Origin of the sequence: Paenibacillus woosongensis, from assembly GCF_030122845.1 — a bacterium.
Lineage (GTDB): Bacteria > Bacillota > Bacilli > Paenibacillales > Paenibacillaceae > Fontibacillus > Fontibacillus woosongensis_A.
Genome location: NZ_CP126084.1, coordinates 346028 through 403698, shown reverse-complemented (window position 1 = coordinate 403698; position 57671 = coordinate 346028). Strand labels below are relative to the sequence as shown.

General features: G+C 50.6%; 54 protein-coding genes and 1 pseudogene (2 of these 55 running past the window's edge). 20 read left to right on the top strand and 35 right to left on the bottom strand.

The window, feature by feature from the left end:
* From QNH46_RS01895 to QNH46_RS01810, 18 genes are all read right to left on the bottom strand, one after another.
* Positions 1–409, bottom strand: the start of a protein-coding gene (locus QNH46_RS01895; protein ID WP_283926677.1) for a sulfatase. It extends 1070 nt beyond the left edge of the window; only the first 409 of its 1479 coding nucleotides appear in the window; its start codon is at positions 407–409; its stop codon lies beyond the left edge, outside the window.
* 15 nt (positions 410–424) lie between these two features.
* Positions 425–1300, bottom strand: coding sequence for a carbohydrate ABC transporter permease (locus tag QNH46_RS01890; protein ID WP_283926676.1), 876 nt, complete (start codon positions 1298–1300; stop codon positions 425–427).
* A 9-nt stretch (positions 1301–1309) separates the two neighbouring features.
* Complete coding sequence (locus QNH46_RS01885; protein ID WP_283926675.1) at positions 1310–2239, bottom strand: carbohydrate ABC transporter permease; 930 nt, start codon at positions 2237–2239, stop codon at positions 1310–1312.
* A 96-nt stretch (positions 2240–2335) separates the two neighbouring features.
* Positions 2336–3643, bottom strand: a complete 1308-nt coding sequence (locus QNH46_RS01880) for an ABC transporter substrate-binding protein (protein ID WP_283926674.1) — start codon at positions 3641–3643, stop codon at positions 2336–2338.
* A 224-nt stretch (positions 3644–3867) separates the two neighbouring features.
* Complete coding sequence (locus tag QNH46_RS01875) at positions 3868–5505, bottom strand: response regulator (protein ID WP_283926673.1); 1638 nt, start codon at positions 5503–5505, stop codon at positions 3868–3870.
* Positions 5502–7304, bottom strand: coding sequence for a cache domain-containing sensor histidine kinase (locus QNH46_RS01870; RefSeq protein ID WP_283926672.1), 1803 nt, complete (start codon positions 7302–7304; stop codon positions 5502–5504). The genes QNH46_RS01875 and QNH46_RS01870 overlap by 4 nt, the downstream gene beginning before the upstream one ends.
* Before the next feature lie 131 nt (positions 7305–7435).
* Positions 7436–7747: a hypothetical protein gene (locus tag QNH46_RS01865; protein WP_283926671.1), complete on the bottom strand. Its 312-nt coding sequence runs from the start codon at positions 7745–7747 to the stop codon at positions 7436–7438.
* A gap of 84 nt (positions 7748–7831) precedes the next feature.
* Positions 7832–8296 carry a hypothetical protein gene (locus tag QNH46_RS01860; RefSeq protein ID WP_283926670.1) on the bottom strand — a complete coding sequence of 155 codons (465 nt, stop codon included), beginning with the start codon at positions 8294–8296 and terminating at the stop codon, positions 7832–7834.
* Positions 8297–8310: 14 nt separating this feature from the next.
* Entirely contained in the window at positions 8311–8505 is a 195-nt protein-coding gene (locus QNH46_RS01855) for an EndoU domain-containing protein (RefSeq protein ID WP_347342987.1), read from the bottom strand.
* A complete protein-coding gene (locus QNH46_RS01850; protein WP_283926669.1) occupies positions 8436–9782 on the bottom strand; it encodes a hypothetical protein in 1347 nt (448 codons plus the stop codon). Before QNH46_RS01850 ends, QNH46_RS01855 begins: the two co-directional genes overlap by 70 nt.
* Positions 9783–9970: 188 nt before the next feature.
* Positions 9971–10885 carry a polysaccharide deacetylase family protein gene (locus QNH46_RS01845; protein WP_283926668.1) on the bottom strand — a complete coding sequence of 305 codons (915 nt, stop codon included), beginning with the start codon at positions 10883–10885 and terminating at the stop codon, positions 9971–9973.
* Entirely contained in the window at positions 10878–12191 is a 1314-nt protein-coding gene (locus QNH46_RS01840; RefSeq protein WP_283926667.1) for an MFS transporter, read from the bottom strand. Before QNH46_RS01840 ends, QNH46_RS01845 begins: the two co-directional genes overlap by 8 nt.
* A gap of 157 nt (positions 12192–12348) precedes the next feature.
* The gene (locus QNH46_RS01835; protein WP_283926666.1) at positions 12349–13275 is read right to left on the bottom strand and encodes an ATP-binding cassette domain-containing protein; all 927 of its coding nucleotides are present in this window, start codon (positions 13273–13275) and stop codon (positions 12349–12351) included.
* Positions 13227–14021 carry an aliphatic sulfonate ABC transporter permease SsuC gene (gene ssuC / locus QNH46_RS01830; RefSeq protein WP_283926665.1) on the bottom strand — a complete coding sequence of 265 codons (795 nt, stop codon included), beginning with the start codon at positions 14019–14021 and terminating at the stop codon, positions 13227–13229. The genes QNH46_RS01835 and ssuC overlap by 49 nt, the downstream gene beginning before the upstream one ends.
* Positions 14022–14036: 15 nt before the next feature.
* Positions 14037–15182 (bottom strand): FMNH2-dependent alkanesulfonate monooxygenase, encoded by a 1146-nt coding sequence (gene ssuD, locus QNH46_RS01825; protein ID WP_283926664.1) that lies wholly within the window; start codon positions 15180–15182, stop codon positions 14037–14039.
* Positions 15183–15218: 36 nt separating this feature from the next.
* Positions 15219–16274 (bottom strand): sulfonate ABC transporter substrate-binding protein, encoded by a 1056-nt coding sequence (locus tag QNH46_RS01820; protein ID WP_283926663.1) that lies wholly within the window; start codon positions 16272–16274, stop codon positions 15219–15221.
* A gap of 235 nt (positions 16275–16509) precedes the next feature.
* A complete protein-coding gene (locus tag QNH46_RS01815; RefSeq protein WP_283928318.1) occupies positions 16510–16680 on the bottom strand; it encodes a type II toxin-antitoxin system HicA family toxin in 171 nt (56 codons plus the stop codon).
* A gap of 43 nt (positions 16681–16723) precedes the next feature.
* On the bottom strand, positions 16724–17140 hold the full coding sequence (locus tag QNH46_RS01810) for a hypothetical protein (RefSeq protein WP_283926662.1): 417 nt from the start codon (positions 17138–17140) through the stop codon (positions 16724–16726).
* A gap of 219 nt (positions 17141–17359) precedes the next feature.
* Between QNH46_RS01810 and QNH46_RS01805 the strand changes: the two genes are divergently transcribed.
* Positions 17360–18007, top strand: coding sequence for an SGNH/GDSL hydrolase family protein (locus QNH46_RS01805; protein ID WP_283926661.1), 648 nt, complete (start codon positions 17360–17362; stop codon positions 18005–18007).
* 62 nt (positions 18008–18069) lie between these two features.
* On the opposite strand, the gene QNH46_RS01800 is transcribed toward QNH46_RS01805, so the two are convergent.
* Entirely contained in the window at positions 18070–18537 is a 468-nt protein-coding gene (locus QNH46_RS01800; RefSeq protein ID WP_283926660.1) for a heme-degrading domain-containing protein, read from the bottom strand.
* Between the two features lie 165 nt (positions 18538–18702).
* On the opposite strand from QNH46_RS01800, the gene QNH46_RS01795 reads away from it, so the two are divergent.
* Positions 18703–20307 (top strand): response regulator, encoded by a 1605-nt coding sequence (locus QNH46_RS01795; RefSeq protein ID WP_283926659.1) that lies wholly within the window; start codon positions 18703–18705, stop codon positions 20305–20307.
* Between the two features lie 60 nt (positions 20308–20367).
* On the opposite strand, the gene QNH46_RS01790 is transcribed toward QNH46_RS01795, so the two are convergent.
* The 5 genes from QNH46_RS01790 to QNH46_RS01770 form a co-directional block, all read right to left on the bottom strand.
* Entirely contained in the window at positions 20368–21012 is a 645-nt protein-coding gene (locus QNH46_RS01790) for a ThuA domain-containing protein (protein WP_283926658.1), read from the bottom strand.
* Positions 21013–21045: 33 nt separating this feature from the next.
* Positions 21046–21750: an SDR family NAD(P)-dependent oxidoreductase gene (locus QNH46_RS01785; protein WP_283926657.1), complete on the bottom strand. Its 705-nt coding sequence runs from the start codon at positions 21748–21750 to the stop codon at positions 21046–21048.
* Positions 21751–21777: 27 nt separating this feature from the next.
* Positions 21778–22233, bottom strand: a complete 456-nt coding sequence (locus QNH46_RS01780; protein ID WP_283926656.1) for a VOC family protein — start codon at positions 22231–22233, stop codon at positions 21778–21780.
* Positions 22234–22272: 39 nt separating this feature from the next.
* On the bottom strand, positions 22273–22725 hold the full coding sequence (locus tag QNH46_RS01775; protein WP_283926655.1) for a VOC family protein: 453 nt from the start codon (positions 22723–22725) through the stop codon (positions 22273–22275).
* A 91-nt stretch (positions 22726–22816) separates the two neighbouring features.
* Positions 22817–24589 (bottom strand): cache domain-containing sensor histidine kinase, encoded by a 1773-nt coding sequence (locus tag QNH46_RS01770; RefSeq protein WP_283926654.1) that lies wholly within the window; start codon positions 24587–24589, stop codon positions 22817–22819.
* Between the two features lie 195 nt (positions 24590–24784).
* Here QNH46_RS01770 and QNH46_RS01765 point away from each other — a divergent pair, with 195 nt between their 5' ends.
* The 6 genes from QNH46_RS01765 to QNH46_RS01740 all read left to right on the top strand — a co-directional run bounded on the left by QNH46_RS01765 (position 24785) and on the right by QNH46_RS01740 (position 31073).
* The gene (locus QNH46_RS01765; RefSeq protein WP_283926653.1) at positions 24785–26104 is read left to right on the top strand and encodes an extracellular solute-binding protein; all 1320 of its coding nucleotides are present in this window, start codon (positions 24785–24787) and stop codon (positions 26102–26104) included.
* 111 nt (positions 26105–26215) lie between these two features.
* Positions 26216–27100 (top strand): carbohydrate ABC transporter permease, encoded by an 885-nt coding sequence (locus QNH46_RS01760; RefSeq protein WP_283926652.1) that lies wholly within the window; start codon positions 26216–26218, stop codon positions 27098–27100.
* Positions 27101–27121: 21 nt separating this feature from the next.
* Positions 27122–28000, top strand: coding sequence for a carbohydrate ABC transporter permease (locus tag QNH46_RS01755; RefSeq protein ID WP_283926651.1), 879 nt, complete (start codon positions 27122–27124; stop codon positions 27998–28000).
* A 169-nt stretch (positions 28001–28169) separates the two neighbouring features.
* On the top strand, positions 28170–28784 hold the full coding sequence (locus tag QNH46_RS01750; protein WP_283926650.1) for a TetR/AcrR family transcriptional regulator: 615 nt from the start codon (positions 28170–28172) through the stop codon (positions 28782–28784).
* Between the two features lie 36 nt (positions 28785–28820).
* Positions 28821–29792, top strand: a complete 972-nt coding sequence (locus QNH46_RS01745; RefSeq protein WP_283926649.1) for an MFS transporter — start codon at positions 28821–28823, stop codon at positions 29790–29792.
* Positions 29793–30743: 951 nt separating this feature from the next.
* Entirely contained in the window at positions 30744–31073 is a 330-nt protein-coding gene (locus QNH46_RS01740) for a hypothetical protein (protein ID WP_283926648.1), read from the top strand.
* A gap of 313 nt (positions 31074–31386) precedes the next feature.
* Here QNH46_RS01740 and QNH46_RS01735 read toward each other — a convergent pair whose 3' ends face one another.
* The 5 genes from QNH46_RS01735 to QNH46_RS01715 form a co-directional block, all read right to left on the bottom strand.
* Positions 31387–32400: an SPFH domain-containing protein gene (locus tag QNH46_RS01735; RefSeq protein WP_283926647.1), complete on the bottom strand. Its 1014-nt coding sequence runs from the start codon at positions 32398–32400 to the stop codon at positions 31387–31389.
* 21 nt (positions 32401–32421) lie between these two features.
* Positions 32422–33207, bottom strand: coding sequence for a TPM domain-containing protein (locus QNH46_RS01730; protein WP_283926646.1), 786 nt, complete (start codon positions 33205–33207; stop codon positions 32422–32424).
* Complete coding sequence (locus tag QNH46_RS01725) at positions 33204–34235, bottom strand: TFIIB-type zinc ribbon-containing protein (protein ID WP_283926645.1); 1032 nt, start codon at positions 34233–34235, stop codon at positions 33204–33206. The genes QNH46_RS01730 and QNH46_RS01725 overlap by 4 nt, the downstream gene beginning before the upstream one ends.
* A 34-nt stretch (positions 34236–34269) precedes the next feature.
* Positions 34270–35022 carry a PspA/IM30 family protein gene (locus tag QNH46_RS01720; protein WP_283926644.1) on the bottom strand — a complete coding sequence of 251 codons (753 nt, stop codon included), beginning with the start codon at positions 35020–35022 and terminating at the stop codon, positions 34270–34272.
* A gap of 85 nt (positions 35023–35107) precedes the next feature.
* Complete coding sequence (locus QNH46_RS01715; RefSeq protein ID WP_283926643.1) at positions 35108–35905, bottom strand: prolipoprotein diacylglyceryl transferase; 798 nt, start codon at positions 35903–35905, stop codon at positions 35108–35110.
* A 187-nt stretch (positions 35906–36092) separates the two neighbouring features.
* Here QNH46_RS01715 and QNH46_RS01710 point away from each other — a divergent pair, with 187 nt between their 5' ends.
* The 10 genes from QNH46_RS01710 (at position 36093) to QNH46_RS01665 (ending at position 46635) form a co-directional block, all read left to right on the top strand.
* Complete coding sequence (locus QNH46_RS01710) at positions 36093–36359, top strand: acyl carrier protein (RefSeq protein WP_283926642.1); 267 nt, start codon at positions 36093–36095, stop codon at positions 36357–36359.
* Between the two features lie 101 nt (positions 36360–36460).
* Entirely contained in the window at positions 36461–37552 is a 1092-nt protein-coding gene (locus QNH46_RS01705) for an acyl-CoA dehydrogenase family protein (RefSeq protein WP_283926641.1), read from the top strand.
* Positions 37553–37571: 19 nt separating this feature from the next.
* Complete coding sequence (locus QNH46_RS01700; protein WP_283926640.1) at positions 37572–38717, top strand: acyl-CoA dehydrogenase family protein; 1146 nt, start codon at positions 37572–37574, stop codon at positions 38715–38717.
* 49 nt (positions 38718–38766) lie between these two features.
* Complete coding sequence (locus QNH46_RS01695) at positions 38767–39822, top strand: iron-containing redox enzyme family protein (protein WP_283926639.1); 1056 nt, start codon at positions 38767–38769, stop codon at positions 39820–39822.
* An 82-nt stretch (positions 39823–39904) separates the two neighbouring features.
* Positions 39905–41521 (top strand): amino acid adenylation domain-containing protein, encoded by a 1617-nt coding sequence (locus QNH46_RS01690; RefSeq protein ID WP_283926638.1) that lies wholly within the window; start codon positions 39905–39907, stop codon positions 41519–41521.
* A 15-nt stretch (positions 41522–41536) separates the two neighbouring features.
* A complete protein-coding gene (locus QNH46_RS01685; protein ID WP_283926637.1) occupies positions 41537–42367 on the top strand; it encodes an HAD family hydrolase in 831 nt (276 codons plus the stop codon).
* Positions 42364–43458, top strand: coding sequence for a cysteine peptidase family C39 domain-containing protein (locus QNH46_RS01680; RefSeq protein ID WP_283926636.1), 1095 nt, complete (start codon positions 42364–42366; stop codon positions 43456–43458). The genes QNH46_RS01685 and QNH46_RS01680 overlap by 4 nt, the downstream gene beginning before the upstream one ends.
* Positions 43455–44618 carry a glycosyltransferase family 2 protein gene (locus tag QNH46_RS01675; RefSeq protein WP_283926635.1) on the top strand — a complete coding sequence of 388 codons (1164 nt, stop codon included), beginning with the start codon at positions 43455–43457 and terminating at the stop codon, positions 44616–44618. The genes QNH46_RS01680 and QNH46_RS01675 overlap by 4 nt, the downstream gene beginning before the upstream one ends.
* The gene (locus tag QNH46_RS01670; RefSeq protein WP_283926634.1) at positions 44615–45385 is read left to right on the top strand and encodes a class I SAM-dependent methyltransferase; all 771 of its coding nucleotides are present in this window, start codon (positions 44615–44617) and stop codon (positions 45383–45385) included. Before QNH46_RS01675 ends, QNH46_RS01670 begins: the two co-directional genes overlap by 4 nt.
* 20 nt (positions 45386–45405) lie before the next feature.
* A complete protein-coding gene (locus QNH46_RS01665; RefSeq protein WP_283926633.1) occupies positions 45406–46635 on the top strand; it encodes a sugar efflux transporter in 1230 nt (409 codons plus the stop codon).
* A gap of 113 nt (positions 46636–46748) precedes the next feature.
* Here QNH46_RS01665 and QNH46_RS01660 read toward each other — a convergent pair whose 3' ends face one another.
* The 5 genes and pseudogenes from QNH46_RS01660 to QNH46_RS01640 all read right to left on the bottom strand — a co-directional run.
* On the bottom strand, positions 46749–49547 hold the full coding sequence (locus QNH46_RS01660) for a glycoside hydrolase family 3 C-terminal domain-containing protein (protein WP_283926632.1): 2799 nt from the start codon (positions 49545–49547) through the stop codon (positions 46749–46751).
* An 84-nt stretch (positions 49548–49631) separates the two neighbouring features.
* Positions 49632–50204 (bottom strand): DUF1349 domain-containing protein, encoded by a 573-nt coding sequence (locus QNH46_RS01655; protein ID WP_283926631.1) that lies wholly within the window; start codon positions 50202–50204, stop codon positions 49632–49634.
* A gap of 586 nt (positions 50205–50790) precedes the next feature.
* The gene (locus QNH46_RS01650) at positions 50791–51402 is read right to left on the bottom strand and encodes a hypothetical protein (RefSeq protein WP_283926630.1); all 612 of its coding nucleotides are present in this window, start codon (positions 51400–51402) and stop codon (positions 50791–50793) included.
* Positions 51403–51446: 44 nt separating this feature from the next.
* Positions 51447–53348: a sialate O-acetylesterase gene (locus tag QNH46_RS01645; protein ID WP_283926629.1), complete on the bottom strand. Its 1902-nt coding sequence runs from the start codon at positions 53346–53348 to the stop codon at positions 51447–51449.
* Positions 53349–53795: 447 nt separating this feature from the next.
* Positions 53796–54473: pseudogene (locus QNH46_RS01640) on the bottom strand (ATP-binding cassette domain-containing protein); the annotation flags it as partial.
* Between QNH46_RS01640 and QNH46_RS01635 the strand changes: the two are divergent.
* Positions 54406–55122: a MerR family transcriptional regulator gene (locus tag QNH46_RS01635; RefSeq protein ID WP_283926628.1), complete on the top strand. Its 717-nt coding sequence runs from the start codon at positions 54406–54408 to the stop codon at positions 55120–55122. The pseudogene QNH46_RS01640 and the gene QNH46_RS01635 overlap by 68 nt on opposite strands.
* A 104-nt stretch (positions 55123–55226) precedes the next feature.
* On the opposite strand, the gene QNH46_RS01630 is transcribed toward QNH46_RS01635, so the two are convergent.
* Positions 55227–56726 (bottom strand): DHA2 family efflux MFS transporter permease subunit, encoded by a 1500-nt coding sequence (locus QNH46_RS01630; protein ID WP_283926627.1) that lies wholly within the window; start codon positions 56724–56726, stop codon positions 55227–55229.
* Positions 56727–56885: 159 nt separating this feature from the next.
* Between QNH46_RS01630 and QNH46_RS01625 the strand changes: the two genes are divergently transcribed.
* Positions 56886–57671: the 5' portion of a TetR/AcrR family transcriptional regulator gene (locus tag QNH46_RS01625; RefSeq protein WP_283926626.1), read on the top strand. The gene runs 87 nt beyond the window's last position; the window shows 786 of its 873 coding nt (coding positions 1–786); the start codon lies at positions 56886–56888; its stop codon lies beyond the right edge, outside the window.

Genomic DNA, 57671 nt, shown 5'->3' with positions numbered 1-57671 from the left:
AATACTGCTCTGGCCTAGGCGGCTCGGCAATGACGGAATGCCAAGGATCGCCCTCCTGTCCACGGTGAAAGTCCCAGGTGGTAAACGCCTGACAGTAATTCTCCCCGCCCCGGGAGAAATAATGATAGTGATCGGTGATGATGTGACTGAATATTCCGGCCTCGCGCAGCACCTCCGGCAAAGTCCGGTCAAACGGTTCGATGCCGCCCCAGCCTTTCTCCAGAAACGATGCCCGCCCCGTCAGCAGATCCCTTCTTGCCGGCATGCAAGGCAGCGATCCAGACCAATGCTGTCCGAATACGACGGATTTCTCTGCGGCACGGTCAATATTCGGCGTATTCGCCTCACCGCCATAGGCTGGAAGGCTGCGCCGATTCAGCGTATCCAACAATACCAGAATGGTCTTCATGCCAATACCTCCTACTTAAGCTTTTAACCCTGTCGTCACGATACCCTGTACAAAATATTTCTGCGCCGCCAAAAATAGCACTACAAGCGGCAGGACAACAAGAGTCGTCGCCGCCATCAGCAGGTTCCATTCCACGTTCGTCTCTCCGCGAAAAATCGTCAACCCGAGCTGAACCGTTCTCATTCCTTCGGTATTCGTCATAATCAGAGGCCACATATAATCATTCCAGGCCGAAGTCGTCTTAAAAATAGCCAGCGTCGCCAGAATCGGCTTGCTCAGCGGCAAATAAATTTGATAGAACACCCGGAACTTGGAGGCCCCGTCAATCTGCGAAGCTTCGTCCAAAGCTCTGGGAAAATTGAGGAAAAACTGCCGGCAGAGAAAAATCCCAAATGAGCCCGCGATAAACGGCAGGATCAGTCCTGTATAGCTGTTAATGAATCCGATCCCGTCTTGACCAAACAGATTATTGCCGCCCGCCAGCGGGAACTGCTTCATCATCAGAAAAGTAGGAATCATCGTCGTCTGAGCCGGCACCATGATCCCGATCAGCACCGAGAAGAACAAAATATCTCTCCCCGGGAATCTCAGCCGCGCGAAGGAATATCCCGCCATGGAATTCAGCACCAGACTGATCACGACCGTAATGATCGTGACGACAAAGGAATTATAAAAATACTTCAGCCAATCGCCCCGCGACAGCGCTTCCGCATAATTGTCAAAATGCCATACTTTCGGAAACAAAGAAAAGGTCGGTGACTGGATCTCTCCCATCGTTTTGAACGAGGTCAGCACCATGATCAAGAAAGGCGTCAGCATGACCAGCGATACCGCCAGCAAAACGACCGACATCACGACCAAGCCCATACTTCTGCTTCTCAATTTGCCCACCCCCATCGATTAATCCACATCCAAATCATCCCCCTGATTGCCGTACTTGAAGTTAATCAAGGTAATGACCAGCGTGATGAGAAAGAGGACAATGGCCATTGCCGAAGCATATCCCATTTGGAAATCCTGAAAGCCGCGGAGGTAAATTTGATGCACGACCGTCGTCGTCGAATTTAGCGGTCCCCCGGCCGTCATAATATTGACCTGTTCAAATACCATAAACGAGTTAATGCAGGACATGACCAGAATAAAAAAGGTCGTTGGCTTCAGCATCGGAATCGTAATCGAGAAAAATTGCCGGATCTTCGACGCCCCGTCCATATGCGCCGCCTCGTACAGGCTGGACGGAATCGACTGCAGGCCCGCCAGGTAAACGATCATCGTATAACCCAGCGATTTCCAAATGCTCATAATGACGACGGCCATCATCGCCGTGTTCGGATTGTAGAGCCACTGAATCGGATCAATCCCAAACACCTTGATCATCCGATTCAAAATGCCGAGGGCCGGGTCATAAATCCACAGCCAGATCATCGAAACGGCCACCATTGAAGTCACGTTCGGAATATAAATACTGGCCCGGGAGAATACGCGGCCAAAGAGCTTGCCATTCAACAGAACGGCTAAAATTAAGCCTAAGAACAATTGGGGCACAATCGTAAATAACGCATAGATGAACGTGTTGTACATCGCCTTGCCGAACAGCGCATCCTGCAGGAGCCGGGCATAGTTCTGCAAACCGACAAATTCCGGCGCACTATAGAAGTTATAATTCGTAAAACTGTAATACACGCCGACGACCAAGGGTATGAAAATAAATAGAAAATAAATCAAATAGCCGGGCGCGATCATCGCGTAGCCTACATAGTCGATGCTCAGCCGCTGCTTCGGTCTGATCTTCCCATTCGTCTCCACAGAACGGGATAGCGTTGGTTCCATAGGTTAACCACCTCGCTCAAGTCTGGTTTTCTTCATCCTATACGAAACGCCTGTGCTCATCGAAGCAAGCAGGCGTTTCGTTCCATAAACATCTCTCTATTTTCCAATCAGGTTAGGAAGCTCACGATTCAACTGCTCCACGCCCTGCTTCATCGCTTCCTCAGCTGAAATCTTCCCGTAGAAGGCGCCCTCCAGGTTCTGGCTGATAATCTCGCTCAGCTTCCCGGCATAAGTTACCTTCGCCGCGCCTTTACCGTACGAGACCGCATCAAAAATCGCTTGGTTAACCTCCGGCTTGTCCTGGATATAATCCTGCTCCAGCGATTTCAGGACAACCGGGGTGCCCAGCTCCGTATAACGCTTCCACGTCTCTTCCTTGGACATAATGTGCTGGATAAACTCCGCCGCGAGCTCCTTATTTTTACTCTGCGAGCTCATGAACAGCAAGCGCATGCCCGCGAAGGTCGCCTTTTCCTTCCTGGCGATCGGTCCGGAAACGCCGATTTGTCCAACCAGTTCGGGATTTTCCTTCTGCAGATTCGTGTAAGCAGCCGGACTATCATAAGCAATTGCCGCCTTGCCGTTCGGGAACAGGTTCTCATTCGATTTGTCGGAATTGTTCGGAATGGTGATGCCATCCAAGACAAGCTCCGCCAAAAATTCCGTAGCTTCAATCGCCTCTGGCGAATCGAATAATGGCGTGTTTGTCTGCTCGTCGATGATCTGTCCGCCGTTTTGCAGAACAAAGGATTGCCACAGCGTCCATGCCGATGCCGTCGGAATCGCGAATCCGGCCAGTGTCGTGGTATTGCCGTCCTTCTTCGTCAGCTTGCGGGCATAGTCCGCCAGCTCCTCCCAGCTTCCTGGCGGCTTCTCTGGATCCAGGCCCGCCTCTTTGAACAGGTCCTTCCGCCACAGCAGGACGCGCGGATCGGGGATAAAGCCCACACCGTAAAGACTGCCGTTATACGTTCCGGTATCCAAAATATTCTCCATCATATCGCTTCTGCCATCCCAGTTGGACAGATATCCATCGAGCGGCTCATATTGGCCTAAGCTGGCCCGCTGCGCTACCGAAGCCAGCGTATAGGACAGAACGTCAGGGGACGTGCCGCTAGCATAAGCCGCATTCAGCTTCGTCTCCATGTCATTGCCGAACGGCGCTTCGCTCAGCTCGATTTTGACGCCGGGATGACTGGCTTCAAATTCGCTGATCACTCGTTTCCAATACGCATTCTCCTGCGCATCGGTACCTGCTCTCCAGAAGGTCAGCGTTGTCGTTTCTCCACTGCCGTCCGCTTTCTTCTTGTTCAACTGCTCCGTGCCGCTGCTGCCTCCGCACGCGCTCAGCACGGAAGCGGCCAGAACGGTCACCAGCACGGTGGCTAGCCATTTCTTCTTCATGTTCAGACCTCCCTGTTTCATGTCTTCTTGTTGTTGCTGAATTCATTATAGAAAAGAGGCCCAATGGCCCAGTGATAGAGAATTCCGCTTTTTCTCCACAAAAAACGCCTTCTCTATTAATCTAAATAATCCGCTCCAAAAGAAATAGCAAAATATTTCTGCCGCATAGCAAATTATTCGGATATAAGCAAAAAAAACCCCGCAAAGCGAGGTGTTCGAGACGTTTAGCGAGCCCGGAAGCTGCTATGCGATTCCATGTATTCGTAAGGAGAGACTCCGGCATATTTTTTGAACAACTTGATAAAATAGCTTGGATTGGCGTAGCCCACCTGCTCTGCGACGTCCGAAATCCGCATATGCTCATGCTTGAGGATGTTCTTCGCCTGTTCCATGCGAACCTGCATCACGTACTCATTGAAGTTCAGACCGGTCTCTTTCTTGAATAATTCACTGAAGTAAGTTCGGCTGAGATGGACATGCGTGGAAACTTCCTTGAGCGTGATCTCCCCGGCATAATTCAAACGAATGTACTCGCACGCCCTTTCTACCGGCTCCGCGTACCGCGGGCGAGACGCCTCCAGCCAGTCCATCAGCTCGCGAACCGCTCCGGTTGCCCAGGCGGCAAGCTGATGATAGCTCTCCTGCTGCACGATCTGCCCCGTGACCTCCGCCGATAACGCTTCAAGCCTGTCCCCCGGCAGCTGCAGGCTGCGGGCCCAACTGATGGCCGAGTAGATCAGCTCTAATACAACAGCCTTCATTTGCTTAGGAGATAGCGACTTTTCCTCTCCCGCCTTCGTCAGCACATGGCCGAATTGCTGCAGCGCATCTTGTGGCTTCCCTTCCCCCAATAAGCGGTGAAAGGAATCCATATGCGGCTTAAGCGAGGGAGTCCGCACACCGGAATGCAGGCTCAAGGTGTCCGAGTCCTGAAAGTACGCGACGCTCTTGTCGCCGTAGAATCTTTTTCGATCGAGCGCTTCCAGCGCCTCGCGCGCCTGCTCGGGTAGATAGGAGAGACTGCTGTAGGTCATGCTGATGCCTATCGCCGACTCGACGCCAAGGAATCGCCTGGCATTCTCCGCCACCCGGCTCGCCGTCAGCAGAAGCAGCTCCCGCTGCGATTTCATGCCTGATGCCGAAGCGTTCACAAGCAGCATGTAAACCTCATTCATGTATAAAAAAGAGCAGCCCCCGCCCGTCTCGGTGAACAAGGTTTCGTTGATAATATTAATCATGGCCTGCTGAAGCAGCTCGGGATTGCTGATCCTTTCGTTCTTCACCGATCCGGGAATCATGCCGAAAGCCATTAGCGCGAGATTCTTCTCCTGCAGTGCAATGCCAAAGTAAGACATCTTGGACGCAAATTGCTGAGCGGCTTGTGCGCTGCCCTGGAGCAGCTCCCCAAAATAGGCTGTCCGCAGCACCTGCTCGTTCTGATTCAACACATGGCGCAAGGAATTCAGCTCAAGCTCCTTGCTTCGTTCCATTTCAATATCCCTTTTGATTTTCTGCAAAATGTCCTCAAGTCCAGGCAAGGTGATCTCGGCTTTGAGAATATATTCGTTGGCCCCTAGCTTCAGAGCTTCGGCTGCAAAATGAAATTCGCTATAGGAGCTGAAAATCACCGAACGCACGCCCGGCTGCTCCTCCTTCAGCCGCTTGATCAGCTCCAGCCCGTCCATTCCCGGCATTTTCACATCGGTAACGACGAGATCCACCTGGTGCTGGCGGCAAAATTCCAGCGCATCTTCCCCGCTGGCTGCCTCCCCTATGATCCGGCAGTCCCCGCCAAGCTTGTCCACCGTCATCCGAAACCACTCGCGGATAATCCGTTCGTCATCGACAATCAGAATATTCATAGCTGCTGTATATCCTCCCGTTTGTAAAATGCAGGAATGCGCAGCGTGACCTTCGTCCCGGCATCCACCGCCGATTCCAGGGTCACGCCGTACTGCCGTCCGAAATGGAGCTGAATGCGCTCATGAACGTTCAACAATCCTCCGCCATGCGACAGGGTTGTCTGACCAATGGTCCTCTCCTGTGGAAAAGGCGGTACAGCACTTTGCTCCATTCCTACGCCGTCGTCGATCACTTCAAAGAGGATGTCCCTGTCCTGAAGATACCCTTTGATCACGATTGTCCCTTTGCCTCTTTTCGGCTCAAGGCCATGAAAAATCGCATTTTCCACCAAAGGCTGTAAAATCAATTTAATCGTCCGGTAGGCCAGAATGTCGTCCTCCACCTCGTATCGTACCTCCAGCATATCACCCTGGCGGATTTGCTGAATATAGAGATAGTTCTTCAGTATATCCAGCTCCTCCTCAACAGGAATCCATTCGTCTTCCTTGGAGATGGACTGCTTCAGCAGCCGAACGAGAGCCACGATGACGGAATCCACCGTCTCCTGCTTGTGCTTGTACAGCATGAACCGAATCGAGGCCAGCGTGTTGTACAGGAAATGCGGATTGATCTGGGATTGCAGCGTCTGAATTTCGGCCCGCCGTTTGTTTTGCTGCTCCCGCTTCACATCCTCCATCGAGGCATTCAGCTTCTCTACCATCTGGTTGAACTTCTGCGTCAACAGACCGATTTCATCCTCGCTGTACACGGGCGACCGGACTGTCAGATCCCCCGCCTCGACGCGGCCGAAATCCTTAGACAAGCGCTTGATCGGGATCGCCAGGCGGCGGGCCATGTAATAGGAAGCCGCAAATGAGAGCAGGACAACGATGGCAAAAACGAAGATCACCACCGTCTGAATTTTGTTAATGTTAGCTAGAACCGTCCGGGTCGGCGTATAAGAGACCAGCTTCCAGCCCGTCTTGCCAATGGTCTGGAACGCGATCAGCTGATCTGTCCCCATTTCGTGATCCACAAAAAAACCGGATTCATATTGATCGATTTTCTCGTAATAGGCGCGAGCCTTGAGATCTTCGCTTGCAAGATCCGGGTTATTCGATGAAATGATTTTGCCGTCATTTACGATGATAATCTCCTGATTCTCGTCCAAGGAGCCCGCGTACAAATTTTTCAAGGTGGATTCATCGATACGGATAATGACTAATCCGATCGGTGCCCAGCTCTCGAACCGATTGCTCGACCGCACTGCATAGACCGAACGATCGTCATGTCCCTTTGTCGCCAGACCCGGGATGGGCTCCGTGATCCACAGGATTTGTCCCTTGGCCTCCGTCGCTGCGCGGTACCAATCCTGCTGCTCCATGATTTGGATGCTCGGTTTGGTATCCAGCGGGTTCGTCGATAGCGTAAGGCCATTCAACCCTAGCAGGGTAATGTCGGGTTTCAAATTGGCGAAGGAATAAATGGAGCTCGTCAGCAGCCGGTCAAATTCGGAGCGGATTTGGACCTCTTCATAGCTGTTCGGGGAAATTGGCGCCGTAAAGCCATAATTGACCTCTCTATTTAAATAAAACGTATTGGATAGCGAGATGACGTCGTCCAGCAGCATGTCCGCTTTTTCGGAAATCTGCCCTAATATTCTTAAATTCAATTGGCTGACCTGCGACTCGATCGATTGCTTGGAGACCTGGAACGAGATGATCCCGAATAGCCCCAGCGGAATAATAATCAGACACAGGGTCGAAAGCAGAAACTTATTCTGTATGCTGCTGTTGCGAATAAACCATTTCCGGAACATGCCCGCTCACATCCTCATGCTTAGAAACCTCCCGCTTCGCGGGGGAGATCATCAGGCCAAATTATTTCATCTATTATAGCTAGGATGGAATTCTTCTGTCCATGGTGATTTCGCTTTCATTTGTTGGTTTATTATTCCTGAGCATTATTAAGATAATATTGTAAGGACTGATATGGGGGCATCTTAACAGCGTTTCTTAATAACTGAATTACTCCCCCAACGTTAGCCAGGTACTCACTAGGAGATAAAACCTCAATTAACTCTTTAGAAATATCATCAAAGGAAGGTTTATTAGTATCCTGCTCATGATTAAGGAGCAAGACATACTTCTTCAGGATAGCTTTAATTTCATTAAATTGCTCCCCATTTAAGCCATTTGCAATGATCCAATCCCAAAGACGATATTGTTCCGGTTCAAGTGTAATTTGGCGTAACAAGTTCACATATAATTCCAATCGTTGTACCTTTTCTTCTAGGGATTCAGACAAAATGTTTCACCCACTTATTTTATTGAAATATAGCTGGTTTCATATTGCCCGATGGCTCTCCAATCCGGATATCTCATTGCATTTTTCATTGATCCAGTTGATTGCTATTTCCGCTTCTACTCCTGTTAGAACACCGCACTGACTTTTGTACTGAAAGTTCTCTCTTGCCCAGACTAATATTATCTTTAAAAATTCTACCGTTTCAATTTTGCATATACTGTCCTCCTCATCCTCTTCAGCAAATATATCTTCAATCGTTGTAAAATGCTTGTCAGCGTTTATTAAATTTACATTTCCTCCACCTTCATATGAAGTTACTTTTCCTTTTAGCAGTTCGAGTAGTTTACCCACTTCTTCTTTAATAATAGCAAATTCCCAAAAAATATCCGAACCCAAAGAATTATTGATCAGATAACCATTCTTCAATGACTTGTCTACACCAAAATCCAAAATAGCTTCGTTATATTCCTCACTATATTCAGTTGTATAAATATACTTAATCATGTTATTAACTCTCCTTAGTACAACGGATATGCCGATGTAATTTTTCCATTTTTTATAATAAATTCAATCTTCATTCCTGTACTAGCAGTTCCTCTATATCTATTATTCTTGTGAACAACCTTGTTGTTGAAGGCAATATTTATTTCATCAATAACTTGTTGCGGTGTCCAATCCTTTGGAAAAAAAGTAGACCTTGCATTTTTTGGTATTCGTTCAGGTTCGGATTGTTGCGCATGCCCGAGCTACTTTCCGCCCAAGCTAAGTCCAGCAGCTCCTTCGTGATCTTCCCATCTACCTCGAACAGCTCCCAGCCGAACCACCCGCGCCGAACCGCGGCCATGGTGCTTACCGTGTTCGCGATATGCTGATAGCCCGCTACGGCGATCAGGAATTCCTGATTATATTCCCCCGTAATCTCGCCTTGGTAGATGTTCATGTCCTTCAAATACTGCTGCATGTTGCGGATATCCTCCGCAGGAACCGCCCGGTTGTATTCATCCAGCAGCGCCTGCATTTCCCTGCGCCGCTCTGCCGCTTGACGCACCGCTGCCGCAATGGCGTCGTAGTGGAGTCTTGCCCACTCCCGGTAAATGGGATTGATCATGCCAGCCGCAATCATCAAGCGCAGCTCGCTCTCTTTGGGCATCGCGGACAGATTCTGCTTCAGCGGATTGTAGTCGCAGGCATCCAGCGGAGAGCCTTTATAGAACACGGCCAAGCTGACCCCGGACTTATACCATTCCTCAGCGACGCCTAGCTTCGCCAACTGCTCCCTTTGCTGCTGGGCCGACCGATGCGCATATCCCATGTATAGCTCATTATTGTAAATCGCATATATTTTATAGGCCGCTTGGTTACGGGCAATCTCCTTGAAGCTTGAGGCGATGGCCTCAAGTTCTTCCCGCGCCCACGCCTGCTCCTTCGCCGTCCCGGTGTCCAAAATTTGCAGCAGGGAGGCGATCCGCTCATCTTCCTTTACTGGGTCGAGACGCTGCACCAAAGAGGCGTCCTGAAGCTCCAGCAAGCTTCCCCTGATCCATTGCAGCAGAGAAGGCCGTGATTCAGCGGACGAAGAATCGCCTGGATCAACGACATTCTGTTTCCCCTTCTCCAAGAAGCGCTGAAACCAGCTTTGAACCGTCCCCTTGAGGGTAAATGTCGCCGATTTTTTCACGCCAGTCGCTCTGGCCGAATCCTTCTCTGCCTTTATGTATTCATTCTCCGCATAACGTAACGCCTGAACCTTCTTCCTCATCTGCTCGTCGATCCGCTCGGCCAGCTTTCCGATTTCCCGCAGCAAGCCGCTGGCCTCGCGCGCTGCGGATCGCACATAGTGCTCGGACGGATCGGAATATGCCGCCTCCACATCGCTTATGAGCCGATGTAGTTCTCTGGACATTCCTGTGATTCCATTCTCCATCGTGCGCTCTAAACGCTCCAGGTCGCGTGCCAACCCCCCGACTCGGCCAGGATCCACCTTATTCAAGCTTGTCCAACCTCATTTCAGGAAAATATTAGTGTCTGACATTTTACCAACCCCCCTACTTTTAAGGAATATATCGGTATACCTATAAGCGCCCGATCGACATTTCCAAACTTTAGGCCTTAGGAATTAGGCAATTCTTCCAGCTACAGACATGCCGAAGCCACGCTAAAGCCCCGGCAAAATCAGTATCATTTCCTCACAAACTCCCTCACAAGCCGGAAGCCCGACCTGATCCGGGGACGCCGCAGCTTCTCCTGCACATATCGATAGTCCACCAGTTCCACCCGGGCATCCTGCATTGCATAAGCCAAATCATCGTCAAACAACAAGCGAAACTCCCATACCCGCTTCTCCCAATTGGGAATATGCGCCATCATCCAAGAATCCTCTCTTCCCGGGTGAAAATACGTCTCGCTTACACCGGACGGCAGCCTGTAGAGCTTGCCAATGATCGACCGCTTGAAGCTGTCGTACGTTTCCCCGGCTTGCAAGCCAAAGGGATGCGACAACAGATAATCCAGGATCGGCACTCCCAGCACATCTGCCAGCGCTGCAGCACGTGCCACCGGACGTTCAATACTGGACAGTGAGCTAAGCAGCGGATCTTCACGAAAAATATAGCGAAAGAACCGCGCCGGCACTTTCCACCGCGATGCCTTCCAGAACATGAGCGGCAGCATACTGCGTCCCGTTGCTACACCGTACAGGCTGCCCATGTGATTATCGATATGGCTGATGGTTATTCCGGCTTTCTTGACCCGCTCGTATTGGGCATCCAGTTCTTTGGCTACTGCTCTGGTTCGCGCCTTTTGCTCAAACTCCCTTACGGTCTTATGCATACAGCCACTCTCATCCTGGAGGGAAGCATCGCCGGTTAAGCTTCCCCAGCGCAGCGCCTCGAATTCGCTAGTCAGCGTGAGGTGAAGTCCGATGTTGGGCTGCCTCCGGCGCGCGCTCCACGCTGCGGCTTCTTCAAAGCCGGGAGCCACGGCCATCATCGTCGCCGATGACACCTTGCCTTCCTCCAACAGATGCATGATCGCCTGATTCATAGCTGTGCTTTGACCAAAATCATCGCAGTTGATAATCAGCTTTCTACTCATGGCTGCCACGGCTCCCCTCCGTGCGGTTTTCCCGAAAATCAAATTTCACCGTATAAGATATGATGACGGATATGAGCAGCAGGCATAGCGGTACGACGCTGATTAAGTATTGAAACGCCAGCGCTGGTTCAGGGCCAGGACGCTCTCCGCTCTCATATCCGAATATGAGGCCGACCACGAAAAAAGCCAGCGCCGAGATCAGCCCGCTCGAACGCGTTATGAACCCGCTTACCGCGGTATAGATACCTTCTCTCCTTAAGCCGGTTTTAGCGGCATCCTCATCAATTATTCGGCCTCCCACCAGTGCCGGGGTCACCAGAAAGCCGGCCAGCCCGAAGCCAAACACGATGCCCGCCAGCATGCCGCTAATCAAATTATGGCCGAACCAGAGCGGGATAACGGTTAATCCGTATGCGATCAGCGATAACCGCCAGGCCCTGACGCCGTCCATGCTGCGAATGATCCAGTACCAGACGAACACCATTGGAATGACCGATACGAACACGGAGGCCAGCAGGATCGATACGGAAGCCTCTGGAATCCGCAGGACGTATTTGGCGTAGAAAGGGATGATCGAGCTGACCAGCCCGTTCACGGTTTGGGCAAATGAATTGGCGATGTTGAACACCCAGAACTTCGTATTCCGCAGCGTTGCCCGAAAAGCGGCCATCAGCCGAAGCGGCTCCCCTTCGTCCGTTTCCTCTCTTTCCCGCACACTCAGCATGCAGAGGAACATAAATACAGCGAATACACCGGCATACAGGATAGCCATCTTGGAAAAGCCAACTGCTGTAAAAATAAGAGGCGTTAATGCCGTGCCGACAAGCAGCGCCGCAACCTGGTAACCCTGCTGGATCGCAGAGGCTTTGGCACGAAGGCGGTCTCCGCGAAACAGCTCCGGGAACAGGGCCCCGTAGTTCACCCACAACACCGTAGCCGCGGCCTCGAAGAGAACAAGCATAATAAGAAACCAGCTAAACAGCCCTCGCTCCGTTAGTCCACCTGGAGGGGAGAATATCAGTACAAAGCACAGCATAAACAAAGGCATCGCCCCGAACACCCACGGCCTGCGGCGGCCGTAACGGGTATGTGTCCGGTCCGACCAGTACCCGAATAACGGATTGTTCACGGCATCCCAGATGAGAAAAACCGTTCGCGCCAAAGTAGCCAGCCCAATCCCCAGCCCCAGCTTCTCCACATAGAAATAGCTATAAAACGAGCTGAAGGCCTGACTCGGCACCATCATCGCAAACATCCCCAGCGCATACGTGTACGGCGAGTTGATCCATTTTCCTTTGTCACGCATGTCACCCACACTCCCGCAGAGCGAATCGCCCCGTGATTGCACCTTTAGAAATCAATCAAGCGATCCTGGGCAGGATCGCTTGATTGGTGAATGATTCCGTATGGAGCATGCTTCATATTTATGCGTGCCGTTTTATTTCCAGAACCGGACAATCCCATCAAATATCGTATAAAGGAACATGAGGGCTGTGCAGCTCCCCGTCATCCCGAGCCAATACCCGGTCAAGAATGATCTGTTCAAAATGGGCAAAGCCTGCATCCCGATGGCGCGGCCGGGCCAGCGTAATTTGCAGATCCAGCGCAATCTCCCCCTGCTCGATCAGAATGACCCGGTCCGCCAAAGCCACCGCCTCGCTCACATCATGCGTAACCATAACGGCCGTGAAGCCCCGCCGCTTCCATAAATGCTCGATCAGGCGCTGCATCTCGATACGGGTCAACGCGTCCAGCGCGCCAAGCGGTTCATCGAACAGCAGCAGGCGCGGATTCCCGACCAAGGCCCGGGCCAAAGCGACCCGCTGCCGCTGGCCCCCGGACAGGACGGACGGCCATTCCTCAGCCCGATCTGCAAGCCCGACCAGCTCAAGGGCTTCATAGGCTCGCCGCCGCGGATCGTCGGAACCCGAGCCGGTCAGGCCCAGCTTCACGTTGTCCAGCACAGTATTCCAAGGCAGCAGGCGCGAATCCTGGAACATGAACCTCGTTGCAGGGTGAATGCCCTGAACCTCCTGCCCCTGCAGCCTCAATGACCCGCCGCTCGCCTGATCGAGCCCCGATAGAAGGCGCAGCAGCGTGCTTTTGCCGCAGCCGCTCTGGCCGACGATGGCCACGAAGCTGCCGGGCTGCACCGACAATTGAATGTTCCGCAGCACCTGCTTGCTGCCGAATTGCTTGGACACCGCGTCCAGCTCAATCGATACGCCGTTAGTCGGCGTGTCATCCTGCGCAATTCGCTTCCGGTTGCCGTCCGCTTCGGCCTGCAGGGAGGGTTCCTTCGGCGGCGCATCGAGGTACGGCTCCCGAGGCGTATCCTTTCTTAGACGCTCTTGAATCGCGAGCCTTCTTTGGCGAAGTGCGGATGCCATCTCAGCCACCTCCTTTCAAACCCTTTGGCCATCAGATCTGATAATTTGCCGAGCAGTGCGTACAGTAAAATACTAAGCACCACAACGTCCAGCTGGAAGAACTCCCGCGCATTCATTGCCATATATCCGATGCCGGAATTGGCCGCGATCGTCTCGGCCACGATCAGCGTCAGCCACATGATGCCGAGAGCGAAACGGAAGCCCACCAGAATCGACGGCAGCGCGCCTGGCAGTATAACGCGCCGGTACAGCTCCCAATGGCGCAGCCCGTACACCTGCCCCATTTCAATCAGGCTTGGATCGACCGAGCGGATGCCATGCAGCGTATTAATATAAATCGGAAAAAATACACCCAGCGCGACAAGAAAAATTCTGCCCTCTTCCCCGATGCCAAACCAGGCGATCACGAGCGGAATCATCGCCAGATGCGGCACGTTTCGGATCATCTGGATCGTGGAATCCGTCAGCTTCTCCGAGAGCGGGATCACCCCGTTCAATAACCCTAATATGAAACCCAGCAAACCGCCGATGATAAAGCCGATCAACGCTCTCCATGTGCTGATGCCGATCGCCGCCGCCAATTCACCGTTCGTCGTCAATTTCCAACCTGCCTGGAACACTTCAATCGGCGACGGCAGCGTACGTTCGGGCATAAGACCGGTGCTGCCGAGCATCTGCCAGACGATCAGAATAAGCAGGGGGATATACCAAGGCAAAGCCTGCAAATGCCACTTCTTCTTTCCCATTCCTATCGACTCCTCTTAATGCGCCGATGCCTTCGGCGTTGGCCGCACATTGTTTGCTATAATCTCGCCGAACGGGCTGATGGAGGACGGCCCCGCCGCCTCGCTTCTTTGCTGCAGCGGCAGCAGCGGGAACAGCAGCTCCGCCACGCGATAGGCTTCCTCCAAATGCGGATATCCTGAGAAAATGAATGTCTCGATCCCGAGATCCGCATACTCCTGCATCCGCTCAGCGACGATGTCCGGGCTGCCGACTAGCGCCGTGCCTGCACCACCGCGAACGAGGCCTATCCCTGCCCATAGATTCGGGCTGATCTCCAGCTGCTCCTTGCTGCCGCCATGCAGCGTGGACATCCGCTTCTGCCCGACCGAATCGAAACGGGCAAAAATTTTCTGCGCCGCCGCGATCGTCTCCTCATCCAAATGCTTGATGAGATCATGGGCCGCGGCCCAGGCCTCGTCCTCCGTCTCGCGAACGATAACATGCAGGCGGATGCCAAACCGGATCGCGCGTCCCCGCGCTTCGGCCAGCCTGCGCATCTCAGCGATCTTCTTCGCGACTTCGGCCGGCGGTTCGCCCCAGGTCAAATAGACGTCGACATGGTCCGCGGCCACCTGCTGCGCCGCCTCCGACGAGCCGCCGAACCAGAGCGGCGGATAAGGCTGCTGAATGCCGGGATACAGAATATGTCCGCCCTCGACCCGCAGATGCTTCCCTTCATAATCAACAGTCTCCCCAGAGAGCTCCCGGCGCCAAATATCAAGAAATTCACTCGTCAGCTCATAGCGGGCGGAGTGATCCAGGAACAAGCCGTCTCCAGCCAGCTCCACGGGATCGCCCCCGGCCACGACGTTCAGCAGCAGCCTGCCATCCGAAATGCGATCCAATGTCGCGGCCATTCGCGCCGCAAGCGTCGGCGAGGTCAGCCCCGGGCGGAGCGCGACAAGGAACTTCAGGCGCTGCGTAACAGGCACCAGTGAAGAAGCTACTACCCACGGATCCTCGCAAGAGCTGCCCGTCGGAATCAATACGCCCTCATAGCCGAGCCGGTCGGCTGCGACGGCAATCTGCTGCATATAATGGAGATCCACTGCACGCGCGCCTTGACTGGTACCTAAATAACGCCCATCTCCATGGGTCGGTATGAACCAAAATACTTTCATCACTCTTCTCCTCCTTAATCCGTGTCTTTCCACATGTTATTTTAAAATCGCGTCATGGATATCCAGCTTATCCGGGATAAGTCCCAGCTCATAAAAGATATCAGCAATCGATTGCTGGGCCTGGATCAGTTCCTCGTCGATCTGCTGAATGCCGTAGGCTCTGCGGCCCGCAGCCAGCTCCAGCGATTCGACGTCAATACCAAGCTGGGGCGACAGCTTCTCCGCGAGCTCTCGCGGGTGGTCCTTGGACCAAGCGTCGATTTTATCCGCCTCTTCCAGCAGAATCTCTACGAGATCCGGATACTTCTCGGCAAATTCGCGGGTGGCCAGGTAGAATTCATGATTGGAGACGACGCCCTCCCCATTGGCAATCACCCTGCCCCCCGTGGCGGTCTCCGCAGCGGCGAGGAATGGATCCCAGATCACCCAAGCATCCACGCTCCCCTTCTCGAATGCAGCACGCGCATCGGCGGGCGGCAGGTATTTTACATCGACATCCTTATAATCTACACCGTTCTCCTCCAGCTGCTTCACTAGCAAATAATGAACATTGGAGCCCTTATTGAGCACAACGGTCTTCCCTTTCAGCTCGGCGACGGATTGGAGCGGCGAATCCTTCGGTACGATGATTCCCTCGCTTCGGGGACTAGCCGGCTCATGCGCCAGATAGACCAGTTTGGCACCCGCAGCCTGGGCAAAGATCGGCGGCGCCTCTCCCGTATGCCCGACGTCGACACTCCCCACATTCAAGGCCTCAAGCAATTGCGGTCCACCCGGAAACTCCGTCCATTCGATTTTAATGTTGCGTTCTTCCTCCAGACGGCGATCGAGCGCTCCGTCCGCTTTCAGAATATTGATCGTCCCGTATTTCTGATATCCGATGCGGATCGTAATATCCCTTGTCTCGGACGGCGCCCCCGCCACCGATGCTTCCGTTGATGCCGGAACCGCTGCTGCCCCCGAGGCCGACTGGCCCTCCGCCTGGCCATCGCTGCTGCTTGCGTTGCAAGCGGACAATACCACCGCCAGCAGCAAGGCCGAAGCCGCCGCGATAACCCCCTGTGCTGCCCGTTTAGACTTACTCTTGTTCATATACAGCTCTCCCCCTTCTCTTCCTCTTCCTGATTCTCAAAAAAACCTAAGAAAAACACAAAGGTCCCCCTGATCGAAAGGCATAATACATGCCTCTATTCGATAAGAGAGACCCTCCGGCGGTCCGGTGAAGTCGATTCAATTCTGTTAATTCACATCAGTTAACTTGGATTATTTCGTATAATATCATCAGTGGCAGAATGGTGTCAAGAATTTTTCTTCACTTTATAATTGCTCACTTTCGAGAGTTGAAATATTCTTTATCCACCCTTAACTGCTGCTTTAGTATACGATTAAACAACCCCTTGCCAATTTCGCCTGTACCTTTGGATACGGCAGACCGTAATATCTGGCCGTCCGGCAAAGTTTTCTGATAAATTTTATCACGGCCCGTTTGCCGGATCATCACCCAGCCGTCACGTCTTAAAAAGTTCTCTAAATCACTCCAGCTAGGCATGGAACATTTGTTCAACCGATTCAATATCGTCTTCCAGCAGTACACGCAATACATACGGCGCATGCTTGCGTCGATTCGGTGTGTTGTAATATTGCGAATAATTATTCTCATAGTCCAGAGCATATTCAATTAGCTGTCGCGCTAATTCACTTCTAAGTTCTTCAAGTGTCTCGCCATCGGCGACTATATCCTCAATTTGTTCGATTGAACCAGCATATCTGCCATCTTCATCTTGCTCGTACTCAAAAGTCAATTCATAAATGGACAGCAGTTCCTTCGTTTGTTGTTTGGAGAATGCCATAATCACATCTCTGTTCCGTTTAACCGCCTGAGGCTTCTCACGTACGATAGTATCTATAAATCCGCCAAAATTGGCTCTAACATCGGTTGCATTCAGAACCGTTTGCATATTCATCCCTCCTCGCCTCCATTTTATAAAACTATGTACAGAATGTACACTCTGTAGTTTACTCATGATTAAACTAAATTATTCTCTACAGCCAAAGAAGACACCAATTATGGTGTCTTTACTTCTAACTGCCACCCTCTCGTGCACACACCCCATGTGCAAACGCCATATTATACCTATAAGATACGCAATTATGAATAAAGAAAGGGATATCTTCCTATGATCTATACCGCTCTTGGCGATTCGATTACATTCGGGGAGAATGCCTCCTCTTTCGCAAAAGCCTATCCCCGAGTCGCCGCATCCCTAGTAAATGCTTCAAGCTCCCATAAGGTGATTGGATATGTTCTGGCACGCCCTGGGTGGAACACCTTGGATCTGCTGGATGCCGCGGCATGGCAGGGCTCCTCTGTGATCAGCCGTTCTGCCGTCGTCTCGGTCTGGATCGGAGGCGTGGATTTGGCAAATGCAGCTCTGTCCGCGCTTGCCAGCAAACAAGTCTTAGACGCAAAACGAATCGTAGCGCGCTATAAGCGAAATTTACACGCGATTCTAACCCAGATCCAAAATACCAGCCCTGCTCGAATCCTCTGCTGCACGCAATATAATCCTTTTCCGAACAGCCCTCTGGCCGCCAAAGCGATCAGCGGCTTGAATCAAACGACGAAAGAGGTTGCGCAGAGCTACAATGCGAAAGTCATCCCCACCCATCTTTGGTTCGAAGGCAAGCAAAGCCAGCTGATTTACGGCTATCGCAAAGGGAAGATTGAGGATGCCTTGGGCGGCTTCCTGCCCATCCATCCCAATGACCGGGGCCATCAGGTGATCGCGAAGGGCCTGGCTCCTTATCTCGCCCTTAACAAGTAACCCGCACCAACTTCGGAAATAAAAATGGCACTAACCTATGCTAGGTGAGCGCCATTTTTATGTTATTGAAGCATCTCTTTTAATACCGCAGTAATGATTTTATGATCTTCGCCCTCCCCGGGCACCCCGGACACCGTAATCGTCCCTATAATCCCGACGTCTTTCACAATAATCGGAAATGCCCCTGGCTCGACCCCAAAATCTTTGCGATCAAGGAAATAGGATTCAATCGTAGTTTGGGTCGTCTTAAATAATACGTTCATGTAGTACGAACTGTGGTTGAAATGCTCGACCACTTTGTTTTTGCGTTTGATCCACAAATCATTGTCCATCGTGGCTCCGTCCAGTTTACTGTAAAACAGCTGCTGCCCGTTTTTTTGAATGCTGATCACCATCGGGCTGTTGTCCTTGAGCGCCTTCTCTACGATTTTCATCCCGATGAGCACGGCTGTATTATGAGTAAATTGGGAAAATTGCAGATCTTCCTCTTCCTGAAGCAAGCTATCTAATAACATTTGATCATCTTTCAACATGGACACATCCTTTAGTTAAAATTAAAAGAACAAAGCGAATATTTAAATCTAAGGTCATAAATCTAAAGGGAAAATAAAGCGTTTTCAGTGTATAATTATATATAGAGACAAAGGATACCGCAGGGAATATTTACTCAATCCAGTACAGTCAGGTGATGAGCTATGGATACTGCAAAAATTAAAGTATTGATTGTCGATGATGAATATTTAGTAAGAAACCTGCTTAAAAATTGTATCAATTGGGACTACCTTAATATGGAGATTGTAGCGGAAGCGGCCGATGCCAACGAAGCTTTTGATCTCCTGGAGATGCATTTGCCGGATTTGGTCATTACGGATATTTATATGCCGATTATCGACGGAATTACATTTAGTGAAATGGCCCTGCAAAAATATCCCGCCATCAAAATCGCGATCTTGTCCGGCTATGATGATTTTCAATACGCACAACGCAGCATACGCGCCGGAGTATCGGACTATTTGCTGAAGCCAATCAACGATGAAGAGGTGCTGAAGACCGTCACCCATTTGAAAACAATCATCGAGCAGGAAAGAAGGAACAATAGTGAAAATTCAAAACTAAGACGCCGCCTATATGATAATTTGCCTTATTTGAAAGAACGCTTCTTTAATGAACTACTTGAGGAAGTATCCGATAAAAAAGTGACAACCGAAAAAATGTCGTTCCTCGGCGTACATTTCAAATATGACAGCTTCCAAGTTGCCGCGATCGATATCAGCATGGCAGACATTAAGCCGTTAGATGAAAAGACTCGGCTAGCCAACAGCGAAACGCTTCTCCGTATTGTTCGAAAGTATTACGAGCGTAATCCATACACGTTTGCTTTCTTGGATGCGATGAATCGGGTCATTATCCTGAACAATGACGAACACGGCGACTTGTATGAGCAATGCGAATGGTTGAAGAGTAGAATTCTTCAGGAGACCTCCTGTTCGATCTGCATCGGCCTTGGAGATGTGAAAAGAGACGTTAACGAAATATGCACATCCTATAAAGAGGCTCTGGAAGCGATCAGCTACCGCGTTATCGTTGGCAATAACATGATCATTTTATATAACCATATCGACCTGTACAGCAAACATCATTCCTGCGATGTCAATAATTTATATAACAAGCTGGGCTTTTACATCAAAGCGGGTCTACAGGACAAATTGCAGGAGACGATTGATGAAATATATGAAAACATTGACTTGAAGGACAAAACTATCATCAACGACATCCGCAAAATCGCCATGAATATCCATATGATCTGTGTCAGGAAATTAACTGAATTCGGTCTAAACCCGGATGATGTGCAAAAAGTTGAAGCAGAATTATACAATTATTTTGTACTGGATACGATTCCCGACATCAAGCAGCATCTCGTTGAAATCACGGAAAAAACGATCCGCATCATTAATCAGCATCAAGTGCATAAAACTGGAAATTCCATTGATGATATTAAAAAGTACATCCAGGAGCATTACGCCGACACGAACCTGTCCCTCACCGAGCTGGCCAAAGTATTTTTCCTGAATCCAAGCTACTTAAGCCGTACTTTCAAGAAGGAGACTGGCACTAATTTTATCGAGTATTTGACGACAGTTCGTGTGGAAAATGCGATTGCGCTGCTGAAAGAACAAGATATGAAAGCGTTTGAAATTGCCAAAGCGGTGGGGATATCCGATTCCAACTATTTCAGCACCTGCTTTAAGAAATACACGGGCATTTCCGTAAGCGATTACAGAAGAACGCTAAAATCATAATGAGATGAAGAACCTCCCACCCGTCTTGCATGGGGAAGGAGGTTCTATTGTTGTGTCCTGTTACAGCAGCCATTGTATAGATTCTCTGATCAATCGATGCATCTCGGGATGCGCCAATCCCTCTGCACGATGTGTCGGTGTAACGCAGCACACGCGCCCCGCACCGAAATTATGCGCCCATCCGGCAACAGATACCCCGTCCAGCGATTCCGCTTCAAGGAACACATGCGTATTCGTCTGGTCGCATTCAACAAAGTAATGCTCATCAATGACTTCAAACCGCGTTGGCGCGCCCAGGAAACACGGTTCTCCCCGGCGCTGATATTTAACAGGCTTATTCACCCGAGGGTGAAACTTGAACATTCCTTTCAGCATGAGGCCGTAAGGGCCTTCTTCCGGGTAGGACGCGAGCCCGGCATGCCAGGCCAGCCAGCTTCCGCCCTGCTGCACATAATCCGATATTTGCGTCTCCAGCTCAGGCGTCATCCAGCAACGGATTTGTTCATCGGTGGGATTAAGACGATTTTCCTTATTGAGAACAAACAGGTCGGGCTTCTCCAAAAGTGCAGAAGCTAAGTTGTCGACACCGATATCCTGTAATTCAACATGATCTCCCATTGGCGCGATGGCTGCTTTTAAGGAGTCCAGGATGAGGTCATGATCATGATAATAATCTCCCAGCAGCGCAAAGATTCTTTTTTTCATATTTCCCCCTCCAGTATTTCCATGCCTGATTCCTTACAGTTCCATAGGTTCTCCCTTGTAATTGATGAACCCGGTGCCGTTATCCTGAATCGGCTTCTCGCCGATGGCGATGCGGTAAATACTTTCTGCCGATTCATACGGCTCGATTTGCGCGTAAGTACGGCCCATTTCTGTATTCATCCGGCCTGGATGCATGGCATAAATGGCGCATTGATCCCCGACCGTTGCCCGGAAGACGAACACCGCCTTGTTCGCAGCGGCCTTGGAGACCGAGTAGTATGGATACACGCTCCCGTTGTTCGTGACACTCCCTGCCTCGGAGGTAACCATAATCATCATGCCACCTCCGTCGCCGCGCATAACCGGCAAAAATCGCTGCATAACAATTACGGTGCCCACCGTATTCACTTCCAGCGATAGCCGCAATTCTCTCAAGTCGGTATCCACAATCGTCCCTTCCCGGTCACCCGGCAACAGGACACCCGCAACGTTAATCAATACGTCGACTTGACCAAATAATTGCTGCGCGGCTTGGGCCGCAGCCTGGATCGATTCCTCGCTGGATACGTCCATCGGAATCAGATGAACATTTTGCGGATAAGAACTCTGCAAATCATTAACCTCAGGCGAACTATCTTTGCTAAATACGCCAGCAATCACTTGATGATTATTTTCGGCAAAAACTTTGGCCAGGTAATAACCCAGTCCCCGGTTAGCACCGATTACGACAATATTCATGCGAATGGACCTCCATTATGTGGGATATCAATCGTTCTCCAGCAACTCCAACATCACTTTAAGATCGTCTGAGCTGTCGATATAAGAGTATCTGCCGCCGGTATATTCGCCGGTTTGGACGAGATTCATGCCAAGCTCCTGCAATTTAGCAATTTTACCCTTCGAATCTTCAATATAAAATGCAATATGATGCACGCCTTCACCATGTGTGTCGAGGAATTCCCGCCAGGTGGAAGGATTGTGATCCGGTTCAATCAACTCGATTTCCACCGAACCGGGAGTACGGAAGAACATCAGCTTGGCTCTGGCCGTCGTAGGATTGTTTCTGTAGTGAATCTGCGATTTTTCAAACTCATCGGTAAGTTCGATGGGCGGAACTTCTACACCGAGGAAGTCTGCGTACTTCTTGCCAGTTACCTCGATATCCTTCACAATGAGACCGATTTGTGCAACCACTTTTGTACCCAGAATGCCTTTTTCCATTGATGAACACCATCCATTCTTTGTTTTTTTGCTTGAACTTTAATTTTTTGGTTCGTATTTCAGATTCAGCAATACGCCAAGCTGGGCTTCGCTGTCGACAAATGTGTAGCTGCCGCCAGGATATTCACCGGTATGACGCACCGGAATGCCCCGCTTCTCCAGCGCTGATAATGCTTCCTCTCGATCCTTAACCATAAAGCCGATATGATGAACGCCTTCACCCTTCTCTTCCAGGAACTCTTTCCAGGAGCTTGGATGCTCATCGGGTTCTGTAAGCTCCAGAATGATAGACCCGAGTTCAAACACGCATAATTTGGCGCGGGTACCGGTAGGCAAGCCTCTGTATTTGGTATGGCTCTCCTCTTCCGGTGCGAGCAGCCATATTTCAGGAACTTCAACACCAAAGATTTCAGCATAATTTTTGGCTGCTGCTTCAATATCTTTGACGACCAAGGCAATTTGACAAATTTGATGTGGATCGATAATGCCCATTTGGTTCACTCCCTAACATTGATATATATATAAACACGTGTTGAACCAATGATCTGAACTCCTCCTCTCCGCAACACGCGCCTAAACCTGATTAAAGTTGAAGTGTTTTATTCGAGTTTGCCTTATCATTTATGGCTGGAATCGTAAGCGTAATTTTAGTGCCATATCCAATTTGACTCTCGATTTGAAAGTCTGCCTTGGCGTTGTAATAGATGCTTAGTCTTTCAATGGTAGCTTTTAACCCGACGCCATTCGTCAAACCTTGTTGGATCTGCGTCAGTCTTTCTTCTTCCATGCCCGCTCCGTCATCTTCCACGATCAATTGGATCGAATCCCCGCAAAATAAAGATTGAACCGTGATCAGACCAGGCCCGATTTTCGCCCGAATCCCGTGATTGATAGCGTTCTCAACTAATGGTTGCAAAACGAGACGCGGAATGGTGTAATCGAGCGTCCGCTCGTCAAAGTGGGTAGTGACGGTAAATTTATCGCCATACCTGTATTTCAGAATCGTCAGGTATTGCTCGACAATATCCAGCTCCTGTCTAATGGTGATTTCTTCATGGCCTTGATTTAATGACGATCTATAGAATTTGCCCAAGGCTTTGACAATCGTGTATACATCCTCATGGTTTCCCGATAAAGCCAGTGAGCTGATCGCATCAAAAGTATTGTAAAGAAAGTGCGGCTTGATCTGGTTCTGCAATGCCTCCAGCTCCATTTTCCGTTTTGCCGCCTGTTCCTGGACCACATTGTCAAACAACAGCTGAATTTCACGAATCATCATGTTATATACATTTTTCAATCTGCCGATTTCATCATTGCCCGTTTTGATCGACACCTCTTGGAATACGCCTCTTTCCACCGTTTTCATAGCATTGACCAGCTTCTGAATGGGCTTGGAAATGAGGAGTGAAGTGAAGACAATACCGCACATTAATAAGACCCCGTTGACGAGCAAGGTGATAATAAAAATAATAGTGTACGTCTGATCCTGTGTGCTAAGCTCGTTAAACGGGGTAATCGCAATAAGCTTCCAATCGAACTCGGTGCGCAAATTGGACACGATGTATTGCTTGCTGCCAACCTTTTTAATCTCGGAATGATCTTCCTTGTCCAGGACGTGGTCAATAATGACCGCAAATTCCTGTTCCTCGGCAAGGCTGGCATGAAGGAAATCGTTGTTGTACTCATCTTTCAAAATGTACTGGGTATTATAGGTGTTGCCATCTTTATTCAAATATTTGTTGATCGTGTCGGCCGAAATGTTGACCATCAAGTAGCCGATCGGCTTTTGAGTATCAATGTTGTTAATGACTCGAATCATCGAGATGTAGTTCATATCCTGACTGTCAAAGGTCCCGCCGCCATTCATTTTGAGCAAATAACTGCCGTTTAAACGAACCAGCTCATCGAACCAAGGCGCTTCTTTGATTTTCGTCAGGCTTACCGCTTTATACGAGGCATTGTCGGCGTAATACTTGTGACCCTCGTTGTCAAAGACGTAAATAGAAGAAATGACTTCATTAAAGTTCATCGATTCCTCGAGATAGTTTTCTACCTGCCGCTGAACCACCGGATCATTTCGTTTGCTGTTTTGGCTTAGTGCCGACTGCAAGGTTTTGCTCGACAGCAGAATCTTCTCTTGATTGCTGGTCGTTTCAATTAAGAAATTCAAATTGGCATCGACCGTCTTTACCGTTTCCATCAGCATTTGGCCCACCTTTTTGGTGACCGTACTATAATTGAGCTGCTTGTAAACAACGACGCTCAATACCATGAAAATAATGATCATGATCGAATAATAAATGATAATCTTTGGCGTAATCTTTAAGTCCATAAACCATTTCTTCAGTTTTCTCATGCGCACAACTCCTTACCGGCCGGGTTTAAGGACAACCACATTCTACTATGATTTTGGGGTGATTTATATATGGATTGCAGCTTAAGTAAAAATATCAAAGGTACGAGTCAATATATTAGATTCAAGTTCAGTTGTATTTTAATTATGATGAAAGCGTATCAAAAAAGCTATGACATTCGAAAAGGGAGGATTCATATGAAACGAATTACGAAAATGATGGTTTCTACATTATTAGTGGCATCACTGGCTGTAGGCTTGTCTGCTTGTGGCAATTCGTCCGGAACCAATAGCAGCAGCGGCACGAATAACGGAACGGCGCCTAAGGCGGAAAAGGTCACACTTTCTTTTTGGGGAATAAGCACGGCAGAGCCAGAAAGATCTGAATTGGAGAAAATTATTAAAGAATGGAACGATAACAACCCGGACATTCAAATTGAATACAGTGGTACAGAGAACAACGCTTATAAAACAAAAATCAAAACGGCCATCGCCGCCGGCGAAGCTCCCGATATTATGTATTCCTGGACTGGCGGTTTTGCCCAACCGTTTGTAGAAGCCGGCAAAATTCTAAGTCTGGATGAATATTTGACGGATGAAACGAAAGATCAAATGCTGCCAGGCGCGCTGGACAACATTACTTATGACGGAAAGGTTTACGGTATCACTTACGGTCAAATGGCCGGTGCCCTATACGTCAACACCGAGCTGTTCGATCAATATCAGGTCAAAATCCCCACGACGTTTAGCGAGTTGATGACGGCTGTAGATACGTTTAATCAGAACGGAGTTAAGCCGATGATTACCGGTATGAAAGATTTATGGCCGGGAATGTGGATTTACGATATGATCGCCCTTCGTGAAAGCGGTTCCCAGCTGTCGCTGGATGCGTTGAATGGCAAAGCATCTTTCACTGATCCGGCATTTGTGAATGCGGCGGACAAAATACAACAGCTGGTTAATGCAGGGGCATTTGGCAACGGCGTTTTGGGTATGACACAGGATGAAGCGGAAGCGGAGTTCAACCAAGGTAAAGTCGCCATGTTGTTCGGCGGTAACTGGATGGCGTCCAAAATGGAAGCGGATTCATCTATGGTCAAAGGAAAAATCAAAGCCGTCAGATTCCCGGCGAGCGAAGACGGCAAAGGCGATCCGACCGAATATGTCGGCGGCGGCAGCGACGCTATGCTTGTAAGCGCAGACACAAAATACAAGGAGCAAGCCGTTAAAGCGGCCACTTACCTGGCTAAAGCCCAAGCAGAGCAAGGTTACCTGTCGGGAATCAATTTGCCAACCTGGAAATATGACAGCCTGGATCAATCCCAAATTAACCCGTTAGCTAAAGAAATCATGGATAATATCATCACGGGAGCTGCGGGCAGTGTGCCTGTTTGGGACATTTATCTGAACGGTGCTGATGCAAAAACGCATCAAGATTTGGTTGCAGAAGTGTTCGCCAATCAAATTACTCCTGAACAATTCGGAGCTCAGATGCAAGACAAAGTCAACGGTAATTAATCCGTTAAGCAAATATTTTCCCTGCTAATCGATTGATCTCATTGGCAGGGAAAATTTATTACAGGCCCATGAAATTTGCTGAGCCTGTTCATCAAGGAGGTATCACTTCGTATGCAAAATCTGCTGGGCGATAAAAAAGCGATTTTTCTGTTCGTTTTCCCGACATTTCTAGTCTTCACTGTCATCATCATTCTTCCGATTTTTTTCTCCGGCTATTACAGCTTGCTGGAATGGGATGGCTTCTCCAATGGTAAATTTATCGGGTTAGGAAATTATGTGGATTTATTCGTAAACAACACGGACGGTTTTACGAAAGGTGTCAAGAATTCCATCGTTTTGGCTATCGTTTCCGTCGGCATCCAGCTCCCTATTTCACTATTGCTCGCTTTAATTTTGGCAAGGGGCGTAAAGTTCGAGAAGCTGTACAGAACCGTTTACTTTATTCCGGTGATCATTTCCACCGTCGTGATCGGTCAATTATGGATGAAAATTTATCATCCCAACTACGGTATGCTTAATATCATTCTCAATAAAATAGGTTTGGGATTCCTTGCGAACGAATGGATCGGCAATACGCAAACAGCGCTTGGTGCTGTCTTTGTAGCATTGCTGTGGCAATATGTCGGTTATCATATGCTGCTCATGTACGCTTCGGCCAAATCGATTTCCACCGAAATTTATGAAGCGGCCAAAATCGACGGAGCCAATGAGCCTACACTGGCCCTAAAAATCACGATTCCACTCATGAAGCCTATCCTGCGCGTTTGCGTCGTTTTTTCCGTCATTGGTTCGTTTAAAGCCTTTGATTTGATCTATGTACTGACGAACGGCGGACCATTGCATGCTACAGAAGTGCCAACGACGATTATGTATACATCGATTTTTGCCAAATACCAATATGGATACGGAAGTGCGATGGCCATCTTCATCATCGTCGAGTGTCTGGTTGCAACGGTAATCATTCAAAGAATGTTTGGCAAAGATCCTGTTAATTAGAGAGAAAAGGTGGTGTGAACCATGGAAAGCAACGTTATGACAGTCCCCCAAATGAATCCAAAGTCCAAATTCAGCTTCAAGACAACGGGTAAGGCACTTCTCTCCCTGGCTCTGGCGGCGTACGCTATCATTCAGGTGTATCCGCTGTTCTGGCTGCTGCTGTTCTCATTTAAAGATAACAATGAAATATTCGGCGGCAACGTGCTGGGGCTTCCCGAGGTCTGGAGATGGTCCAACTACACATCCGCTTTAACAACCGGTGATGTAGGAGTCTACTTCATCAACAGCATCATCGTCACAGCGGCGACGATCCTTCTGTCGAGTGTCATGCTGGCGGCGACTTCTTACGCTATTGTCCGCATGTACTGGAAGCTGAACAATTTGTTTTTGACTTATTTTCTGATCGGTCTCATGGTGCCGATTCATGCTACTTTGCTGCCGTTGTTCGTCATCTTGAGAAATATGCATATGCTGAATACGTATTGGTCGCTCATTATTCCATATGTGGCGTTTGCACTACCGATGGGGATATTCATTCTGACCGGATTTTTGAATAGTATTCCGCGTGAACTGGAGGAAGCGGCTTGTATTGATGGTTGCAGCATTTACAAAATATTCGGCAAAATCATCATTCCGCTGCTAAGACCTGCGCTGGCTACCGTGGCGATTTTCACTTACATGAACACCTGGAATGAGCTTATGTTCGCGAATACGTTTATTAACAGCGAGAAGCTAAAAACCTTGACGGTAGGTATTATGTCGCTCGCCGGACAACATACCACAGACTGGGGGCCGATCGGTGCTGGTCTCGTAATCGCCACAATTCCAACGCTGCTCATTTATGTGCTGCTAAGTGATCAGGTCCAAAAAAGCCTGATCGTCGGATCCGTAAAAGGATAATGGATAGACAAAGCCAAAGCCCGCTCCTGGAGCGGGCTTTTTAGTATGGACATCATTCAGCAGCTAATTTGGGGCACCAGGAAAAAACATTCGCCCTTGCAAAATGAACCGCGTGTCATTATTACAAAATAAATGACACATGGTTCATTTTACGGAAAGGAGCATGATGATGTCACCTAAAATTTCAGACAGCCAAAGAGAAAAGCGCAAGCAGCAAATTCTCGATGCTGCCAAGCGAGTGTTCTCGGAGAAAGGATACGGTGCAGCGACGCTGAAGGACATTATTGAGGAAACCGGCATGAGCCGGGGCTGGATCTATTTATATTTCCAGACGAAAGAAGAGATATTCGAGGCGCTGCTTGACCATCAGGACGCAGAGCACGAGCAGTACATCGCGGAACTGCTCGAGACTTCGGCCAGCGTCTGGGATGTGATCACAACCTTATATTCACAGCAGCAGGACGAACTGCTAGAGCCGCCCCGCGGCGGAATGCTGCCGGCCTTTTACGAGTATTTTCTGATCGGCTGGCGGGATGCGGCACGCAGCGAGCTGCTGCTGCAGCGCTACGAAGAAGGGATTGCCCGGTTCGCGGCGCTGCTGCAAAAAGGGGTAGATCAAGGTGAGTTTTCGCCCGCCATGAGCGTATCGGACATTTCGAAGCTTGCCGCCGCTTTCCAGGAGGGCATTCTGACGCATACGATCACCGTCGGACCGGAGACGGCCCATACGCAAATGCAGCAAGAGGCGCTGATTCAATACCTGCACCAATTGCTGCATGCTTAAGCTTGACATAGAACCATATTTAGGAGGATTGATGTGATGATCTCACTCTTTCGGAATGGAACATTCACCAAGCTATTCCTTGCCGCATTCGCCTCGCAGCTGGGCACCGTCGTGGGTAACATGGCCTTTGCCTACTATTTGGTAGACCGGTACAGTGAACGTCCAGCCTTGGCAACCACGGCGGAGCTCATGTATTCTCTGCCGACCCTTGCAGTATTCTGGATCGTCGGTGTCATTGCCGATCGGATCGACCGCAAATTCATCGCCGCCTACAGCGATTGGATTCGGGCTGGATTAACGCTGCTGCTGCTTGTATTCGTCCATTACGATGTATTATTCGCATGCTTTTTGATTCTATTTCTGCGCAGCTCGATATCCAAATTCTTCGGACCCGCGGAAATGGAATTGCTGCAAGGCAGTATCCCCCAAGATCAATATGTGCAGGCCTCAGGCCTGAATCAAATGATGATGGGCATGTTCATGCTCTTCGGCATGAGTCTCGGCGCAGCGGCCTATCATTTCATCGGAATCGAGGGGGCCGTCATGATCGATTGTGCAAGCTTCCTATTGTCTGGTCTCTTGATCTCCAAAGGCGATTTTCCCGAGCATGCCCGCATGCCTAACGGCCGCAACCGCATCCGCGACATCCGAATTCCCCTGCTTCTCCAGGATTTTTGGCTGGGACTCCGTTATATTATGGGCAACAGACTGCTTCTGGTTCTCATCTCGGGGTTCCTATTCTTTGGCATCGTCAACGGTGTGTTCGCCATCCTGCCGATTTTCTCCATGAAATACAAGATCAGCCCAGACAATTACGTGGTTCACTCTTCATTAACTACGATATTTCTCGGCGTGGGCTTCCTCCTTGGCAGTGTCATCGGCCCCAAGCTAATTCGCCGTTATACAAGAACCCCGATCCTCATTGCCGGGTTGTTCATCTCCAGCGTCCTTATTGGGGCCTGGGCTTCACCGACCGGATCGAGATCTATCTCCTGCTTGTATTTATAGAGGGAATTGCCATCGCCCCCATCAACATTGCTCTCGGCAGTTGGATGCCGGAACTCGTTCCCCCGCAAAATATGGGCAGGGTAAACGCCCTGATCGAGCCTGTCATGATGCTAGGACACTCGTTAGCGCTAGGATTTGTAGCCTTAGCCTTCCCGGCCTGAGTCTCTATTACCTGGCTGCACTACCTTTTCGGCATTTGCACACTCGGCGTAAGTGCCTACTATCTACTCGCCCTGCCTTCCCTGGTGCGCAAACGTTCCAGGCAGGGGTTCGAGCATGAGCAAGAGCAGGTGCAGGAGCCCCATACAACAACATCTCAACACTGATACGAACTAGCCGCACTCAGAGCAGTAGCCCTACACTTGACGTTTACCTGATCCAGATCAAGCGATTCACCCCTGGGACATACATGCACATCCCTCTGGTTCCCCCGTTTCCGACTGTAGAATTCAGCGATAAAGGATTATTGATGGTATAAACCAGTTCGTCATGAATTACTCCCAAAAAAAGTAGATGTAAAGAAATAAGGAATCCGGATTTGGCGCAAAAATAACCCTTTCTGCGTCAAGAGTGCGCTTACATTTCCCACGCTCTTGGAGTGGCTCGTTTTTTTGAGTTTGACGCAGTGGCTTCGACTGCAGCGCAGACTAGGAGGAAGGAAGCAGCCATGCGGGTCTAAAGTATATTTCCAAAACTGTGAAACGGCTTCATAAATGGGCCTATCCACCGTACGATAAAATGCAAAAACGTATTAATATGGGATGGGTTTGGAAATACGGGGAACGTGGAGAAGGAGAGACAAATTCATGAAGATCAGCAGATTGATGTATTTACTGTTATCCATTCTTGTATTGATGGGGGTAAGCGCCTGCCAATCCTCCAAAAGCAGGCCAGCACAACAACCGCCGGATACAGAGGCCGTACAGAACATGACTGCCGGAGCCCAAGGCCATGATGAGCAAAGACCTGAAAATTTTGCCGGCGGATTTCCCTCTTCCGGACGATGCCAAGATCAGCACATCCCACTCTGAAATTAATGACGGCAAGAAATCGGTGCTGCTTATTTTCTCATCCGAAGAAGACATGGCGGCGATCACCAAGCTATACAAGGATTATTTCAAAACACAAAACTTGGACGATTCCGGTCAGACCATTGACGATAAGAACATTATCATTCAAGGCGACAATCCCGAGAAGAACGAAAGCTGGTCCATGATTGGCGGACGATTGTCCTCGAACAAAGGGGTCATTGAGTTAAACGTGACATGGACGGAACTGTAAGAATAGTAATACGAAATGGAATTCATGTATCTAATTATGCTCTTAATGCATACTTCAGGGGATTAGATGGATTTGATGCACCTAAAATCAAGAATCCAGCCGTGATTGGCCATTTCTCTTATTCTAATGACATGAAATCCATCTAAATCTACTCTTCCGCCTATGCCGCAGAAATTAACTGCTATTCTTCCATTTACTATAAGTTGAACAATACAACAGAAGCTGACGCAAGTACGCATAGTTAAAAAAAAGAATTAAACGCATGAGCCATCATCACTGGTCCATCGTTTAATTCTTTTTTGCAATTAATGATTTAGTTCAGCTTCTGGCCGCAATTCGGACAGAAGTTCGCCCCTTCATTCTTGGCGCCGCAGTTCGGACAGAAGTTAGGGCGTTTGCCGCCTTCGGAAGCAGAAGCCGCCGGGGGCTGCTGATTGTGCTGCTGGGGTTGGTTCTGGCCTGGATTCTGATTTTGATGCATGTTCATATTCATGTTCTTCATCATTTCGCTGGCCATCGTCATGCCCATCATCATGCCCGCCATATCCGAGGCCATGCCGCCGCCCTGCACTTTGCCCGAAGCGATGCCGTCCGTCATGCTGACCTGCTGGTATTTCTGCAGATTGCCGATCATTTCATGGGACGCCGTCTTCGTGATCATATCCTGGATTTCCTGAGGATAGTTGAAGCTCATCACCTGGAAGCCGGTAATCGTCATTCCGTTGCCCAGCATTTCCATATCCAGGTCTTCACGAATCCCTTTGGCAATTTCCGAGGCATTGGCCTGCAGATTGAACATGTCCTTGCCTTCCCGGCTGATCCACTTCATGAGCAGCTGATCCAATACAGAAGTGATGCGGATTTTGACATCCTCCACGAGATAGCTGCCTTTCATTCCGGCGATATTATCAATCAGCGACACGTAATCACTGACTTTAAAGTTAAACGTTCCGTTGGCGCGAATCGGCATGCCGCCCGGCAGCTGAGGCGTCGGAATCAGAATTGGATTCTGCGTTCCCCATCTAACCGTAAATTCCTTCGTGTTGACGAACAGAACCTCTACCCGCATGCCGCTGTTGAAGCCGAATTTGAAGCCTTTTAACGTGGATAAGAAAGGGATGATCTCCGACTCGATGTTGTATGAGCCCTCATCCTTGAAAATCCCTTCCACCTTGCCATTATTGACGAAAATCGCGTCCTGGCCGGCGCGGATGATCAGTTTGCTGCCCTTCTTGATCTCCCGGTTGCTCCACTTCCAGAAGATCATGTCATCTCTAAACTCTTCCCATTCTACGACGTTCGCGAATTGATTTCTGAAGAATCCCATCTTGCTCTCCCGTCCCTTCGATTAGAATTTCCCTCTGCTGCCGCTATGCGAATGGCCGCCGCCGGTAATGCCGCCGCCCCCGCCGCCCGAGCTGCTGCTCGTGCTCCGTTCGATCTTCCGCTTCGTCGTCGTCGTTCGCAGGTATTGATCCTGACGATCCACGATCCCTGAAGTGCTGGCATCCTCATAGGTGCGCCGGTTGACCGTAACGCGGCCGCCGGAGCGGTAAGTCATAATGCCCACGACGATTCCTCCAACGACCAGGGCTGCAATCAGCTGGAAGCCAAAGTTGAACAGCGGGTTGTCCGGGTCCACTCCCGGCTTGAAGCCCATGTATTTATGGGCGGTTTTAATATATTTTTCAAAAGCCAGCTTATAGTCGCCGTTTGTTAAATTCGGCGTAATTTTCTCGCGGATCCGATCAAGCCTGCCGTCATCCAGGAACTCCTCTGCCTTGTAGAACCCGGCCAAATAGACGTCCCGATTCCTCATATCCAGCGTCAGAATCACCGCGTTGCCATGGGGTTTATCGTAACCCGGCGCCTGCTCATCGTAAAAGTCCTCCGTCATCAGCTCGACATCGGTATTGTCCTCATTGTTAGAAGTAATAATGATCATATCCGTTTCCCGCTTGGCTCCGTACTCGTTCGCCATCGCATTTAGCTCCATATACTCCTCTTCGCTGAGCAGGTTCGCTTCGTCATAGATCAGCTTTTTCGTTTCAGCTGCTGCCGACGTTCCAAAGGGAATGGCGAAATATGCAGCGAGACAAAATAGCACCGTTAATATCGCATAATGCTTTCTCACAGGAATCCTCCCCCCATCATCCAGGAGATCAGCTTCAGGGATAGCAGGGTTACGCCCGATACGCCCGCAAACCAGGCGGAGACCTTCGCTTTGCTGAGCGGCGGCTTGCCGACGACCTTCCCGGTCTGGCCGTTCATCGCGAACAAGTACTCCGACCGGTTATAGTCGTACTTCACCATCCATACCGGAATCAGGCAATAGTCGGCCCGCTTCGGGGTCGTATCGATCTGCTTATTGGTGAAGCTGACGGAAGTATACCCTGACACAGACGATGAAATGGAGGATTCAATATAGCTGCGAATCTTCTCCATGGCCCGTGGAAGCAGCTCCCGATCATCATAGCTGTATTTGTCCGCAGTATAACCGGCGAGGTAGGGACTCTTGAAGCCCTTCAGCCGCTCGTACGGAAAAGGCTCCAGCTTATCCATCAGATCGTCGCTCATTTTATGCGAAGCATCAATTGGCAAATTGACGTAATTCAGGCGGAGCTTGCGGTATATCGCAAAATGCTGCGTTTCTGTATATTGATAGTCGCCCCGCGTATAAGTCCTTACTTTCGTAGCATGGCCATGAACCTCAACGCGATTATGCAGCTCATAGAGCCAGAAAGGAACATACACTCCGGTGATCCCCTTAACGCGATCCGCGGTCATAAATCCACCGGGGGTAAGCAGGCCGTTCCTGCACCATTTCCGGAAAGCCGCCATCGCCTCTTCCTTGCTGATCAGAAAAGGAAGCACCTTGGCCGGGGCCAGATTCCCGGTCAGACGGTCGCCGAGGACGACAGCCGTACCGCAGAAGCTGCACACCGTGGCGGTCGTCTCCGCGTCGGCCATCACCTCAGCCCCGCAGCTATTGCAGTGATACCCTCTCCCCCGACTTTCGGAAAATGACTGCTGCGTAAGCGGATCAGGAAGCTGTTCAATGTTGTCTTGTCTCCCGCAGCCTTGACAAGTCAATGCTCCGGTTCTTCCGTTAAAGACCATGCCGCTGCCGCAATTGGGACATTTGTAGTCGATTACCGGCATTTGCTCACCTCAGGTACCCAAAAAGTAGCTTGCATCACAATTCCCTCTTGTTCATTCTTGCTTTGATTGCTGCTAATTCATCTTCGACGCTCGCAGAAGTGCTGGCGCTAGAGTTTGTGCTAGAGTTTGTGCGATTGCTCGTGCTATTGTTCGAGCCAGCATTTACACCCGGCTTCATGTTATCGTCTTTCAAATGAACCGCCGGATCAGCAGCATTGTCCAGTGCTTCTCCAGCCCGAAGCTCGGCCAATGCCAGTGCTTCTTCCGCGGCGAGATACGCTTTCTCCTCTAGTTCATCGAAAGTGCCGGCAGATAGGCTGCTGCCCGCACCGCTGCCTTGCTGCATTCGGGAGAAGGCAAGCTTATCCTTCAGTTCGGATTGCCGTGCCTCCAGCTGCCCGAGGTCGGATATCAGCTTCTCCTGCAGCTGCTGCATGCTTGCCGCCTTGGCGGCAGCCAGCTCGTGAGCCGTTTGCAGCTCATTCAGCTTCGCGGCCTGCTGCGCTTTCCGATCCAGAAACTTCAGGGCGTCATCCTCATTGCCCGCTTCCACGGCTTTCTCGGCGTAACGCTGCAGCTTCCTGATCTCAGCCTGGCATTCATCCAGAGAAGCCTTGGCCCTTCGCTCATTCGCAAGCACCGCTGCCGCTTCCGCCTTCACCTGGCCCAGATCGCTGTACAGGTTCCTCATATATTCATCCATGGCCTTCGCCGGATCCTCCGCCCGATCCACGAACGAGTTGACGTTGGCTCTCATAATATCCCGAAATCTCGACAAGATTCCCATATAGAGTTCCCCCTCGCTAGTTGGCATTTACCTATAATACATGAATTCCGGCCAAAAGGTTTCATTTCATGCAAAATCCACAGCCTTATTCGGCTGTGGATGGACGGGCAGAAGATTTAATTAGCATGGGCAGCAGAACAGCGCAGGTGAACATAAATACAATGATCGCAATCCATTGCGAGGTGGACAGCATACCGACATTCCCCCGGATGATATCCCCTCTATAGAACTCAATGACGAATCTCCCTACGCTGTACAAGAGCAGATACAAGCTGGCGATGAGCCCAGTCTGGCGCACCCTTTTGGCAATATATATGAGGACAAAAAACAAGGCAAAATTAAAGGCGCTTTCGAACAGCTGCGTAGGCACCAGTGTAACTCCATTAGGAGCGTAATGAGATTCATGAAATATGATGCCAAACCAGCTATCCGTCTCTGCGCCATAACAGCAGCCAGCCAGGAAACAGCCAATTCTGCCAAACCCCTGGGCCAGAGCAATCGATGGCGCAAAAAGATCCAGGCACTGTAAAAAGTTCATTCTCTTCTTCCTGCAATACACATAACCCGCCAAGATCCCCCCGATAATCCCTCCATACACGACATAACCTGCGGATAAATCCAGAAGAATTCGCGGATTATCGATAATATTCCTGTATTGCGTTATCCAATAGAGCACCTTAGCGCCAATAAATCCAAACAGCAAACCTCGGAGCGTTAATGTAGCGATATCGGATGGTGCGATTTGCCGGGTTCCCGCTCTATGAATCAGGACTCTATAAGCCACGATAATGCCGATCGCGATCATCAGCCCATATCCGTAAACGGTCACCGGGCCGATTTGTAACAAATCATTTTTCATAGTACCGTCCTTTCTATTGGCCATAGCAATATTCCTGTGACACATATTAGCATAATTATCCATTCAGTTACATGAAAATAATAGGAATGACAAATTACCAAAATGCGACAAATGTAGCCATTGCCAACCACAATTCTAGAAAGTATTATATTAAATAGCATAAAATTCTATTTTTTAATAATTAATGTATTTTTAAGGAGGGAGCTATGTTGTGGAGCATGAAATTGAGAACAAGCTTAGCCAAATTATCAACCAGGTGAAGGGTACCGATGCCGAATTCTGCGCTGAAGACAATTTTATTGAACAGCTGAGCATGGATTCCATGGATATCATTCAAGTTATCGTGGCCATACAGCATGAATTCGGCCTTGATTTCTTCGGCAATCAAATCGATATCGACATCTTGAATGAATTTGGAAGACTGGCAGACTATATTAAGCACAATGCCGTTCAGGCGCCGTTAGGGAGTGAGCTATGAGTCCCGCTACGGAAAAGTTCCCAATATTGAATCCGCAAAAAAACACAAATTCCTTCTTCTCGGAAGGCCACCTGCTGCTGCGGCAGAAACTGCAAGCCTTCATGAAGAAAGAAATTCTCCCCCACGTAGAAGATTGGGAACAGCAGCGCCGGTTCCCGCTAAGAAGCATCCTCAAGAAGCTAGGGCAACAGGAATTACTGGGCCTGCGCTATCCCTCCCAATATGGCGGACAGGATCAAGATATATTCTCGCATATCGTATTTGCTGAAGAGCTGGGCAAAATCCCCTCCGCCGGGATCAGCATGGCCATCATCATCCATAACGACATGGTCGCCCCGTTAGTGGCCGACTATGGAACTGCTGCGCAATGCGAAGAACTGCTGTCCCCCGCGCTTCGGGGCGATTTGGTTTTTGGCCATGCCGTATCGGAGGCTTCCGCCGGATCGGATGTGGCCGCAATCCAAGCCACAGCGGTTCGCGAGAGCGATTACTATGTACTGAACGGCGTCAAGAATTTCGTCACGAACGGACTGGATGCGGATGTGTACTGCGTGCTTGCAGCCATGCCAGACCGCAACCCGCTGACGGGCATGGTGCTGCTATTCGTCCCCCGCTCGCTGCCCGGCATCGAAATTAGCGAAGAAATCGGCATGATGGGCCATCGTACCGCCAATGTTGCCAGCGTATCGTTTCATGACGTCAGGGTTCCCGCATCCTGCCGGATCGGCAACGATGGCGGAGGATTTCTCGCCCAATTGAACCAATTCGCGCAAGAGCATATGATCTCCTCCTGCCGGGCTACGGCGATGGCTGACGAGGTGCTTCGTTTAACGGTCCAGCACTGCCGCTCCAGAGTCACCTTCGGCGAACCCCTCATCAAGAATCAATGGATCCAATTCAAGATCGCGGAATTGCGCACGGAAATCGAGCTGAGCCGCCAATGCAATTATGTCGCAGCTTCCATTTGGCAGGAGCAGGGAGACATCTCCTTGTTATCCGCAATGGCCAAATTGCAGTCCAGCAGACTGGTCCGCAAGGTCGCCGACGAATGCCTGCAGCTGTTCGGCAAAGACGCTTATCTCGATGACCATATCATAGGGAGATTCTACCGGGACAGCCGCCTGTTCTCCATTTCGACCGGTTCTGATGAAATGATGCTGACCAAAATTGCGAAAATAAGCAAAATAAGCTGAACTGCAGGTGATGGATACCATGAGTATAAACCCGTTTACGCCGGAGCATGATGCGTATCGAAACGGCCTCCGCCATTTTATCGATCAAGAGATTAGACCCCATTTAAGTGAATGGAGAGCCGCTGGCCATCCTCCCCCAATCAAGCAAATCCTTCGCCAATTAGGCGAAGCTGGTTATTTGTCAACAACATTCCCGGAACAATATGGCGGGGCAGCGTTGGACTACTGGTATAACGTCATTTTACATGAAGAATTAGCGAGACTGCCTAATGGAGCGATCGGAATGTCCGTTGCCAGCCATCTGGATATAGCGACAAGCCTGGTCGCCAAATACGCCCGCAAAGAGTTGGCGGCGGACTGGGTCCCTTCCGCTATTCAAGGCAAGTCGTTGTTAGCGCTAGCCCTGACGGAAGAGAATGCCGGATCAGATCTAAGCCATGTGCAGACGACAGCTGTGCAGGAGGGGGACGGCTATATCCTCCAAGGCCGGAAGACCTTCATCAGCAATGGCGTATCGGCAGACGCTTACTGCGTCCTTGCCCAAACGGCCAATAAACAGGGAGATCCTGCACCTACTTTGTTTTTTGTGCCCAAATCGTCGCCTGGCGTTGCTGTTGTCAGGAACCTGCCAACTTTGGGCAATCGGGGGGATATCGCAGAAATTGAATTTGACCGGGTTAAGATCGCCCAGCAGCAGGTTATAGGCGGACTGGGATTCGGCCTGTTTATTCAAATGAAACAATTTTTCCAGGAACGGACGATTATAGCGATCCGGATGGCCGCGATGGCACGCTACCATGTTGACCTCACCATCGAACACGCCAAGAAACGCCGCACGTTTGGCAAGCCTCTCAGCTCTAACCAGCATGTTCAATTCACTCTCGCTCAATTGATCACCGAAATCGAATCCGTCAAGCAATTCAGCTATGGATGCATACGAAACATGTCGACGCCAAACGAGAATATGGCCGATGCCGCGATGGCCAAATACGCAGGCGGGAAGCTGGTAAGGAAAGTCGCCGACCAGTGCCTGCAATTGTTCGGAGGGGAAGGCTATTTGGACGACCATCCTATTTCGCTGTTTTTCCGCGATGCCAGAGCCCTGTCATTAGCCGGGGGAACCGATGAAATGATGCTGAACATGATTGCCAGAGTAGAGTGCTAGGATATGTTATTCACCCAAAAAATCAAAAGAATAGTGAGGGATAATCCATATGTCTAACCGTCAATTGCCTGAAATGATCCTCGATTCGAGCGTCCAATTTCATGAGCTTGTCCATGCATTGATTGAATGGCCGGAATTGTATTCGCATATGAAACAAAATCCCGAGGATGCGAATGAAGCCGTAAAGCTTGCCTTGCAAACCGTGGAGGATTACAAAGCGGGCAAGGAAGCTGCTTACTACAGCCTGCACCGGGCTCTGGATCTTCTGTATAGCATAAATATTCACCCGATGGAGCAAAAGCCGGTGTTCAACCAGTATGATCCTACGCTTATGCGCATCCAAAAAGAATTGGAGGAAGCGTGGGAAGCTTACGAGGACAGCCGTTTTCCCGATATCGATATTCCGACGGACACCAAGGAATTCCAGCGCTGGTTCATGAGGACGATCCTGGATCATGAAGCAGCCAATCATCAGTTGTATGCCTATTTGGAGGAAAGCTGCTCCAGGGAGGAAATGAGTTACTTCTTCTCTCAAGAGATTACGGTAGACAGCCGTTTCGACGATCTGGTTGCCCTGGCGCAGATCGGCACCAGCGAAGTGATCAAGATGGAGCTTGCCGAAAATTACTGGGATGAAATGGGCAACGGTGAAATGGATAAAGTTCATACCGTCATGTTCAATTATTTGCTGGACGAGCTGGGGCTCCTGAATGATACGAACACCTTGTCTTTAGTAGAAGGCGCTAGCTGGCAGTCCCTGGCGGTAGGCAATACCCTGCTGTATTCCGCCCTGTACCGCAAAAATCTGTATCGGGCCTTGGGCTGTCTCGGAGCGGTCGAACTAGTTGCGCCAAAACGCTTCAGCAGACTGGTCAAGGGATTCAAACGCCTCGGTATCAGCGAAAAGGGCCGGGAATACCATACCCTGCATATCCAAATTGACACCCGTCACGGGCATGGATGGGTCAAAAACGCGATTGTTCCGATCATCAAGGACAACCCTGAAGCCAGAATCGAGATCGTAAAGGGAGCCTTCTTACGCTTAAACACCTCAATGGACTACTGCAATAAAATTTATGAGCGCTTCTCCAAAGTAAGCGTATAAACGTTTGACCCGGCAACCAGATCCTATTCATTAGGTTTAACGGATATTAGCATCCATTCTATGAAGATGGGAGGTCTCTTCCGTGCTAGATGCATTGACAGGGAAGCCTGTAGATTCGCTGGGCAGCCGCATTTCATACTATGCCGGGAAGCAGTCGAATAAAATGGCTGTCCAGGACAGCCGGCATTCACTGACATACGCCGAACTGGACAAGCACAGCTTGGCTTGCGCTGCCGCTTTATCCCAATGGGGAATCACCCGCGGAGATCGGATCATCTGCTTCGCCCAAAAGGAAGTCTCACTGGTAGCTGCCATCATCGGCTGCCTGCGTTTGGGGGTGGGGTATGTCCCTGTAGACCCTAAGAACCCGCCAGGCCGCTTGCAGCACATTGCGCGCGAAATCGCCCCCAAGGCTGTAATTTTACCGGAAAAAATGCTGGGGGAGGCAGCCGGGCTGGATCCGGAGATCAGGCGGATTCCCATGGAGTCGATCTCCCCTTTCCACGCAGGACCCTGCCATCTAACGGAAGATTCTATATCAGGCCATGCCTGGCCTGATATAGATATCTCTGACATGGCTTATTGCATGTATACATCAGGATCAACGGGCATGCCCAAAGGGGTGGTGATCGAGCATCGAAGCATGCTGGCCTTCTTTGCGGCGGTCAACGAATTCATGAACATCACCGAGGAATCAGTCTGCATGAACACCTCCCCTTTTTATTTCGATGTATCGATCGTGGATACCCTGCTGCCGCTGTATTGCGGGGCAAGCGTATACTTGTACGACGAGTTCATGATTCCTTCCCTGGTGCTCCAATATATCGCCAGACGGAAGATTACCCACTTTGCGGCAGTAGCGCCGATTCTATCATTGCTGTCCGAGGAGCCCCATTTTGGCAAAGAGGATTTATCCAGCCTGAAACGGATTATGACGGGAGCAGAGGTGCTGAACGTCAAGTCGATCCAAAGATGGCTCCAGGAGGTTCCATCCTTGACGATCATCAACGGATATGGGCCGACGGAGGCTACGTGCGTGTGCCTAGCTCACCCGATTACAGCCGCTAATGTGAATGATCATCATTTATTTCCCATCGGCCGGCCTTTGACCGGCATAAATGCTTTATTGATCGATCAAGCGGGAGAGATCATAGAGACCCCAGGGGTTAGCGGAGAGCTGCTGGTTGCCGGAGACCAGCTCATGCGGGGCTACTGGTCGAATCCCGAAGCAACGAAATCCCGGCTCGTCGCAATCCATGGGGAGGTTTATTACCGGACCGGGGACATTTGCCAGCAGGATGAACAGGGCTTATATCACTTTATCGGCCGAGGCGACGATGAGGTCAAAATACTCGGCTATCGCATTAACTTAAATGAAATCAGAGGGGCGCTCGGGGAGATTCCCTCGGTAAAGGATTTCATCCTGAGCATCATTCATGAGGAGGGCCGAGGCAAAGTATTAGCGGCCGCAATTATTCTAAAAGACGGCGACCCGGAGCTCGGCAAGCTCGCCGATGTTCAGGGAGCACTTAAGGACAAGCTCTTGGATTACATGGTTCCGCGTTATTTGCTGCTATGCACCGGATTTCCCAAACTGCCGTCCGGCAAAACGGACGCGAAAAGGATCGCCCGGTATATCGAAGAACAAATCAAGCATAACAAAGCGTCCTTGCACTTGCAGTCCGCAGATTGGCCATAACTGGAGGGGATTAATATGTTGAAGCCTTTATATATCACAGATTTGGATGGTACTCTGCTTCGCTCGGACTTGAAATTATCCGATTACACCCGAACGGTCATGAACAGAGCGATTCATGAAGGGGTAAATTTGACGTACTGCACGGCTCGCACGTATACGGCAGCGAGAAGTTTACTGAGCGGAATCCAGTTCCGCCTCCCTGCCATTTTATTAAACGGTGCCATAATGGTAGATCCTACCGAGCATAAACCTATCATTTGCAACAATCTCGCATTCGAAATCGCAGACGATATTATAGATAAAGGAAAGAAATATAATTTGTTACCAATAGTCCTAAATTATGATAATATACAAGAGACTGTAATGCATTTCGGGCTGCAGAATCATGCCCAATGCAATTTAATAAAGCAATTGAAGGCGTGGCACCACCCCGTTTCCCAACAATCGAGGCTTATGCCTTCCGACACCTTATTGAATTTATTCTTCATCGCTCCCTACGAACAACTGCTTCCCTTTCAAGAATGGATCGATTCCACCTATAGAGACAGCGTAGATGTGCTCATATTCGAGGATTCCTATAATAAAGGATTCTTCAATCTCCAAATCTCCAATCCAAGGGGGAATAAGGGACTTATGGTTCAGGAACTGGCTGCTTTCCTAGGAATTCCTTTATCCGCAACGACCGTATTCGGTGACCATGTGAACGACCTCTCCATGTTTGCTGTAGCAGGGCGCAAAATCGCTGTAGGCAATGCACATGAAAGCGTCATGCAGATCGCTGACGAATCTATTCTCAGCAACGACGAGGACGGCGTTGCTAAATATTTGGGAGAGTTAATCAGTTGAGCGCGGTTCTGTTGCCCATCCAGCCGCCGATGATCACCGGTTACGTCCATCATGGTCATGTGCTAAGCATCCTCGCCCATTATCCCGAGAGCTCGGACTGGTTCTACAGCAATTATATTCAATTATATTGCCACCGTAATTTTAAGGACAGCAGCGTACCTTTCAACTTCTTCATTTACGACGAACTCATCTATGAAGCTGACAAGCAGCGCTATACGACAGGATTAAGCCATTACCTGAATTCCATCCCCTGGCTGAGCGCAGAGAAAATATCCCGGCATAGGATACTCCAAATGGGACGGGATTGCGTCTCTTTCTTGAAAGAATGCATACATGCGGAGTGTTACGTTTTTACCTATATCGATGAGTTTTTTATCCCTCATACTCCTTTCTATCAGAAGAACCGATTTGCGCATCAAGTTTTGATTTTTGGCTATGACGACGAGGCCGGGACTTTTCAGGTAGCAGATTTCATACAAGACCGGAGCCAGACGAAATATACCCAATTTGACGTGCCCTATGAACATATGGCTCAGGGATTCAGCCAAGTCGAATTGGCCGGAGAGCATCGCCAGTATACCTACTTGCTGCGTTACAGGCCGCATATCGTGTATCCCTTCGATCTGCAGCACGCCTGTCGCCAGCTTTCCGCTTACGTGAATTCCGGAAATTCCTATCACGACATGCGAAATATGCAGCCGTCCATCGATCTGGCTTACGGCATGGAATCCTATAGCTGCTTGGAGAATTACCTCGAGCAGTTGAGGCAGGACCGCATCGCCTTCGACATACGCCCATTCCATATTATGTGGGAGCACAAGACCTGCATGCAGGCAAGGCTGGATCATCTGATCACCCGATTGGGGCTGGAGGATTTGCGGGATGTCGCCGCCGAATACGCCCAGGTCGAGAAGGGAATGAGAACGGTGCGTCTCATGCTCATGATGTATCAGCAGAATCAGGATCCTGCGCTCATTTCCAAGATGATTGCGACTCTTCAAGATACGGCGCCCCTGGAGCAAAGTTTACTCGAACGGATGCTGGCTGTGATGAGCTCTTCCGATGCGCAGTTGAAAGGAGGAATACGATGAAAGCCAGCATTATTATGCCGACTTACAATAGCGTCGAATTAATTATTCCCTGCCTGATCACGTTAAACCATCAGGTTCTGGAGGAGGGGGACAGCTTCGAGGTTATTGTCGTGGATGACGGCTCGAACGACGGAACAGGCGAAGCCATACATGAACTCATCCTTAAATATGCGCTGAAATATTTTTATATCGACAGGTCTCTCGCCTCATCCCGGGCGGCCGCCCGGAACCTCGGCCTTACAGAGGCGGACGGCGAGGTCATTATATTTTTGGATGGCGACCATCTGGTGCCTCCGCATTTCATCCAGGAGCATTTGAGATATCATCGGGAGCGAGATGACCTCGTTGTGATCGGCTTCCGGAATTACTTGACGTCGAATGATTTCGATGTGGAGAAGCTGAAGACGGAGTTCCGTGAGGATCTGCTGCCGGAGCAGCTGCCGGCGGACCGGCTGCTTGCCATTGACGCATTTTCAGAGAAAATGAGTAATCTGGAGACCGTCTGGTACTTTTTCTTTACCTGCAATGCCTCCGTAAGCCGCCGGAATATTCAAGAAGCCGGGCTGTTCCACGAAGGCTTCAAAGGTTGGGGACTCGAGGACTGCGAGCTGGCTTACCGGTTGTATCAGCAGGGATTAACCTTCGTCTATGCGAAAAATGCGCTCATTTACCATATGTATCACCCTAGCGAATACGACGAGAACCGTTACCAGAACTGGCTGAGAAATCTGCACACCTTCCAGGAGCTGCACCCGTCCATCGATGTTCAGCTGCTCCAGCTGCTGAAGCTCTTTTTCAATCCCGAGATCCGCTTATTCTGGTTCGACAGCTACCTCCGGTTTGAATATGCCGTTCGCGCAGCCCATGGCAATTTGCCCTACAAGGGCCCCGTAAGCGTCTACACCGTTCACTCCCCATTCGACGATGCTTCTCTGAATGAGCTGATCCGGGAGGCGGATAAGAGGGTTGTGTTCGTCATCGACGAGTCCGGAGATTTTCGGACTTCCCTGTCATTGTTATGCGCAGCCAGCAAGTACGACCTCATGTACTACTCTGCCCCGAGCTATCCTCAGAAGGAAATGATCTTCCGGCAAATAGCTCAATATGGAGTATGGAGGCAGGTTGATTACGGCAAGCCGATAAAGGAGGAACATCCATGAGTTCAATGAATCAATGGAATGCAGATTTGTACGACGATAAGCTAAGTTATGTCTCGCAATACGGCAAGGGGATTCTCTCGATTTTGAATCCGCAGCCGGGCGAACGCATTTTGGATCTCGGCTGTGGAACCGGCGATCTGGCTAACGAAATATCAAAGGCCGGCGCTCAGGTGACGGGCATGGATTATTCCGAAGAGATGATCCGGCAGGCCAAGAGCAAGTACCCGGATATTCCGTTCATTACCGCCAATGCCGAGAACTACCGCCCGGAGGAGGCCTTCGACGCCGTATTCTCCAATGCGGCTCTGCATTGGATGAAGAATGCGCAGGACGTGGTTAAGACGATCTACAGCTGTCTCCGCCCAGGCGGCAGGTTCGTTGCGGAGTTTGGCGGCAAGGGAAACGTAGGCATCATCACGGAGAATACGATAGCCGTCCTTGAAGAGTACTTTGGCGTCCCCGATGCCACAGACCGGAATCCCTGGTATTTCCCTAGCATTGCTGAATACACCACCTTGCTGGAACACCAGGGCTTCCGGGTGACCTATGCCGAGCATTTCGACCGGCCAACTCCTCTGGAGGACGGAGAGAACGGCCTTCGTCACTGGCTCGCCTCCTTTACAGGCGACTTCTTCAGCGGCTTGTCCGAAGGCGAGAAGCAGCAGGCCTACGCGTTGATCATGAATCGGGCGAAGCCGCTTCTATTCGACGGTCAGATCTGGTCTGCAGACTACAAAAGAATTCGTATCGCTGCAATCAAGCATTGAAGCGAGAAGGAGGAAGCCTTTTGCATAAGCTAAAACAAATATGGGCTTTATTCTCGATCCCGAACTACACTATTCTCATTATTTCGACCTTGCTGCTAGGGATATGTATTTCCTTTACCTATCCCTTCCTGTCCTTATTTGGCGTAGATGAGGTGGGCATGTCCCCCTCCTATCTAGGCTATTTCATGACTGTTACCGCCGCATCCAGCGTGCTGATCAGCACAGTGCTTGGCAGGCTGTCCGATCGATACTGGGGAAGGAAATGGGTGATCATCCTCTCGGTTAGCGCGGCGATCATCGGCTACATACTGTTCATTTACGTTAGGAATTATTACGTTCTGCTTGCCGTTTCCTTTCTATGTCTCGGCACGGCGTCCTCTGCGTTTCCGCAGATGTTCGCTTATGCGCGTGAAGAAGTGAACCGGAGCGGCTCGAAGCAAGCCGACATGGCCATCAATACGTTAAGGATGTTCTTCTCTCTCGCATGGGTCATCGGCCCGGCAATTGCTGCTGTACTGCTTGCCTCGGCCGGCTTTCAGGGGTTATTCCTCTCAGCCGCCGTGACTTACGGCATTGTATTCCTCTTCGTTCTGATTTTTCTGAAGAACTCGAACCGCCAAGAGACCGCTCAGAAGAACGAAGCGCCCGTGAATTTAAGGAAATTTCTCCTGAAGCCGCGCATTGCGGGAGTATTGGGCTCCTTCATCCTGCTCAGCGTAGCCTCGACCATGAGCCTGGTGAACCTTCCGCTATATGTAACCCGGACGCTCCATGGCAGCCAGTCCGATGTAGGGGTGCTGTTCAGCGTAGCCGCGGCCGTGGAGATTCCCCTGCTGATCGGAGTGGGCATTCTGGCGGCAAAATACCGTAAATCCAAGCTGATCAAGATCGGGGCGGTCTTTGCGATTGCTTACTATGCCCTGGTGGCCGTCACGCCGATCGTATGGGCTATCGTTCCCATGCAGTTCCTAAGCGCAGTCGCCGTATCGATCGTTATGGGGCTGGGCATCAGTTACTTTCAGGACCTGCTCCCGCAGGAGCCCGGAACCGCAACAACGTTATATTCCAACACCTCGGTTATCGGCAATATGCTTGGAGGAATTATCGCCGGCAGCGTCGCGGAGTGGTTTGGCTTCCGCATCGTATTTATAGTCTGTGCCGTCATGGCAGCTATAGCTTTCCTATTGCTGCTAACAGATCGGGAGTCCTCAGTACAGGCGATAGAGGAGCATAATTCCGTTTCGACGTGAATCCTGCCTCATGCAGCGAACACATAAGTGAATGACAAAAATCCGGGATGATGACATCATCCCGGATTTTTGGTGCTCCATGATCTCTATTCATATTCCGTCCTCGCCGCGGTTCAGATCAGATTAAACTCGATCCAGCCGATTTGCAGGCCTGGCTTGAGGAAATCGAGCGTCAGCTCGTACAGGCCCGCTTCCAGCTCGACCTTCACCAGCTTCTGGCGGATCCATTTGCCCTCCGTGCCGTTCGTCTGGATGGTCACCATCGGCTGCCCGTTCAGCATGACGTTGCATACGCTCTGCGCCAGTTCCGGCTCAGGAGACATGATGTTGACGATAATCCGATACTGTCCGGCCTGATCCACCTTCACGTAAGCCGGGCCTGTGGCTGAAGGCTTGATCTGCGCATCGCGGGACAGCTCCTGCACCTGAACCTGCGCCTGCTCCGGCGTTAAAGCTGGATTCGCTTTGAAGGCATGCACCGTTTCAATGATTTCCTGCTTCCGGGCGAATACCGGGGCTTGCATGAGAAACGCGCAAATATTCATCGCGCAGCGCTGCAGCTCTCCGCGGGTCAGCGTGCCATTGCTCAGCGATTCGAGCGTATTGTCTTCATACGCATTGACCTCTGCGCCGTAGTTGGTGACGACCATATACAGGTCGTTCTGCGCGCGAACCATCCAGTTCGTATATTTCCGGTCCGCCTGGCCGCCATGGACGACGTCGTTCATGACCGCCCACCAGTCCGTCATGACGATGCCCTTAAAGCCCCATTCCCCGCGAAGAATCGTCGTATTCAAATCGTAATTGGAGGCGGCCCAATGCCCGTTAACCGGGTTGTACGAGGTCATGATCGAATTGGCTCCGCCTTCCTTCACGGCAATCTCAAAGCCCTTCAGGTAAATTTCCCGCAGCGCGCGCTCAGACACGACCGCATCGACCTTGCTGCGGTGCTTCTCCTGGTTGTTGCAGGCAAAATGCTTCAGCGTCGCGTAAGATCCGCCTCTGATAATCCCCCGGGTGCAAGCTGCGGCGAACGCCCCGGAAATCAGCGGGTCCTCGGAGAAATACTCGAAGTTGCGCCCGTTCAGCGGGCTGCGCCGGATGTTAAGCCCGGGACCAAGCAGCGTATCAATGTTGTTTCTTAGCAGCTCCTGCCCTTCCATGACATAGAGCTCTTCAACCAGCTCCACGTTCCAGGTCGCGGCCAGCAGCGTGCCGATAGCGACCTGGGTCGCCTTATCCCCGCTGTCCATCCGGATGCCGGAAGGGCCGTCCGCCGTACAGCCGACCGGGATACCGTAGCTCAGCAGGCGATCGCTGACGCCCCCGAAGGCCGATGCCGTACCCGGCGTCACCAGCGGGCTGACCATGCCCTCTCCCCGCACGATCGTCGCCAGATCCTCGTCGCTAAGCTGAGCAATGAAATCCTCCATGCTTACTTTGCCGTCATGGACATCTCTTAGCTTATAGCCCTGGTCTCCCGTTTGCTTCAAGCTCTGCGGCAGATTCTTCTCAATCCGCTCGGCCAGGGAAATCTTCTGCTTCGGCGCGGCCACGAAGGCAAGCTCATAGGAGCCGTCTTCCTTCCGGGCGCCCGGCTTCATGCGGGTGAAATCCTCCGTCGGGGCGAGCGCCTCCTCCAGCTGCTCCACCACTTGAAGGGCCGCCACTTCGTAGCCTTCCTGCCCCTCAACCGTGACATGCGCTGCATTCTTAACGCTATTCCCGACATAGAAACGGTACACTCCGGCTTCCAGCACATAAGCGGAAGGCGCACCGGTTACGCCGCCGTCGTCATAAGAGGCCATGGCATGGACAGGGAAGATCAGCGTCAGGCGCTGCGATTCACCCGGCTGCAGCTCCTTGGTCTTGCCAAATGCGGCCAAGGCTCTGGCCGGCTGGCCGAGCTGGCCTTGAGGAGCTTCATAATAGACCTGAACGACCTCTTTGCCCGCATAGACGCTGCCCGTATTCGTTACGGTCACGCCGATTTCCACGCTAGACTCTCCTTCCCGGGCAACAATCTTTGCTTCCTCCGGCTCAATCCGGAATTCCGTGTAAGACAAGCCGTAGCCGAACTCGAACTGCACCTTATCCGGGCAGAACGTCTCGAAATAACGATACCCTACATAAATGTCTTCCTGGTATATGTTCTTGAATTCGTTCCCGTAGTTGCGGGTCGAAGGATAATCCTCGATGGAGTAAGCGATCGTATCGGTTAACTTGCCGCTCGGCGTCACGTCGCCCACCAATACGTCGGCAATGGCATTGCCGCCTTCCATGCCGCCCTGCCAGGCATAAATGACGCTTGAAATCGGATGCGCGTAATCGGCGTCATCGATCCAGCTCATATCGATAATATTGGAGACGTTCAGCACAACAATCGTCTGCTCGAAATGGGCGGTAACCTGCTTCAGCATGGTCTTCTCCTCCGGTGTCAGCTGATAGCTGCCCGGCTCATCAGCGTTATCCTGGTCCTCGCCCGCGGTACGTCCGATGACGACGATCGCCTTATCCGATTTGCTTCTCGCTTCGCGCACCAGCTCATCGGTGAGCGGCATCTCCTTCTGGTGCCAAGGCTCTGCCGCCCAGCCGCCTCCGCCATTATCGAACGGGTTCTGTTCGATCCATTTCTCGTATACGGCCGCCAGTTCCTCGTTGACGGCTATGTTCTTCTTGCTGCGAAGGCCATCCAGCAGATTGGTCGTATAAGCGACGTTTACGCTGCCGCCCGAGCCTGTACCGCTGCGATAATAGTTGACCTGGATCCGGCCAAAAATTGCCACGTTCTCATTGTTTTTCAGCGGAAGAGCTTGTCCTTCATTTTTTAACAGCACGGCGCCTTCCGCAGCTACTTTCCTACTAAATTCAGCAAAGCCTTCTAGTGGAATTCCCAATTTGCTCGTCGTCACTTTTTTCTCTCCCTATGTCTTTTTATAAACTTAATAATAAATTCGCATAATTGAAGCGGTTACAACCCTCGCCAATCAAGGCGGTTATTTACCGGCTCTGATGTTCTCCATCGTTACCCGTTCCAGCTGAATATCGGAAAAATCACTGACCAGCCCTTGACCGGTTGGCGATTGGGAAACGATTCCCACCTTCAGCGTATCGGAAGCCTTCAGATTGAATACTCTGACCATCCGGTAGTTCGCCCCGTCCGTGGAGTAATGCATGGCGAATGCGTCGCCTTTTCTGCCGATTTGCAGCCATACGCTTTTATCGTCCAGGTTCACTCCGTTGGCATCATCCGACACGCCGTCCGTCACGACACTAACCACAGTATATGTACCAAAATCACTGTATTCATGGCATAGCTTCGCCCAGCGGTTATCGCGATCCATGATAAAGAGCGCCGCCCCATCGTAGGTAGAGATGAAATCATGTCTTACTTTAGCGCGCAATACAAAGTCCCCCTGGACCTCGGTATATAGAAATGGCGCATTGTTCTTGACTTCCCCGGACTCCGGATTAATGAAATAATCGGTATTTCCTGGTGCGGGAATTTGGAGCAATTGATCCTTCTCAATGATTTGGGATTCATTCAGCCACTTGTCGAATGGGTGCATATGCTCTCTCTCCTAACATGTAATTTTCTTTAGTATACCGCATATTTGGAAGCCCTAACAGACGCTAACTCAGCTTCAAGCTGCTTGAATTTTAGTGGAGAGGAGGTCCATATGGGAAGCCATGATCTGCCGGGCCTGATGCTAACGGACACACGGGTCGCTATTTCGATTTTTTGACCGAAATTGATATGCTGAACGGACCCTGGTTCCGCTATACAGCCTATATGAACACGTTTTGCCCCAATTTCCCCTTGATAGCGGAACTGCGGTCCGTTAACTTCGGAATTGGCGATTTTTTGGGAAAATAGCGGATCTACAGTCCGCTAGATCGCCGGAGCAATCGAGGGCAAAGGGATCGTTCCCCCCACCTTGTGATGGTTCCCGCCATATGATGGTATCCACCGTTCGTGCTCGATCAGCGTCCTCTTGATCCAGGGCCTCCTCAATCTACCCAACCTTACGGCCGAAGGTAGGCGCTGCCCTTCATATGATACAATTGAAGCGAACTGCTTACAAAATCTCTATCCTACCATCTTACCCGCATGCGCTCGCACGATCTGTGCCCTTTTGATATTTTCGCGTGAAGTTAATCCCGTATATGACGGATATGCCTCGCTACTTCTACAAACATCGGAAGTGCATTCACCTGCTCATTCGTAAAATAAATCAGCTCAACGAAATATTTCTTATGATCCTTCTCGACTACAAAGCCATCCATGGCGACATTGCCTTCTAGCTTCGACCCCGCATATTCCTTATATTTGCCCAATTCCTTATTCTGCAGGGTTAAGTCACTCAGATAAATTTCATCATATTCAAGGATAGAAATATAATGCTTCCCTCCATCGTATCCCCACCTGTTGCCGTCCTCAAATTCATAAACTTCCATCTGGTCAGGAAGATAGAGGCCTAGCGGTAATAAGGGATCTCTGTGAAATTGAGCAGGCGATTGCTGATCTCCCCATTCCAGCCTCATTTCTGGCACGCCATTGTATTCTTTAAGCTCAAAGAGGTTTTCCATGCGAGTATCATGATCCATCTTGTCCGGCTGCTCCGAATTCTGCCGTTCGAGATTCTGTTGTCCGGAATTCGGCTGTTCGATGACAGAGTCCGAGCCTGCGAAACCCTTATTTTCCTTCTCGCAAGCCGACAAAAGACATACCGCAGCCAGAGTCAATATCAGAACTGGCTTCTTCATGCTACTCCCCCTATCCGTCTTTAAAAGCTCAAAGAATACTTCATTCAGTCACATCCGCTCGTAGTAAACGGCGACGCCGGAAGCCCCTCCCGGTTATACAAATTCGCCCCCGACGGATTGTTCGCCCAGGCATACCTCGCATGGACAGGCTGCGAAGTCCCCTCATGCCGGACAATTACCGTGTTGCCGGAAATGACCGCCTGCGCCGGGAAGAAACGTCCATCCGGGCCGCTGACTGCAAATCCACGAAGCTCTCCGCTCCCCCCGCCCGCAATCAGCCCGCTGCCGGCATGGTCGAAATACAGGACAATCGCGCCATCACGCTGCTCCATCCTTGTGTACATCGGCCCGCTGTGCACCAAGTGCTCCTCGCCGTAGGCCAGCTTCCGGGCGCATAATGCAAGCCGCTGACCGACCGTTTTCTTATCCTGCGGATGCAGATCGTTATACTCCCCGACATCAATGGTTACCGCCATCGCAGTATTCGGCACCTCCAGGCTTCTGCGCTGCTCCTCCCGCAGCTCCGCCCAATTCACTTGAGCATCGTCCCCCTCGCCAAAATTGGCAAGCTGCACATAAATAAACGGAAGGTCAGCGCTTCCCCAATTCCGCCGCCAGTCCCGAACCAGTGCCGCGAACAACTTGCGGTATCCCGCAGGCTGCCCGGTGTTGGATTCCCCTTGATACCAGAGAATGCCCTTAACAGGATATTCCCGCAAAGGAGCAATCATGCTGTTATAGACGCCGGAAGGCTTGTACTGGAAAAAAGTACTCGGCTCCAGTGCTTCAATGCTCGTCCCGACCCGATACTGCCACATCCCCCGCAAATCAAGCTCCTGTCCGCTGCCAACCAGCTTATACGGCATGTCCGGCACGAAGGCCCCGGTATTCTGGTTGCTGACAACGCGAACGACAATCGTATTGCGCCCCGGCTTCAATAGCCCCTGAGGAACAGGATAGCGTCTCGGCGGATACCTATAACCGGTGCTGCCCACGGACACCCCGTTGATATACGTATCGTCCGCATCCACAATCGTTCCCAGCTTGAGCATAACCCCGCCCTCCAGCATGGAGGCGGGCACATCGATTTCCTTGCGGAACCAGACTGCCCCGCGCAGCGGCTCCAGCCGGCCGCCCGACCAAGAGCCTGGAACCTCAGTCAGCTCCCAATCCGCCGTATCGCACACGGCATCAAACCAGCCTTCCTGCAGCCCCAGGTCGGTATCGTTCAGATGGCTGTACCAGAGGCGGCTGCGCTCTTCATCCTTGCGCATCGTCTCCTTCACGTAGCCATCGTCCTTGCACTGCTCCAAAACGGCTTCATAGCCGCCGACCTCTCTGAGCGTCCCCTCGCTCATCCAGGCTTCAATCGGTGTCCCGCCGACCGCCGTTTGCACGAGTCCGATAGGCACCTGATATTTCTCATATAGCTCCCGAGCACTAAAGAACCCGACCGCGCTAAAATGAAGTACATCCTCCCGAGCAGCCGCGATCCACCGCCCGCCTGGCAGCTCCTGCTGCGGCGCCTGAAAATTGTACGTCTGCGGTACCGCAAACTGGCGAATCCGCGGCAGATTGACGCTGGCTACTTCCTCCGCGAGCAGGTCCAGCGTCCGCCGCACCGGCAGCTCCATATTGGACTGTCCGCCGAGCACCCAGACATCACCGACCAGAATGTCGCGAACGACCAGCTCCGCTTGACTCGACCATATCGTCATCTCGTATGGTCCACCCGGCTCCAGCTTCTCCAGCTCAACCCGCCAGTGCCCGGAGACATCCGCCGCTGTGCTGTATGTTTTGCCAAGAAAAGAAACCCGGATCTCCTCCCCATTCCCGGCCGTTCCCCAAATCGGCACATGGGTGTCCCTTTGGAGCACCATCCCGTCGCTGAGCATGCTATGCAGCTTCATCCCCGACCGCCCCCCTTCCATAGGTGGTATCTTCATCGCCACTCTTCCTGGGTACCTATTCATAGACACTCTTCCCTAACACTCTTCTATAGGTACGCTTGATTCGATCTTACTTCATTCGCATGCCTAGGGAAATGGCTCATTTTAAAGATCAAGCCCCAAAATTTCAAGTTCATTCATAAATGAGACGCGAGGCGGCCAATTCTCCAGCCACCGGACTTATTGAGCTGTACAGCGGCTGGACAATCTATCCAACCTGACCGAATTCCAAATGGTACCAGAACCACAATGTACTATCGGAATTATTATTGACCTTCTTATGTAGACCTGTCGTGCAAACAGTGGATTGAACAGAATCATGAATGCTAGCCCCCCCCCCCCTCGTTCAGGCGAGGGGCGTCTTAGTAAAACAAGTCTTTGGATTAATGCCTATTTACAAGTTGTATATTCAATCGTCAATACGTCGCCTGTGTTCATTCATCATCATAAATACCGGCCGGTATGCGAGCTCGCATGCTTCATGACCGCTTCCGGCGTCCCTTCTGCGATGATATGACCGCCTTGTCGTCCCCCTTCCGGGCCTAGATCAATGATCCAGTCCGCAGCTCTGATCAGCTCGCTGTTATGCTCGACAATGATCACGGTATTGCCTGCATCCACGAGGCGATCCAGCAGCTTGGATAATGGCTTCACATCACTCGGGTGCAGTTCTGTCGTCGGCTCGTCTAATAAGTAGAGGGTACTGGTCTGCGATGTCCTCATCAGCTCCTTCGCCAGCTTCAACCGCTGTCCTTCCCCGCCGGAGAGCGTCGTCAGCGACTGCCCCAATTTTAAATAGCCCAAGCCAATCTCCACCAGCAATGCAAGGATTGAGCGGATTTTCCCTTCCTCCTTAAAAATATCCAAGCTATCCTGTACAGAGCTCTCCAGAATTTGATTGATGGAATACCCGTTATATTGAACGGCCAGTACCTCCTGCTTGAAGCGCTGTCCATGGCAAACCGGACATGTTACCTCCAGATCCGGGAAAAACAGCATGTTCATCGGGACATACCCAAGCCCCTGACAGTTCTCGCAGCGTCCGCCCTCCGTATTGAAGGAGAAATGCTTGGCCGTCAGCTTCCGCTGCCTGGCTTCCTTCCGTTGGGCGAAGGCATTGCGGCATTACGAAGCTTGGGGGATTGTTCCGCCTCCACAGCGGGGTGCCAATGGCTATCGCATCTATACGGAAGAACATGAGGCTTATTTTAAGTGTATCCGGGCGATGTATCCGGGATTCGGCATGGCCTTGGTTCGGAAGGTTATGCCGATGCTTCAGCAGAAGAAATTTACGGAAGCTTTGTGGGAGATCAACCGGGTGCAAGCCGAGCTGTATCAGAAGAAACAGCAAGCCCTGCAGGCATTGGAGATTCTGAAGCCGGACCAAATGGAAAGCTTCCTTGCCAGCCGGAAGAAGCAGTGGTATACCATCGGGGAAGTCGCGAAGGAAATAGGTGTGCCTGCTACCACACTACGGCACTGGGAGAAGGAGGGCTTGATTGCTCCTGACCGCGATCCCGAGAGCGGTTATCGGCGATATCATCGCGACGATATCCGCCGGTTATTAATTATTAGAACCGTACAGTCCTCTGTTTACTTGCTGGAGACGGTCCGCGGGATCATGGAGACAATCAATCAGCAAAGCCTGTCCGAGGTCCGAAGAATTACCATGGATTCATTGGCTTATATGGATGTGCAAATCGAACAGCAGCTTCGCGGCGCGCACTATCTCTATAAGCTCATTGATATGCTCAAACGAAACAGCGGTTAGCAGCTTCCCCGGATCTACCATATCGGCTTGTAAAAAAGACTCGAAGCCCCGGTCCTAAGACCGGGGCTTCGAGTTTGTTATTGGATAAACCCATGTTATTTCAATTACTTCGCCGTGCTAGGCTCAGGCTCGCTCTCCAGCTTCGCCAGAGCCGCCTTGCTTACGTCTACGCGCTTGACGAACAGCGTAAGCACCAGTGCAACCACGGTCGTCGCAGCTGCAATCAGGAAGGAATATTGAATCCCTTCAAGCAGGGCCGTTTGGCCGATTTGGGCCTTCACTTGATCCGTAATTGCAGTTGGATCCATGGCAGCAATTTGGCTGGCCGCGCTCGATTTCGTTTTCGAGTTCATGATCGATACGAAGATCGCGGTGCCAATCGCCCCGGCAACCTGCTGAATCGTGTTGTTCGCCGCCGTACCGTGCGGATTCAGGCGCGTAGGCAGCTGGTTCAAGCCGTTGGTCATAATTGGCATCATGACCATGGAGATCCCGAACATACGCAGGGAATACAGCATGATGATGTGGCTATACGTCGTCTCCAAATCGAATTTGGACATCATAAACGTAGCAATAGCGGTAATGGTCAAGCCGATAAAACCGAGCACACGCGGTCCGAACTTGTCGAAGAGCTTCCCTGTGATCGGGGACATAATCCCCATAACGATAGCACCCGGAAGCATCATTAGACCGGAATCCAGCGGTGTAATGCCGCGCACATTTTGCACGTAGGCTGGCGTCAGGATCATACCCGAGAACAGGGCCGCCGCATTGACGGCCGAAATGATGGCAGCCATCGAATACATCGGATATTTATAAATGCCCAGGTTCAATAGCGGAATGTCAAGGCGCAGCTGACGAATGACGAACAGCGCGACTCCGATAACACCGGCAACGATGCAGGTTACGACGACAGGGTCGCCCCAGCCGGCGCTGCTTGCGTCACTGAAGCCGTACAGCAAACCGCCAAAACCGATCGTGCTGAGCACCACCGACAGGTAGTCCAGCTTGGTCTCCTTCGTTGGCATCACACTGCGGAACTTCCAGATGGCCAGCAGCAGCGCGATAACCGCAAACGGAAGAATCATCTCAAACAGCAGGCGCCAGTCGTGGTATTCCACAATATAACCGGAAAGCGTCGGTCCGATGGCCGGAGCTACGATCATAACGAGACCGAATACCCCCATAGCTGCGCCGCGCTTCTCCCGCGGGAAGCTGATGAGCATGATGTTCATCAACAATGGCGACATGACAGAGGATCCAGCAGCCTGGGTCATCCGTCCCGCGATCAGCCAGCCGAAGTTCGGCGAGTAGGCCGCGATCAAGGTTCCTAAAGTAAAAATGGATAATGCCGTAATAAACAAACTGCGGTTCGTGAACTTCGTCAGCAAAAAGGCCGATACGGGAATCAAAATCCCGCTGACCAGCATGTAGCCGGTAGACAGCCACTGAACGGCGGAATAATCGATGCGGAAATCATGCATGATCGTCGGCAAAGCGACATTAAGCAATGAGTTATTAAGAAAGGCAACGAAGGTTGCAAAGAATAACAAGCCTATCATTAAATAGGGCGGTTTTTCCAACTGTTTTACAGTTTCGCTCATCCTGATGTTTCTCCTATCTCTATATAAAATTTAAAGTTACTTGATGATTTTATATCATCGGTACAATTAAATCAAGTTTTTGTACCCAGGGTATAATTCACATTGTATTTCTGAAGCATCGTAGTATACTTGTTGGTATCAAGTTGTACGGAGGAGCTCATGAATCGACGTAAAATGCAAGTGGTGAACCATGCTTTTGCCCTGTTTATTGAACAGGGAATCATGCAAACCTCTATTCAAGATATCATTGAACGCGCTGGCATCTCCAAAGGGACGTTCTACAATTACTTTTCCTCGAAAAACGACTGCGTCAGCGCCGTATTAGAGAAGCTGCGTTACGAAGCACGTATGAAAAGAAGCGAACTGCAGATCGGCAAGGATCCCAGCGATATTCATGTCTTAATCGAGCAAATCGCGATGATCTCGCAAACGAGCCAGAAATACGGGTTGTCCGCTTTGTTTGAGGAAATTTTGCATTCCCGAGATAAAGAAATGAAGCAATATGTCATGTACCACCGCATCATTGAAATCGGCTGGCTCGCGGAGCGCCTGATTGACGTGTACGGCGAGAAATTGCGCCGCTCTGCCTTCGAGGCCGCCGTGATATTTATGGGGATTCAGCAGCACCTGCTGTTTACAGCCAAGAATATCAATCAGCAACTCGATCCAAAAGATGTCGCGGGTACGGTATTGCTGCATTACATGAACCATATTATCGAGTGCCTGATCGAGAAGAACACCTCCGTCATCGACGACGAGAAGCTGCATGTGATGAAAGGACAGCTGACGCAGGAAGAGGTCAAGCAGGAGGATATTCTACAGGCACTGGATGATTTCGCATGCCAGCTTAGATTCACGAAGTCGCAGGCCGAACTGTCAGCAGCGCTATACGATGAAATCGAGCAGCAGCCTCTGCGTGAAGCGGTCGTCAACGCCCTCCTGAAG

Bases quoted from the DNA above. Each gene is read 5' to 3' on its own strand.
- QNH46_RS01845 (WP_283926668.1), bottom strand. From the start codon at position 10,885: ATGAGTAGAAAGCTGATTATCAACTGCGATGATTTTGGTCAAAGCACA.
- QNH46_RS01720 (WP_283926644.1), bottom strand. From the start codon at position 35,022: ATGGGAATCTTGTCGAGATTTCGGGATATTATGAGAGCCAACGTCAAC.
- QNH46_RS01770 (WP_283926654.1), bottom strand. From the start codon at position 24,589: ATGAGAAAACTGAAGAAATGGTTTATGGACTTAAAGATTACGCCAAAG.
- QNH46_RS01835 (WP_283926666.1), bottom strand. From the start codon at position 13,275: ATGGCATCCGCACTTCGCCAAAGAAGGCTCGCGATTCAAGAGCGTCTA.
- QNH46_RS01705 (WP_283926641.1), top strand. From the start codon at position 36,461: ATGAAGAAAGAAATTCTCCCCCACGTAGAAGATTGGGAACAGCAGCGC.
- QNH46_RS01700 (WP_283926640.1), top strand. From the start codon at position 37,572: ATGAGTATAAACCCGTTTACGCCGGAGCATGATGCGTATCGAAACGGC.
- QNH46_RS01755 (WP_283926651.1), top strand. From the start codon at position 27,122: ATGGAAAGCAACGTTATGACAGTCCCCCAAATGAATCCAAAGTCCAAA.
- QNH46_RS01810 (WP_283926662.1), bottom strand. From the start codon at position 17,140: ATGCAAACGGTTCTGAATGCAACCGATGTTAGAGCCAATTTTGGCGGA.
- QNH46_RS01740 (WP_283926648.1), top strand. From the start codon at position 30,744: ATGATGAGCAAAGACCTGAAAATTTTGCCGGCGGATTTCCCTCTTCCG.
- QNH46_RS01685 (WP_283926637.1), top strand. From the start codon at position 41,537: ATGTTGAAGCCTTTATATATCACAGATTTGGATGGTACTCTGCTTCGC.
- QNH46_RS01645 (WP_283926629.1), bottom strand. From the start codon at position 53,348: ATGAAGATACCACCTATGGAAGGGGGGCGGTCGGGGATGAAGCTGCAT.
- QNH46_RS01780 (WP_283926656.1), bottom strand. From the start codon at position 22,233: ATGGAAAAAGGCATTCTGGGTACAAAAGTGGTTGCACAAATCGGTCTC.
- QNH46_RS01675 (WP_283926635.1), top strand. From the start codon at position 43,455: ATGAAAGCCAGCATTATTATGCCGACTTACAATAGCGTCGAATTAATT.
- QNH46_RS01715 (WP_283926643.1), bottom strand. From the start codon at position 35,905: ATGGCCAATAGAAAGGACGGTACTATGAAAAATGATTTGTTACAAATC.
- QNH46_RS01750 (WP_283926650.1), top strand. From the start codon at position 28,170: ATGTCACCTAAAATTTCAGACAGCCAAAGAGAAAAGCGCAAGCAGCAA.
- QNH46_RS01735 (WP_283926647.1), bottom strand. From the start codon at position 32,400: ATGGGATTCTTCAGAAATCAATTCGCGAACGTCGTAGAATGGGAAGAG.
- QNH46_RS01655 (WP_283926631.1), bottom strand. From the start codon at position 50,204: ATGCACCCATTCGACAAGTGGCTGAATGAATCCCAAATCATTGAGAAG.
- QNH46_RS01765 (WP_283926653.1), top strand. From the start codon at position 24,785: ATGAAACGAATTACGAAAATGATGGTTTCTACATTATTAGTGGCATCA.
- QNH46_RS01650 (WP_283926630.1), bottom strand. From the start codon at position 51,402: ATGAAGAAGCCAGTTCTGATATTGACTCTGGCTGCGGTATGTCTTTTG.
- QNH46_RS01695 (WP_283926639.1), top strand. From the start codon at position 38,767: ATGTCTAACCGTCAATTGCCTGAAATGATCCTCGATTCGAGCGTCCAA.
- QNH46_RS01875 (WP_283926673.1), bottom strand. From the start codon at position 5,505: ATGAATATTCTGATTGTCGATGACGAACGGATTATCCGCGAGTGGTTT.
- QNH46_RS01815 (WP_283928318.1), bottom strand. From the start codon at position 16,680: ATGATCCGGCAAACGGGCCGTGATAAAATTTATCAGAAAACTTTGCCG.
- QNH46_RS01820 (WP_283926663.1), bottom strand. From the start codon at position 16,274: ATGAACAAGAGTAAGTCTAAACGGGCAGCACAGGGGGTTATCGCGGCG.
- QNH46_RS01760 (WP_283926652.1), top strand. From the start codon at position 26,216: ATGCAAAATCTGCTGGGCGATAAAAAAGCGATTTTTCTGTTCGTTTTC.
- QNH46_RS01880 (WP_283926674.1), bottom strand. From the start codon at position 3,643: ATGAAGAAGAAATGGCTAGCCACCGTGCTGGTGACCGTTCTGGCCGCT.
- QNH46_RS01745 (WP_283926649.1), top strand. From the start codon at position 28,821: ATGATCTCACTCTTTCGGAATGGAACATTCACCAAGCTATTCCTTGCC.
- QNH46_RS01870 (WP_283926672.1), bottom strand. From the start codon at position 7,304: ATGTTCCGGAAATGGTTTATTCGCAACAGCAGCATACAGAATAAGTTT.
- QNH46_RS01840 (WP_283926667.1), bottom strand. From the start codon at position 12,191: ATGCGTGACAAAGGAAAATGGATCAACTCGCCGTACACGTATGCGCTG.
- QNH46_RS01860 (WP_283926670.1), bottom strand. From the start codon at position 8,296: ATGATTAAGTATATTTATACAACTGAATATAGTGAGGAATATAACGAA.
- QNH46_RS01805 (WP_283926661.1), top strand. From the start codon at position 17,360: ATGATCTATACCGCTCTTGGCGATTCGATTACATTCGGGGAGAATGCC.
- QNH46_RS01795 (WP_283926659.1), top strand. From the start codon at position 18,703: ATGGATACTGCAAAAATTAAAGTATTGATTGTCGATGATGAATATTTA.
- QNH46_RS01630 (WP_283926627.1), bottom strand. From the start codon at position 56,726: ATGAGCGAAACTGTAAAACAGTTGGAAAAACCGCCCTATTTAATGATA.
- QNH46_RS01790 (WP_283926658.1), bottom strand. From the start codon at position 21,012: ATGAAAAAAAGAATCTTTGCGCTGCTGGGAGATTATTATCATGATCAT.
- QNH46_RS01775 (WP_283926655.1), bottom strand. From the start codon at position 22,725: ATGGGCATTATCGATCCACATCAAATTTGTCAAATTGCCTTGGTCGTC.
- QNH46_RS01785 (WP_283926657.1), bottom strand. From the start codon at position 21,750: ATGAATATTGTCGTAATCGGTGCTAACCGGGGACTGGGTTATTACCTG.
- ssuD (WP_283926664.1), bottom strand. From the start codon at position 15,182: ATGAAAGTATTTTGGTTCATACCGACCCATGGAGATGGGCGTTATTTA.
- QNH46_RS01670 (WP_283926634.1), top strand. From the start codon at position 44,615: ATGAGTTCAATGAATCAATGGAATGCAGATTTGTACGACGATAAGCTA.
- QNH46_RS01885 (WP_283926675.1), bottom strand. From the start codon at position 2,239: ATGGAACCAACGCTATCCCGTTCTGTGGAGACGAATGGGAAGATCAGA.
- ssuC (WP_283926665.1), bottom strand. From the start codon at position 14,021: ATGGGAAAGAAGAAGTGGCATTTGCAGGCTTTGCCTTGGTATATCCCC.
- QNH46_RS01725 (WP_283926645.1), bottom strand. From the start codon at position 34,235: ATGCCGGTAATCGACTACAAATGTCCCAATTGCGGCAGCGGCATGGTC.